The sequence below is a fragment of the Bacillus sp. EKM501B genome, from assembly GCF_011800505.1.
Classification (GTDB): Bacteria; Bacillota; Bacilli; order Bacillales; family Bacillaceae_G; genus Bacillus_A; species Bacillus_A cereus.
Genome location: NZ_JAALFZ010000018.1, coordinates 1 through 57,671 on the forward strand (window position 1 = coordinate 1; position 57,671 = coordinate 57,671).

The window sequence follows — 57,671 nt, forward strand, 5'->3', positions numbered from 1 at the left end:
TCTTGGTACATAATTCCTAATAAAACTGCTGTTTTCTCTCCTAAATTATATTTTTCTAATTCTTTTTTCAAGGTAGATTCATATTGCAATACACGTTTTTCGGTGGCTAGCGCTTTATTTTGTTGAATATTGGTTTTATGATTAAAATATAGCATTCCAAGTATTGTTCCTAAGCCTAAAATACTAATAAGGAACACTTTTATAATTTGTTTTTTACTTGTATCCTTCATATATTCCTCCTCGTATAAGAAATGCAATTTTTCAAAGGTAATTGGTTATATATAAACTATGTAATGAACATCTATCTCCCATCCTTTTAGACTCATACATCAATACTTTAAGGTTTCAAGTTTAATATAAAAATTTAAAGATAAGGTAAAGATAAGATAAAGATAAAATAAAGGGTATTTTTTAGCGTACTTTAAAAGATATTGCTACAAAGGGATATATGGGACAACTTGTTGATATGAATGGATTTAGTGATAATTGAAAGGTTATTGTACAAGTTATTAATTATGGAGACATCATTCCAGAAGATTTAATCCATCTTTTCAATATGCTTTATATAAAAACCACAACATAACATATAATAAAAAACGGCGAACCCTCCACCTAGGAGAATCCACCATCACAAATAACTGATTATTTCACACCTAGTTTTTTTGCTTTCTTAGGGATCCCGTCTTCCAGCACTTCCTCCCAAGCTGTTACACCTTTTTATCTAAATGATATACACGTAGGAATGCTTCTTTACGAAGATTCTTTTGTGCGATAAATTCTAACTCTTTTTCTTTACCTTCCTTATCAAAACCCGATAATGTATATTCATACTCCTTTCCCATCACTTTACCATCCATAGATTTTGAAACTCCTCCTTTTCCATCCATATTAATTTGAACGTAATATTCATCTTTACCCATACGGTTGATATCACACCCAACTAAAACACTTGCAAATACAACTTCCTTATTTTTTACGTACCTGTATATTTTTATCTTGTTACTCACTTTTATTTTTCTTTCTTAACTAACTTATTTAAGATAATCTCATATAAATTACTTAACGAATTAATGCTATTTGCGACATAAAAAAAGAGAGGCGTCTGCCCCCTCTTAGAAGTGAAATTCAACTTGCTGTTCTTTTGTAATTGTCTCATCCCCCTCAGGATTAACTGTGTCGCTAAAGAGTAACTTAGCTGATATAATCTCCTCAAGCTTACTCTTAATGAATAGACCTACGCTACCTTCTTTCTTCACCTTCCCATAGAATTTGTTAGCATTCTCATCTTTCTCCTAACTAAGATCTTTTACTTTTACTAATTTCATATGAGAAATTCCCTCCAAATGTACACACTAAGAATGAGATTTGATAGAAGATACTTGTCTACATTTTGACTTTTCCTATTAAAACTGGAATATTTGGTCAAATGTATTAAACACGCAAATAACTTGATATCGTATCTCATGATTTTAATAATGATTCTGTTTTTCATTGTAGTAAGGTTGTTTATCTCATATTGAATTACCTTTCATTTTTCTTACAAGTTCGCAATATTTTTGAAAATACAGTCTATAAAGCCGAGAATTATTATTTTTTGAGAGATAGCATTGAGGAGTTTTTCATATGCACTGTACTATACGGTACTAGATTCCCGTACAGATTTCATTTACAATTCATTGTATTTTCTTTACCATTTACCAAGTTAAAATGGAACAAATTTATTACTTAGAGTGTCTATTATGTGTATCCCTAAAAATATGAAAGGACTTATTATTCCCCAAAGTAAAGTGATGTAAAAAAGTGTGTATTGAGATACTTCATTTAAATGTTACGAGTTTAATACTTTCACAGGTAAACTATAAAAAAAGAAACACCCTAAACAGCAACTGTTCATTCATATAAACGCTTTGGTTCTGCTTAGCCTGTTAAAATTCAACTTCAGAAGTATCGGTATCCAACACCCGCTTTAATTAACATCGGTATTTAAAATACCAAAACAAAATCCATATATCGTTGAAAGAGGTTGAAAATTCATGTACGTTTTAAACAAGTTCTTTACCTACAAAAAGATTGTACCTGTCGTATTACTTTCATGTGTAACACTAATAGGGTGTTCTAATAGTAATACTCCATCTGGACCACCTAAGCAAACAAAACAAATAAAGCAAATTAAACAAGAAAATACAGGTCATGATTCTTTTGCTAAGCTTGAAAAAGAATATAATGCTAAGCTTGGTATTTATGCTCTGGATACAGGTACAAATCAAACTATTGCTTATCATTCAAATGATCGTTTTGCATTTGCCTCTACATCTAAATCATTAGCAGCGGGAGCTCTTTTACGTCAGAACTCAATAGAAGCTCTTGATGAAGGGATTACGTATACGCGTGAAGACCTTTCTAATTATAATCCAATTACAGAAAAGCATGTGTATACAGGAATGACGTTAAAAGAACTTGCAGATGCTTCTGTTCGATATAGTGACAGTACGGCACATAATTTAATTCTTAAAAAGTTAGGTGGTCCATCCGCATTTGAAAAAATCTTGAGAGAAACGGGAGATACGGTTACTAAATCTGAACGATTTGAACCTGAATTAAATGAAGTACATCCTGGAGAAACGCGCGATACCAGTACACCAGAAGCGATCGCTAAGACACTTCAATCATTTACATTAGGATCTGCACTTCCAACAGAGAAACGTGAATTATTAGTAGATTGGATGAAGAGAAATACGACTGGAGATAAGTTGATTCGTGCGGGCGTACCAAAAGGATGGGAAGTAGCTGATAAAACAGGCGCAGGATCTTATGGAACAAGGAATGATATTGCAATTATTTGGCCACCAAATAAAAAGCCAATTGTTCTTGCCATCCTTTCTAATCATGATAAAGAAGATGCAGAATATGATGATAAGCTTATTGCAGACACAACTAAAGTCGTATTAGATACTTTAAAAGTTACGAATAAAAACTAATAAATTAATAGTTTTCCGTGGTTAGGGGACATATTCTCTAATAAGAGTAACCATACATGAACGTCAAATGATGCTAAAAAAAGAAAAAACACGCAGTTCCATTTGGAATTGCGTGTTTTTATTTTGCTAATTTATTTTGGATAACCGCTTGTGTCATCCAGTGCTGATTGGTTTGCACATGGTCTTTTCGAACAAATGCCCCTATGGATTTTGAAAAATCATTATAGTGAAACGCATCCGTTAATCTAAGTACATACCCCTCCTGAATCCCTCCAAAGAGTGAAGTACCGTTGTAGCACAAACGAATTACCTTTTCATTATAGGGGCCACGATATAACACTGGAACGTGTGCAAGGCCTAACTTTTTACACCATGCAACTGCTGCATCCCACGATAAACATTCATTTTTCTCATTCTATATTGAAAAGACATAAAAATAGGACGTCAGTGCTGTGTAGTGAATGCCATGACAAGCATACACATTTTCACCACATATCCTCCAGCCTTCTGGAATTCTATCCCCCCATACTTCCTTGTAACGTTTTTACCCATGTTCTCGATGGGTTATGACCACTTGATAACGACCTTGCATGAATAGCCTCTTTATAAAGAGATGTATTTTCACCATCTAACTTTTCTAGTACGACCACTTCTTGATTTTCAAATCCGTCCATATTTTGTAGAACACGGTCATCACTTGTTACCCCTATCGACCAAGGAACATGCAATGTTCGTGGATATTTTACAAGCATTTTTTCACCTCTCTACTTCGCAAATGCATCTGCATCTCGGAAAAAATATACATACCTCTTTATGATAGTCTTCTATAAGTTTATTGATACAAAATAAGCAAGCGGTGGATTCAGCAACGGGATGTTCTTCATGACAAATTGAAAACCACACCCATGCGTCTCCTCCTGTTTCACCATTACAGTTTGCTGTAAGTCCCGCTTTACTTGTTCGTTCATGGTTTCTTATAGTTCGAATAAGACGATGTACAATCCGCTCTGGTTTTATGTAATCTATTAGCTTGAATCGTTACTTAAATATAAAGGGTGTCTCGGTAACACATCCTTTTTTCCTAAGGCAGTGTAAATGGTAACCTCTGAATAACTCATGAATATCTTTATACCGATTGTGATATTTATAATTTTCTCCCCAAGCAGTAATCAACATATTTTCCATTAATTTTTTTCTTTTCAATATTTCATCTAACTTCGTACGATTAATTACTTCCTGTAGTAGCCTTTCTACTGTATCTATTTTTATCTCATTTGGTTTTCTCAATATTCTTTACTTCTATTTTTTGATTGTTATAACTGGCACTTTCTTGGTATCAGAAATTTCACTGTAACCATAATAAAGTAGAAAAAACAATAAAATAATTGTCCAAATAAATATAAACACTTTATAACTATACTTCATATGAAAAACCTCATTTTCCCTATATAAGTGAATGTACATACACCTTATAAATCCTATTACATAAATTATTGGATATTGCAGTAGTAGAGAATCATTAAGTATTAGAAATTTTTATTCATAAACACATCCAAGAAATCTTCAAAAATATCATCTAGACATTTTAACATTTCATAAAAATGCACAGATAATATTTTTACGTTTAGCTAAGTAATGCTTATTATGTAATAAATCCTTATCTCTATTTCACCTTAATGTTTATATGTACAAGAGTCAGTGTAGCAACTAGGCTGTACTTTAAATATGTACTCAATTGTGTGTGGGAAAGGAAGCACATTTTATTTAAAGTTGTTACTTTGAACCCTTTAATTAGTTGGTAGTCTTCTTCATTCAGACAGAAAGGAAATTTAAAGTGTGCACGTATTTTCAACTCAGACTCTTTACTACACACACTCCTATACACATAAAACATCTATACCTTTCGTAACATTAAGGAAACAAAAGGAAATGATATAGAAATAATTATAACATTTCGCAACAAATTTGTAACACAAATGTAACACAATACATTTAATCGTACAATACTTTTTTAGCTAATTATCAACAAAGCATTGTTAATATCGTTCAAATTTAATAATGTTCCCATAAAGTAATACATATTGTTTGTGAAGTGTTTTTTCAAAATATAACGAAACCTACCATGACGGAGGAATGGTAATTCAATTTAAGAATAAATGGATTGATACCTTTCTAGCTTTTGTATCCCAATCATAGTATAGAGAGGATTATGGTTATCCAATAAATATATGTGAACATATACAAGCTAAGCCTTCTAAATAATTACTGTAACTAAAAAAACAAGTAATTATACTTGTTTTTTTAGTTTACTTTCCAATATCGCAACAGTTTTATGTGCTCTCTTTTCCTGTCTACATTATTGGATGCATATCTTACTAAAGATAGCTTCTTTTTTTATGATTCTATTGAAGTAATTAATTGCTGACGTTCTTTATCTCTATAAATTTTCATTTCATGTTTAAACTCGTAATTTCCTACTTCAAATCTAGCCCATTCCTTACTTGTCCAATATACTACATCTACATTTTCTCTTAAGATTGCAAAACACACATCCACTAATTCATCTTCGTAAAATGGAGCTTCTTTTGCTAATTCAAAAGCAAGCACTTTTGGATCCTTAGTTTTAATTTGAAGTTCCCTAGAGGTTTGCCCTAAATACTGCCATGGCGATGGTATTGATTGAACTTGGGCATCTCCCCTATCTTGAAACTGTGATGGAGAATAATTTGTTGAAGCAAATGTAGGTTTACTTACTCCTATTGCTGTTCCTAAAACAACAGAACCAATAATAAGTTTTTTAATCATTTTTTCAGCCCCTTTAATAATTTTGGATATGCTTCATTTTTATACCACGTTCACAGTCATGTAAATGAAGATAATTTGACAGAATTCTGCGTTTTCCTCGAAAAATGTATATTAATTACACACCTTAAATTTACTAAAAGCAAAATTGTTGGTTAAGGTAAATTTTTTTGTCGTAAGTATACACTTTTTGTATAAAAATTAGTTTTTTAAATATTTGCATACTTATTGATAAAGCTTCCTGCCATACCTTATTCGAAGCCAATTTACCTCTACCTACTCACTTCGCATTCCTTGAAGAAGGAATCTTCTTGACTAAAACGTATAAAAAAGTTGGGGATTTCCCCAACTTTTTTATACGTTTATTGTCTTATTAATCCTGTAGATGTAACCCCATATGTTCTTTTCTTTCCGATATATTCCTGTTTTCCATTCTCAAGGTTAGTTAAAGTCGCGCGTGTTTTTTCCTTTGCTGCTTCCCCTCCTATATGAGTAAATTCTATATAATCTCCCTCTTTTACAGGTACTGTTTGCGTTTCAGCATTTTGTTGTCTATTTCCCATAATTTCCTTATTGTACATAACGCTACCAGATGAGTTCTGGACTTTAATACTTGCATATGTGCTATTGAAATAAGAATGCGGTACACCGGTTTCTAATATTCGCTTTAAAACTTAGATATATTTAATATTTTTTCACTACTATTATTAATCAAATTATAGTATTTTGTATTAAAATCTTATGATTTAGGACTAAATAACTTAATTGATCACACTATTTGACTCATAATTATTTACCAGAAAAACGTTATGTAAACTTTCTATTTGTCAATTAGACAAAATAGTTTATTTGCTGGTACCTTATCATTAGCTAGAAAGACCCTACTAAAAAACGTAGACTCCTTTAGGTATCTAAACATTACATATATTTCAAACGTAGATTCCTCTATCGTTAACACCTGCCCAATTCCAGCGTTGTTTACAAGGATATCAAATGTAGTATCACCTATATATTTTTGAAGAGATTGATCCATCATTGAATACAATTTATTAATGCCATTAAAAGTACTTAAGTCTGCACGAATCGCAAATGCGGAACCGCCATCTTTTTTAATTTTATCCACTACACTTTCTGCTTCTTCTTTTCTTTTACTAAAGTGAACAACGACTAACGCACCAGCCTGTGCCAAATGTAAGGCAATACTTCGACCTATCCCTCTACTAGCCCCTATTACTAATGCAATTTTCCCCTTCAATTTATTCATCTCATCATCCCCTTGTTTAAAAAAATCTACTTAGTTATATCACAAGATACGCTTTGAAATGTTGCTCACTAATTTGATATCCATAAAACCAAAAGGCCCACTCATAATTATAAGAGTCGGCCTTTTCACTTCACATATTCATTAGCTTTACATACAGCATCCCTAACTGTTATGTACTTTGTACTAAGTATAATAAAGACTCTAAATGGTATTATAGGTAAAGCCAACTTAAACTAAAGTTAATTCATATACATTTTGCTTAGAGTCTCTGCCTTTAAACAGTTCGTTTAGGATTCTATGCATATATTCAATAAAATTTCAGCAATGCCTGTATTTTTCATCTTTCATATTTTTCTTTGTTAGCTATGAGTATACTTAAAAAACTAAAAACTATTTGATAATCTTTTAGAATCTAACTTTCTTTTAATACTATTTGCTATTTCTTCAATATTTTCATTTAGAAAGAAATGATTACCTTCAAAAGAATGAAAAGTACACGTTTTACTTGTGTATCGTTCCCATTTTATTACTTGATCATATGTAGTAAATTCATCATTTTCCCCATTAAATATAAGAAAATCAATATCACATGGTTGTGTATTTTTGTCATGAATATACGTCTCAACGATTTTAAAATCTGCTCTTAGAATAGGGAGAAAAATCTCCATTAATTCTTCTGATTGCAGTACCCCAGATGGTGTACCTCCCATTGCAATAACTTCTCTTTTAAATTGCTCATTAGAAAGATTATGTCTGATATTTTTTATTTTACTATTTGGATGATTTCTACCGGACAAAACAAGAAATTCAGGCGATACGTTTTTAGAATCTTTTATTTTTCTGGCTACTTCATAGGCGATCAAACTTCCCATGCTATGCCCGAATAGAATGTAGGGCGAATCATCTATCTGCATAACTATTTTATTGTAGACATCATTTACTGCCTCTTCCATACTTTGGTACAAGTTTTCTTCAATTCTATATCCTCTACCAGCTAACTCTATCGGGACTACCTCAATATATGGATTAAAGTGATTTTTCCATTTTGCGTAACTAAACGCAGATCCCCCAGCATGTGGAAAGCAAAAAAGTTTAGTCTTCTGCATTGATTTTCTCCTTACTTTCAAATTTGTATATTTTTTGGAAAATTGCATAAATTTCTTTAATTATTATCTCTTGCGGAAATTCATCCCTTGTTGCACAAGCAGATAACTTATAATTTGGATCAATGTTATACTGTTTAAAGTAAAAATTCTTAGGTATATTCTTGTATAAAATTAAAGCTCGTGATTCTTTTTTTATAGAGAATGAATTTAATTGGGTATAAAGCCCTTTTCCAATCGTTTTTATATAGCTTTCTTTTAATGTCCATAAATCATAAAAATAGTTAATTTGTTCATCAGAATTCATATTAGATATATCATAAAATTCATCCGCTGAAAAAAATTCTTTTGCTAATTTAAGCGCCTCTATCTCTGAAACCTTTTCTATATCAATACCCACATTAAAATTAGCAGTAGTACAAACCACCCATTCTCCTGAATGTGACAGATTAAAATGAAAGTCAGAAAAATTTTCAACAAAAGGTTTTCCATACTCATTATATTTAAATCTAATTTCTTCATTATTAATTTTATACTTTTGGCAGATTAGAGATCGGATTAGTAAATCCCCTATCAGTGTCCTATTAACGTCGCATGAGTTTAATAAACGCTTCATTCGTTCTTTCTTCTCATTTGAAACCAAGTTACTAAGTTGCTTAAACAAATGACTTTCAATATTCTTTGGTATTTTCACAGCTTGAATGTGTATGATAAATCACTTCCTTTTTTTAAAGATGGCTTCATATATGTGCGTTACATAAATTCAAATTAACTTTATTAAATTGCAAATACAATAGAAAAGGTGCATATTTACATATCAATGAAAATATGCACCTTTCCTCAATAATATCATCAAAGCATTAGTTTCTATTACAAAAAATAGAGAGGATTTACATCATTCTATGAGCAACTCATATAGGTTTCTATGTCTCTATCAAGTAAATTTTCCATTATCCTCTTAAAAATTAATACTCTTGATATATTCATTATTGCCTACACTTTATTTGCAGTTATTGGTCTCCCCTTTTCATTCATAGCGTTGCATCTTTTGCACTCTCTACTTTTCAGTTAATGAAAGGGATGTTTCTTTTATCCCTTCAAATTCATTTAATAGGTACTTAGCTATCTTTTCAACTGCGGGGAAGTCTACTATTTCCTCATGTGATCCAGGGACTGAATACCTATTTACTCTTCCTTTTAATAAAGGTCCCCAATCTGTAAACAACTCTTTTCCTTCCTCAGCACTAAAGTAGATAACTTCTCCAAAGTATGGTATCAAATCATCCTCTGCCATTAAGTTCAGGCATTTCCTATGAGCATTGATAACTTGCTTCAAATTCATAAGATTTGCATCAGGCGGGAGTACTCCTTCCATAATTAATCGCTCCACAAGCATATCTTGCTTATGAACGAGCCCTTCTTCCTGCTCAGTAAGATCTCTAGGAATGAAATGTTCAGATATATATGAGAGCATATCCTCCCTTGTTTTACGATCTTGCTCTGAAGGTACTTTAGTATCCATTAGTATCAACAACTCAACTTCCTCACCTTGATTCTTTAGCACAGTTGCGATTTCATAAGCAATTGCACCGCCTAAAGACCATCCTCCAAGACGATATGGGCCTTCTGGCTGAACACGTTTGATTTCTTCAATGTAAAGTTGAATTAGTTCCGGCAAGGTCAATTCATCAATTTCTTCCTTTTCTATAAGAGGATTCTGTAAACCATAAAATGAACAATGGTTCTTAAGTAATCTTGCTAGTTGAATATAACAGAATACATTCCCCATAAACGGATGAACACAGAAGAAAGGGCTTTTTTCTGATTCTTGTAGTGGAACTAGCGCTGCTACTGATTTCGTCATATCATGCTTATCACGAATAAGGCATGCGATTCCTTCCAATGTTGGATTCTTAATCAATGTTGAAACCTTAATCTCTTTTCCAAACTTCTCCCTAATTTTTGAAACTAATTTAATTACAAGGAGAGAGTGTCCTCCTCTATTAAAGAAATCATCATTTACATAGACATCTTCTATCTGTAACACATCCTGCCAGATTTTAATCAACTGATATTCAATTTCATCCCTTGGAATGATTGGTGTAGAGAAGTTATTTTCTCTATGAATAGTTAAATTGTTCAATGCCTTTCGATCAACTTTGCCATTCGTTGTAAGAGGAATCTCGTCTACCTTAATAAAGTGTGCGGGAACCATATAATTTGGTACTTGTGTCTTGAGATACTCACGCCACTCATGCATACTACCATCTCCAACTACATAAGCAACCAATCTCTGCTCTCCTAATTTATCCTCTGTTGCCAAAACTACTGCTTCTTTTACCAATGGATGCCTCTCTATACTCGCTTCAATCTCTTCAAGTTCAATACGAAAGCCCCTAATTTTCACTTGATTATCAATTCTTCTCAAGTAATCTAAATTACCATCAGGTAAATAACGAACCAAATCTCCCGTACGATATAAACGCTCTTCTTCATTAAATGGATGACAGATGAATCGCTCTGCTGTTAATTCTGGGCGATTCAAGTATTCTCTCGCTATACCTGCACCCCCAATATATAGCTCACCTGTTACACCAACTGGAACAGGTAACAAATTTTTATCCAATACATAAGTTTGAACGTTTGGCAACGGACGTCCAATTGTTACTCTCTTACTATCTTTTTTGATATGATAGCATGTTGCATCAACCGTACATTCTGTAGGACCGTATACGTTATAAAAATCAATCTTTTCAGTCTCTACTAGCTGTTCCCATAATGACGGCATGATTGCTTCACCACCGACCAATATCTTGCTTGGTACATGAACATCAGCACTTATTTCTAGCAATCCTCCATCTATTAGTAATTCAAGTAATGAAGGTGTCATATCAAACATTTCCAATTTATTCTCCCTAATATAGGACACAAATTGTTCTGGATTAGTGCGAACTTCACTTGGAATAATATATAAACTTGAACCATAAAGCAGCATTTGTAATTGCTGAATAGATACATCAAAGGCAATTGATGCATTCAAACCAACGCGCATATTACTAGGTATCTCATGTGAGAAAACTTCTTTTTGTAAACCATATGATAGGTTTATTACAGAATGGTGCTGTACTAAAGCTCCCTTTGGATTCCCTGTCGAACCAGAAGTGTAGATAACATACGCTAAGTTTTCCCCTGTTACCTCACATATTGGTGAAAGTTTGCTTTCTTGAGAAAGCATTGCTTGGTCCCTATCTAGGCAAACTGTCTTAATGTCTTTAGGAATCCAGCCTAGTAATACTTCATTTGTAACTAACACTTTAATTCCTGTGTCTTCTAAAATATATTGTAGGCGGCTTTCCGGATTCGATGGATCTAATGGAACATAGGCTGCTCCGGCCTTCCAAATTCCCATGAGACCAACAACCATCTCAACTGAACGCTCAAAGCAAAGGCCAACTAATGACTCTGTCCCAATTCCACATTTCTGTAAATGATGGGCTAATTGGTTAGCTCTTTCATTCAGCTCTCGATATGTTAGTTGCTGTTTTTCATCTACCACTGCCAACGCGTCAGGCGTACGATTTACTTGCTCTTCGAATAGTTGATGGATTGCATTCTCACGTGGATAGGATATAGTATTATTATTCCATTCTTCCAATAGCTTTCTTTGTTCAGCTTCCGTAATATATACTAGCTCCGATAGATTTTGATCAATGTTTTTGAGCATTTGCATTAACACTTTGTGTAAATGACCCAGCATTCGTTCAATGGTTACTCTATTAAACTTACTACGGTCATACATTAACTTTAACGATAACTGGATTCCTGGAACTACAGCTAACCCTAATGGGTAGTGGGTTTGTTCTACCCCTTCCAATTCACCAATTTCCAGATTTTCTGAAGACTCCTCTTTCACTGGATAATTTTCAAACACATATAAACTATTGAACAGCGGTATTCCTCTAGGAACTTCACTCCACCCCTGAATCTCTGTCAAAGAAGCATACTCATATTGTCTTCTTTCTATCTCTTCCTCTTGTATCTTCTGCAACCAATCTATTAATTTTATATCATCCATCAATTGAATTCGCGTCGGTGACGTTGTAATGAAAGGACCTACGATGTTTTCAACATCAATAATCTCCGTAGAACGCCCTGAGCTTGTTACACCAAAAACAATGTCATTTTCTCCACTATATCGGCTCATGAGATATGCCCATGCACCTTGAATTACTGTACTCAAAGTAAGTTTATTGCGTTTCGCCCATCCTTGTAACGCTTGAGTCTGCTCTTCTGATAAATACGTAACCTTCTCTGTGTAACCTTTTTCTTCCTCTTTACTTTCTAAGCCCAGCAAAGTTGGCGCAGTAAAACCTTTTAGCTTCTCTCTCCAGAATTGTTCCGCCTGCTCCTTATCTTGCTCTCTTAACCATTGGATATATTTCTTATATGGTGAGGACTTAGGTAACTTCACAGCTTCTCCATTCATTCTCTTCTGATAGACTGTAAGTAATTCATTAAATACTAATGGTAAACTCCATCCATCCAGTAAAATATGGTGATGGGTCCAAACAATCCGATATTCTTCCTCACCTTCTTGAATGACTGTTACCCGCATCAATGGTGCTTCATCAAATTGGAAGGCTTGTTTTCGATCTAATGCCAAAAAGACTTTTCTTTTTTCCTCTATCTCTTCACTTGTCATTGTACGCCAGTCTTCTTTATTCACTTTAAATGGGATATTTTCATACACCACTTGTACAGGTTCTTCAATTTCGTCCCATACAAATGCTGTACGAAAAATTTCATGCCGCTGAATTACAGATTTCCACGCCTGCTCAAATGTAGGAATATTCATTTTTCCTCGAATCATAAAACTCAATTGCACTATATACGGTGCAACATGTTCATCCCCTTGGTCATGCAATGTGTGGAAAATCATACCTTCTTGCAAAGGTGATAGTGGATATAAATCAGTAATCTGATTGTTCTTTCCGCGATGCATTTTGTTTAGTACATTTGTCAAACCTTCTTGGCTAAGATTAGCCATTGCAAAATCCGAAATGGTCAGTGCAGATTCTCTATCTGAAAATTGAATCAATGTACTCAGTTGATATAGCATATTCTGTGCAATACTTTGAATCGTTGATTTGGCAAATTGTCCAACATTGTATACCCAAGTGAATTGAAGTTTTCCATCCGTTACAACCCCAATTACATCAATTACATGCGATCGCTTGGAACCGGCAGCATGATCTAAACGCTTAAATTCGTTCTCCGGAATAAACATTGCATCGCTAGAAAACATTTGGTCAAATTGTCCAAGATAGTTAAAACTAATAGACGGTGTATATTGGGAGCTTAATTGCTCACACATTGTTGCGTTCATGTAACGCAACACCCCATAATCAACACCCTTATTAGGAATTTTGCGAACTTGTTCTTTAACTGCTTTTAATGCTTCAATTGGCGTATTAGCACTAGTAATATTTAAATGAACTGGGTAAATACTTGTAAACCATCCCACAGTTCTCGATAAATCAACATCTTCAATAATCTCTTCTCGACCATGTCCCTCTAAATCTACGCTCAATATCGGCTGCCCCGTACATGCTGCCGTAGCTTGTACTAATGCTGCTAATAATACTTCATTGATTTGGACACGGTGAGTGCTTAAAGTCTCTTGCAATAACATACGGGTCTCATTCTCATTTAACACCACAGTAATTTCCTCAGTTACTGCGCTTACTGGATTACTTATAGTACCATCTACCGGCAATTTAACTACGTCTTGTTCAGCCTGCTCCTCCCAGTAATGTAGCACTTCTTTTGATAGGCCAGTTTCAGCGTAATGATGTAATTTCTCCGACCATTCTTTAAAAGATGTACTCTTCATAGGTAATTGAATTTTCTGCCCTTGGACTACTTGCGTATATGCTGTTTGCAAATCTTCCAATAAAATTCGCCAAGAAACACCATCCACGGCTAAATGATGAATTGTCCAAAATAATCGGCCAGCGTGCTCACCTTCATCAAAATACACCATTCTCATTAGCGGACCATCATGTAAATTCAAACTTTCTTGTGCAATATTAATCTCTTTTTGAATAACCTGATGCCAATCAGCTTCCGGCACTTCGTCTAATGAAATGACAGTAAGCATCAATTGTTCTTCTATTCCTTCATTCCACTGTTTCCAAACCCCATTAGGTAAACGTTCATATCTTAAACGCAGAGCATCATGATGAAGTAGAAGGTTACCTGCCGCCTTTTCCAGTGATCCTATGTCCAATTTCTCTTTCGTTCTAAAGAACATGGATTGATTCCAATGATGTGGGTTAGGATGATTTTGTGCAAAAAACCTTTGCTGAATAGGTGTAAGTATCGTCTCTCCAGTTATAATTCCCTGTTCAGCTTGTACACCTTGTTCTTCTTTGACTACTTGCGCCAACTCAGCAATTGTTTGGTGTTCAAATATTTGTTTTGGTGTCAATTGTAAACCAACTTGCTTCGCGCGCGAGACAATCTGAATGCTAAGAATTGAATCTCCACCAATTTCAAAGAAGTTATCATTCATACCAATACGTTTTGAACCTAGCACACGTTCCCAAATGATAGAAAGCTTATGTTCACGTTCATTTCTTGGGGCCACGTATCCTTCTTGTGTTCCTTGATAATCTGGTATAGGTAACGATTTCCGATCAATCTTTCCATTTATGGTTAGCGGTAATTCTTTCATTTCGACAAAGTAGGAAGGTATCATATGGATTGGCAGTTTTGTTTTAAGATACTCTCGCCATTCTTCTAAACTGCCTTCGCCCACTACATAAGCTACCAGCCTCTTATCTCCCGACTGATTTTCCCTAACCATTACAACTGCCTCTTTTACTAAGTCATGCTCTTGTAAAGTCGACTCAATCTCTCCAAGTTCAATTCGAAATCCTCTAATCTTCACTTGATTATCCATTCTTCCTAAGTAGTCTATATTACCATCAGGAAGATATCTCACTAGATCACCTGTTCTATATAACCTCTCGCCTTCTTTGAATGGATGAGAAATAAATCGTTCGGATGTTAACTCTGGACGATTCAAGTACCCCCTTGCTAGACCTGCTCCTCCGATATAAAGTTCCCCCATTACACCAACTGGAACTGGCAACCTATTTCTATCTAATACATAAGTTTGGATGTTAGGCAATGGACGTCCAATTGTTACTCTCTTACTACCTTTCTTGATATGATAGCATGTTGCATCAACCGTACATTCTGTAGGACCATATACATTATAAAACTGGATTTTATCAGTCTCTACTAGCTGTTCCCATAATGACGGCATAATTGCTTCACCACCAACCAGTACCTTACTTGGAACATGAACGCCATCGCACGTTTCTAACAATCCGACATCTATAATTAATTGAAGCAATGAAGGTGTTATATCAAAGATTTCTAACTTGTTCTCCCTAATATAAGCTACAAACTGCTCCGGATCACTTCGTACTTCGCTTGGAATAATATACAAACTTGAACCATAAAGCAGCATTTGTAATTGCTGGATAGATGCATCAAAGGCAATTGACGCATTTAAACCGACATGCATGTTAGATGGTATCTCATGTTCGAAAACCTCTTTTTGTAAACCATACGACAAGTTTAGTACAGAATGATGCTGTATCGAGACACCCTTTGGATTCCCCGTTGATCCTGAAGTATAGATAACATACGCTAAGTCTTCTCCTGTTACTTCACATTTTGGTGAAAGAATGCTTTCTTGTGAAATCATTATTTGATCCCTGTCTAGACAAACTATCTTGATTTCTTTAGGTATCCAATCTTCCAATGACTCGTTCGTAACTAATACTTGAATTCCAGTGTCCTCCAAAATATATCGTAGGCGACTTTCTGGATATGATGGATCCAATGGAACATAGGCTGCTCCAGCCTTCCAGATCCCCATAATACTAACAATCATCTCAACTGAACGCTCAAAGCAAATTCCAACTAATGATTCAGTCCCAATCCCACATTGCTGAAGATAGTGGGCCAATTGATTAGCTTTTTCATTCAGCTCTCGATATGTTAACTGCTGTTTTTCATCTACCACTGCTACCGCATCAGGTGTACGATTTACTCGCTCTTCAAACAGCTGATGAATCGTACTTTCCTGTGGATATGCTACAGTATTATTATTCCACTCCTCCAACTGTTTTTGCTGTAATCCTGATAATATAGGCAACTTAGCTAATGATTTATCAGGATTCTCCACGATTACATTCAACCAGTTCCCAAAATGTTCAGCCATGGATTCAATAGTTAAGCTGTCAAATAAATCAGTTCTATAAACAAAAGTAAGTAATAAACCCTCTTCCACTTCTGCAGCAGTTAAACTTAAATCAAACTTAGCGATCGGAGCATTACTTTCCATTACTTCTATATTTCTTCCATGTAGTTCTGGTAGCTTCTGTCCCGTATTTTGCAAAGTAAACATGGTTTGAAAAATCGGAGAATGGCTTGTATTTCGTTCAGGTTGGATAACCTCTACAATTTTCTCAAACGGAACATCTTGATACTCATACGCCTTCAATGCTTTTATCCGTACTTGAGATAACAACTCTTGAAATGCCGGTGCATTACTTAAATCAGCTCGATAAACCAAAGTGTTGACAAAGAAACCAATTAGCCCCTCAATTTCTCGATAATTTCGATTTGCAATTGGGCTACCAACAATAATATCCGTTTGTCCCGTATAACGAGCAAGGAAACTTTGATACGATGCCAATAAGGTCATGAAAAGTGTGGCCCCTTCTTGACGACTTAGTTCGTTTAATTTATCCAGTAATGAGCGTGACAACAAAACATTATGAGTTAATCCATGATGGGTTTGCACTGGCGGACGCGGACGATCCATTGGCAACATTAAGACTGGTAACTCACCAGATAATTCTTCCTTCCAATATGCAAGCTGTTGATATAGTACTTCATCTTTCAACCAGTCTCTTTGCCACTGAGCAAAATCGGCATATTGAACTGGTAGTGGTTGCAGCTCTGCTTGTTTTTCACCAATCGCATTCTCATAAAATGCCATCCATTCTTGAAGCAAGATTTCCATCGACCACCCATCCGAGATAATATGATGCATATTACACAGAAGAACCCATTCTTCTTCTGAAATTCTTATGAGTTTCCCACGGAATAATGGCCCTTGTTCTAAATCAAATGGAGATTCGACTTCAGTTTGAATCCATTGCTCCAACTTTCTTTCTCGCTCCTCTAATGAAAGCTTAGTTAAGTCCATTTGCAGAAGCGGACGGAAAACGTACGGTTGAATCTGCTGCACAGGATGGCCATCCTCTTCATAAAATACAGTCCGCAAAGATTCATGACGCTCTATCAACTGATTCCATCCCAACTCCAATGCCTCAGGTAACCAATTCCCTGTAAGACGGCATACCATTGGCATATTATAAAGTGCACTATTAGGTGCAAATTGATCAATAAACCATAAGCGCTGTTGGGCATAAGATAGTGGAATATTATTTCCACGTTCCATCGGCACCAATGGTGGAATTTCTCGTTTTTCATTCCCCTTACGTAACTGATCCATTCGTTTCGCTAATGCCTCGATCGTTGAATATTCGAACAGTTCACGTACTGGCAATTTGATTTGAAAGACTTCCTGTAAGCGTGAGACCACTTGTGTAGCAAGTAGAGAGTGACCACCAAGCTCAAAGAAAGAATCCTGAACACCAATGTCTCCTATTCCTAGCACTTGACTCCACACTGAAGCGATAAGTTCTTCCAGCGGAGTTCTTGGGTATACAGTATTTTCAGCGGATTGTTCACTAAGTATAGGCAATGCCTTCAAATGAAGTTTTCCATTCGGTGTAAGTGGTAAAAATTCCATCTCAATAAAGTTTGTTGGAACCATGTAATTTGGTAAATGTGTTTGTAGATGTTCTCGCCATTCATGGACACTTCCTTCACCAACTACATAAGCTACTAATCTCTTATCACCTTGATTATCCTCTCGTACCAATACAACTGCTTCTTTCACAGAAGAATGTGCCTGCAAAACAGCTTCTATTTCTCCCAATTCAATCCGGAAACCACGAATTTTTACTTGGTCATCTATACGTCCATGGAACTGGAGATTACCATCAGAAAGATAACTTGCTTTGTCTCCTGTATAATAGAGACGTTCTCCTGACTTGAAAGGATGTGGAATAAATTTTTCCTTTGTAAGATCCGGACGATTAGCATATCCACGTGCAAGACTCTTCCCTCCAATATAGAGATCTCCAATTACGCCAATTGGTACTAGCTGAAGATGAGAATCTAACACATAAACTTCTGTATTTGCAATCGGTCGACCAATCGATGGCGTACCTGTTGTCACTCCTACAGGTACATAACAATCTGTGGTAACAACGGTATTTTCCGATGGACCATACTGATTAATTACCGCAAAAGGAATATCGTTAGATGGGTACTGCGTTAATTGATCCCCACCAGTAATGATAAAACGAAGATCCGTTTTATCTGGCCAAGATAATTTCAAGAGCCTTTCCAGAATAGGCGTAGGTGCAAAGCTAGCTGTTATTCGTGAATCAATGAGCCAGTCCCTTAGTGCTTCTGGATTAATTCTCAGTTCCTCTGTTGACAAGTAGAGTGCTGCGCCAGCAGTTAGATACGGCCAGATCTCCTGGACAGCCGAATCAAAAGCAACCCCTGCAATCTGAGTCGCACGATCCTCTGCTGAAATATGATAAACTTCCTGATGCCAAGAAACCATATTCATTAATGAGCGATATTCAACCATTACACCCTTCGGTTTTCCTGTAGAACCAGAGGTATAAACAATATAGGCTAAGTTCTCTGGATTTATTTGACGTGTAGGTGCGATTACGCTTTCCACCGTTAATTCTTCTAACCTCACCATTTCGACGTGTGCGAAATGTCCGTCTTGTCCTTCCGCCGTCACTACAAATTGAATTCCTGCATCTTCAATCATGTATTCTAACCTTGATTTTGGATACAACGGATCTAAAACGACATAAGCTCCACCAGCTTTTAAAATGCCTAGTAAACTTACCATCAGCTCAGCTGATCTCGGAAGATAAACCCCTACCACTGACTCTGGGGCTACTCCCTTTCGCTGTAAAACATTTGCCAACTGATTTGCTTGTGTATCCAATTCACCATAAGTCCACTGTTTTGTTTGATCAACTATCGCAATCGCATCAGGACGCCTTGCTACTTGCTCCTCAAATTTGTCGCAAATAAGACCCTGATGAGACATTTCCATTACAGTGTCATTCCATGTTTCTAATAACAAAGTACGCTCGGTTTCTGATAGCATGCTCAGGTCATGCAACGGATTTTGTGGGCGATGAGAAACTTCATGTAGCCATTTCTCAAAGTGTCCTGCCATCCGTTCAATAGTAGTAGCATTGAATAAATCCTTATTGTACTCAAAAGTAAAAAGTAATCCCTCTTCCGTCTCAACTGCCATTACACTTAAATCAAACTTTGCAATTGGACTATGGCTTTCTATCATTTCAATACTTCTACTAGATAACACCGGTAACTCTTGTTTCATATTTTGCAAGATGAACATAGTCTGGAAAATTGGCGAATGACTTGTACTTCGCTCCGGTTGCACAACTTCTACAATTTTTTCAAATGGAATATCTTGATATTCATACGCCTTCAATGCCTTTTGACGAACCTGATACAGTACATCTTGAAATGTCGGTCTACCACTCAAATTAGCTCGATAAACCAGCGTGTTAACGAAGAAACCAATTAGTCCTTCAATTTCTCTATAATTCCGATTCGCAATTGGGCTTCCGACCAGAATATCTTCTTGTCCCGTATAACGAGATAGAAAGCTTTGATATGCAGCTAAAAGCGTCATGAAGAGCGTAGCCCCTTCTTTTCGACTAAGTTCATTCAATTTATCATGTAGCGTGCTTGGCAGAACCATAGTGTATGTCGACCCGTGATGAGTTTGTATTGCGGGACGCGGGCGATCCACAGGAAGTTGGAGTACAGGAAGCTCCCCAGACAATTCTTCCCTCCAATATTGGAGTTGTTGATCAAGCACCTCCTCCTTTAACCATCCTTTTTGCCACTGAGCAAAGTCGGCATATTGAACCGGTAATGGTTCAAGTTCCGCTACCTTTCCATCCGTTGCTTTCTCATAAAATGCCATCCATTCTTCAAGTAGGATTCCCATTGACCATCCATCTGAAATGATATGATGTAGAGTACAAAGGAGTATCCATTCTTCCTCTCCCACGTGCAAAATACTTGTCCTGATTAATGGACCCTCTGTTAAATCAAATGGTACTTCTGTTTCTTGTTGAATTAAACGTTTAACTTCTTCTTCTTGATCTTCAGAAGAAAGCATAGTTAAATCCGTTTTCGGAATTGATTGAAAAGCATACGGTTCAATTTGCTGTACGGGTTGACCATTCACCTCTTGAAAGACCGTCCGCAGTGATTCATGACGTTCTATTAGTTGATTCCATCCCGTTTCCAATGCTTCAAGTAGCCAATTCCCTGTAAGACGGCATACCATTGGCATATTGTAAAGGGCACTATTAGGTGTAAATTGATCAATAAACCATAAACGTTGTTGGGCATAAGATAGTGGAATAGCTTCTCCTCGTTTCATTGGTATTAGTGGCGGAATCTCTCGTTTTTTATCTCCTTTACGTAACTGTTCTAATCGCTTTGCCAGTGACTCCACCGTTGTATATTCAAATAGTTCACGTACTGGTAATTCGATTTGAAAAATTCTCTGTAAACGTGACACTACTTGAGTAGCTAGTAGTGAATGACCACCGATTTCAAAAAAGGAATCCTGAACACTAATATTTTTTATTCCTAACACTTGGCTCCAAACGGAAACGATGAGCTCCTCCACTGGTGTTCGTGATGAAGTAATATCTTCACTTATGAACTGTTCTTCTAATTCCAATAATGCTTTCCGATTCACTTTACCATTTGGAGTGAGTGGCATACCTTCAATTTGGAAAAAGTATGCCGGAACCATATAATGTGGTAATTGCTTCTTGAGATATTCACGCCATTCTCCAGCATCCCCTTCACCCACTACATAAGCTACTAACTGCTTATCTCCTGGTCGTTCTTCCTTCACCAACACGACTGCCTCTTTTACAGATGAGTGATCATGTAAAGCTGCTTCAATTTCTCCCAATTCAATTCGGAATCCTCTAATTTTAACTTGGTTATCTATTCTTCCAATATATTCTAAGTTACGATCATTCATATATCTCACCAAGTCACCCGTTCGATATAATCGTTCCCCGTCCTTAAAAGGATGCGGAATAAAACGTTCAGTAGTTAAATCCGGTCGATTGAAGTAGCCACGTGCCAATCCTACTCCTCCAAGGTAAAGTTCCCCTGCCACACCAATCGGGACCACTTGTTGATATTGATCTAACACATACAACTCTGTATTATCAATTGGACGACCAATCGGAATAATCATTGCTTCTTTTTCTAAATCACAATCGTAATAAGTCACATCCACAGTCGCTTCAGTAGGACCATACAAGTTAATTAACTTTGTTTGCTGAACATTGTAAAAGATCCCCTTAAACCGGCGAACATGCTCAGTGTTTAACGCTTCTCCACTAGTAAAAACTTGAATTAAAGACGATACATCCCTTTTCGAATTATATAGTTCCATATAATCTAAGAAAGTAGATAACATCGACGGAACAAAGTGTATGGTGGACACGCGATATCGTTCAATATACTCCTCAATCACCGCAGGATCTTTCTCTCCTCCTGGTGGAAGTAAACAAACACGTGCTCCTACAAATGACCACCAAAATAATTCCCATACAGAAACATCAAATGAAAACGGTGTCTTTTGTAGGATTGTATCCTCCTCGGACAATGGGTATTTTTTCTGCATCCACTGTAGGCGGTTGATAACGGAATGATGTTCAATCATTACCCCCTTTGGATTTCCCGTCGAACCCGAAGTGTATATAATATAGGCCAAGTTATTTGCTGTTACTCCACTTACCGGAGCTAAATTACTCTCTTTAGAAATCATCACTTGATCCCGGTCTAAACAAATTGCTTGAATATCTTTAGGTAACCAGTCCTGTAGTGCCTCTTTTGTTAACAGCACTTGAATTTGTGAATTCTCCAAAATATATCTCAGGCGGTTTTCAGGATAACTTGGGTCCAGTGGGACATAAGCCCCACCTGCCTTCAAAATCCCAAAGAGACCGATAATCATATCAGGAGAACGTTCAATACATATACCAACCAATGATTCAGGTCCGATACCTCGTTTTTGTAGAAAATGTGCCAATTGATTCGATTTTTCATTTAGTTCTTGATACGTTAGCTTTCCACCCTCATAAACTACCGCCACTGCGTCAGGTGTCCGTGCAACTTGCTGCTCAAATAGCTCATGAATCATACAATCATGACCATAAACTACGTCCGTATCATTCCATTCTTCTAGGAGTTGTTTTTGCTCAGTATCCGATAACATTGACAGCTTTGTATATGATTCATCTGGATGATACGTGATTTCATTTAGCCAGTTCTCAAAATGTCCTGCCATACGTGCAATGGTACTACTATCAAATAAATCCGTGTTGTATTCAAATGAGACGAATAGACCTTCTTCCACTTCATAGGCAGTTAAGCTCAAATCAAATTTAGCAATAGACATATTACTTTCTACCATTTCAATACTTCTATCAGGCAAATCTAGTCGTTCTTGTTTTATATTCTGTAGCGTAAACATGGTCTGAAATATAGGAGAATGACTCATGCTTCGTTCAGGTTGCACAGCTTCTACCACTTTTTCAAATGGTATATCTTGATATTCGTAAGCTTTTAACGCCTTTTTCTTTGTTTGGTTCAAAATCTCCCGAAAAGTAGGGGTGCCACTCAAATCTGATCGATAAACCAACGTATTAACAAAGAAACCAATTAATCCTTCTACTCCCTTATGGTTCCGATTTGCAATCGGGCTACCAACTAGAATATCTTTTTGTCCCGTATAACGAGCAAGAAAGCTCTGGTATGCGGCCATTAAAGTCATAAATAAAGTAGATCCTTCTTGTCGACTTATATCCTTCAATTGACTGAGCAATTTATAAGGAAAAATCACATGATGCGCAGCCCCAGAGTAAGTCTGCTTAACCGGTCGAGGTCGATCCACTGGCAGTTGTAAGATAGGAAGCTCACCAGACAATTCTTCCTGCCAATACGTAAGCTGACGATTTAGCACATCACCTTGCAACCACCCCTTTTGCCACTTCGCAAAGTCTGCATATTGAATAGATAATGAACTTAATTTAGCAGGATTTCCGCCCGTTTCTTCTTCATAGAAAGCAAGGAATTCATTCATGAATATACCAATGGACCAAGCATCAGAAATAATATGATGCATCGTACACAGTAATAACCATTCATCCTTCTCTAATTGAACAAGCTGATTACGAATTAAAGGACCATTCATTAAATCAAATGGTTCTTGCGCTTCTCTCGCAATTAAACTATCTACCTCTTTTTCTTTTACTTCTAGAGGAAGTTGAGAGTAATCCCTTACAGGTAATGCTCTAGGAAGGAATTCGACAATTTGTTGCACAGGCTGTTCTCCTATTTCTTTAAAAACAGTTCGTAATGATTCATGACGTTCAATGAGTCGATTGAATCCCTTCTCTAATGCTTCAGGTATCCAATTTCCTTTTAGATGCCATACGGTTGGAATATTATATAAAGAACTGTTTGGGTTAAATCTGTCCATAAACCACAAACGTTGTTGTGCATAAGACAACGGGAGTGCTTCTTTATTCTCCTTTTTTTGCATTTGCTTCTGAAGCCATGCTCTCTTCTCAGGAGAAAGTGAACTCAGCTTTGCAAGTAAATCACTTCTCATTTTTTTACCCCTTCCTCAATCAAATTACTCTCAAATATCCCTTGTGCTTCTTCCTCTGATAACTCTTCTAATTGCTTAAGCAGTTCCAGTAATTCTTCATCATTACTCACTTCTGCTTCTTTTTGAATATAATCTTGAAGGCTTATATTCTCCTTACTATCATTCTGCATTTCTTGATTTTTGTTATCGAGCAATTGATCAATCTGTTCTGCCAATTGCTGCACCGTATGAAACATAAATAAATCATGCAATGGTATCTCGATTCCAAAAGCCTCTTTAAGATTGGAAACAGCTTGCGTAGCAAGTAATGAATGTCCACCAATTTCAAAAAACGAATCTTGAATTCCGATGTTTTCCATGCCTAAAACTTCATGCCATATCGAAACAATTGTTTTTTCCGTAGACGTACGAGGAGCAATATAACAACTCGCTATCTCCTGCTTCTCTGGTGCTGGTAAAGCCTTCCTATCAATTTTTCCATTAGGAGTGAGTGGAAATGCATTTAATCCAACAAAATAGGATGGAATCATATAATTTGGTAGTTGGTCCTTGAGATAATCACGCCACTTTTGAGAATCACCGTCTCCTACAACATAGGCAATCAAACGTGGATCGCCAGGATAATCTTCCCGCACCATCACAATAGCTTCGTTAACTAATGTATGCTTTTGTAATACCGCTTCGATTTCTCCTAGTTCAATCCGGAACCCACGAATTTTCACCTGATGATCAATTCGTCCAACATACTCCAAATTTCCATCCGGCAAATACCTTACTAGATCTCCAGTCCGGTATACTCGCTCGTCTTCTTTAAACGGATGCGGTATAAATCGATTTTTCGTTAAGTCAGGGCGTTTTAAATATCCACGTGCTAACCCTGATCCACCAATGTACAACTCACCAACTACACCAATTGGAACCATTTTTTGTTCAGCACTCAATACATATACTTCTGTATTGAAGATTGGTTTACCAATTGGTGGTACCCTATGCATGACACCCTTTTCTAATTCCAGATACGTGGAATACGTAGTATCTTCAGACGGTCCATATAAGTTGAACACCTTCTCAATCGTACTTCTCTCGTATAAATCTTGAACAAGCGGATATGGTAACGGTTCTCCAGCCAAATTCATTACCTTTACTGAAGAAGGAATTGTTTTTGCTCGAACCAGTTCCTTTGCTGCCGATGGCACAGTATTAACCAAAGTCACACCTTTGGTAGACAACTTGTCTAGATGTAGAGCATTTTCAGCGACAATCACCTTACCACCCATCGTTAAGGGAACAAATACTTCAAAAACGGATAAATCAAAAGATAGTGAAGTTGAAGCTAATACTCCCGCTAATTCCTTTCGAGAATACGTATGATGCGCCCAATGAATCATTGTTACTGTATTCCTGTGCTCAATCATTACTCCCTTTGGATTTCCCGTGGAACCTGAAGTATAGATAATATAGGCTAAGTTATCACCCGTCACTTCACTCGTGCATACCGTAGTAACTTCTTGTTCTATTTCTGCTCGATTACGATCAATACAAATGACGTTAACGAATGTAGGTATAACCATTTTTTGTTGTAACTTTTCCTGTGTCACCAGTACCTTTATTTGAGCATCTTCTAAAATGTACTGCAGTCGACTTTCCGGATACGCTGGATCAATTGGGACATATGCTCCTCCCGCCTTCATAATTCCTAAGAGACCGACAATCATCTCGGATGAACGTGTAACGCAAATCCCAACCAATGTTTCGCATGTTACACCATTTTTTTGTAAATAATGTGCCAACTGATTCGAGCGTTCGTCCAACTCTCGATATGTTAGTTCTTCATCTTCGCACACTACTGCAATTGCTTCTGGTGTTTTTTCCACTTGTTCTTCAAACATTGTATGAATCGTACTATCTTCTATATCTATAACGGCTGATTCATTCCATTCCTCTAGTAGTTGCTTATATTCCACTTTCGATAACATATTCAATTCTGATAATAAACATTTTGGATAAGAGGCAATTTGATTTAACCAATGTTCAAAATGATTTACCATACGTTTAATGGTTGTATCATTAAACAAATCAGTATTATATTCAAAGGTTAGTGATAATCCTTCTTCCGTCTCAGAAGCAAATAAACTCAAATCAAATTTGGCAACAGAAACATGGCTTTCCATGAGTTCCATTTGTCTTTCGGATAGCTGAAGAAACTCTTGTTTCGTATTCTGTAAAGTAAACATAGTTTGGAATATTGGTGAATGACTTGTATTCCGTTCAGGTTTTACGGATTCTACCACTTTCTCAAATGGGATGTCCTGATACTCGTATGCTTTTAGTGCTTTTTTTCTTATCTGCGACAATAGTTCTTGGAACGTCGGATTTCCACTGAAATCAGCTCGATAAACTAACGTATTTGCAAAGAATCCTATTAATCCCTCAATCTCTTTCACATTTCGATTAGCGATGGGGCTTCCAACTATAATGTCGTCCTGTCCTGTATAACGAGAAAGGAAGCTTTGATACGCTGCCATCAATGTCATAAATAAAGTGCATCCTTCTTGCAAACTTAAATCTTTGAGCTTTTCCTGTAAGGAATTCGCCACTATTAAGGACTGACTTGCACCACGATGGGTTTGAACTGCAGGTCGAGGACGATCCATCGGTAATTGTAAAACCGGTAGTTCCCCAGATAATTCTTCCTTCCAATATTGAAGATGCTGATTCAAACTCTCCTCTTTTTGCCATTCCTTCTGCCACATAACAAAATCTGCATATTGGATAGATAACTCCTTCAATTCCACTGGTTTTCCGGTTAGTGCTCCTTCATAAAAAGCCATCCATTCTTCAAGTAAGATTCCCATTGACCATCCATCTGAAATAATATGATGCATCGTACAAATGAGAACCCATTCTTCCCTGTCCACTTTCAATATTCGTGTTCGAATCAGAGGACCTTGTCCAAAATGAAATGGTTCCTCCGCCTCGTTTTGAATAAGGCGTTTCATTTCTCTTTCCCTATCTTCCAAAGAAAGATCTGTTAGATTCGTTTGAGGAATATGCCTGAACACATGAGATTGAACTTGTTGAAAAGGTTCACCCTCTTGTTCTAGAATTGTCGTCCTTAATGATTCATGACGCTCCAACAATTGATTCCATCCGACCTCCAATGCTTCAATTGACCATTCACCTGTTAAGCGACACGCTGCATGGATATTGTACATAGCACTATTTGGCATTAATTGATCAATAAACCATAGACGTTTCTGCGCATAGGAAAGTGGGATAACTTCTTCTCGTTTCATAGGTACAAGAGGAGCAACCTCTCGTTTTTTATCTTCTTTTCGTAACTGATCCACTCGTTTCGCCAATGCTTCCACTGTATCGTGCTTGAAAAGTTCACGTAATGGAATTTTAATTTGGAACAGTTCTTGCAATCGAGAGACAATTTGAGTAGCAAGTAGTGAGTGCCCACCACGTTCAAAGAAGGAATCCTGAATGCCAATATTTTCTGTTCCTAATACTTGACTCCAAACCGAGGCAATAAGCTCTTCCGATGGCGTCCGAGGTAGCACATTTAAATCTTCAATAGCTTGCTCATCAGGTGCTGGCAAGGCCTTTCGGTCAATTTTCCCATTTGGAGTAAGCGGGAAGTGTTCTAACTCTATAAAGTGCGCTGGAATCATATGATTCGGTAATTGTTTTTGTAAATACTCTCTCCACTCCTCGGTATTTCCATCGCTTATTACATATGCAACCAATCGTTGATCACCTGGACGATCTTCTCTAACTAATACGACAGCCTCTTTAATAAACGAACATTTTTCTAAAGTCGCTTCAATTTCTCCTAATTCAATCCTAAAACCACGCATTTTGACTTGGTGGTCCATTCTACCTATAAATTCTAAATTTCCATCAGTTAAATATCTTACTGAATCTCCTGTTCGATATAGTCGTTCCCCAAATCGATATGGATGCGAAACGAATTTTTCAGCAGTAAGATTCGGACGATTTAAGTATCCACGTGCTAAACCAGCACCACCAATATATAACTCACCCTCAATTCCTATTGATTGCAAGCGTTGATTTTGGTCTAATACATATAATTGCGTGTTCTGTATTGGCTGCCCAATAGAAACAAATTCTTGATTAGGCTGAATATTAAATGCATTCACATAAATAGTGGCTTCAGTTGGTCCATAAAAGTTGGTTAATTTCACTTGTCCACTATAATTCCATTTCTGTTGAAATCGTCTAACCAACCCTGAACTTAGTTCTTCTCCACCAGAAAATACATGGCGTACGGACGAACAATTCATGTTCAATTCAATATGATTGAAGTGGTCTAAGAAAACAGATAACATCGAAGGTACAAATTGAACTATAGTAACCTGATGTTGTTTAATCACTTCAGCTATAATAGAAGGATCTTTTTCTCCACCTGGAGGTAGGAAAGATACACTTGCACCAACGTGAATGCCCCAAAACAATTCCCAAACAGAGACATCAAATGAGAATGGCGTTTTCTGCAAGACCACATCCTTTTCAGAAAGCGGATATTTATGTTGCATCCATTCTAGATAATTAATTACTGAATGATGCTCAATCATTACTCCCTTTGGATTCCCTGTAGATCCTGAAGTATACATAACATACGCTAAATTTTCTCCTGTTACACCACTTATGCATGGGGTTGATTCTTCTTTTTCAATTGCAGTATAATCTTTATTCATACAAATCGTTTCTATTTTTTCAGATACAAACAAATTTTTAGAATTTTCTTCCGTCACTAGTACTTCGATTCCAGCATCCTCTAATATATATCGAAGTCGACTCTCTGGATAAGTAGGGTCAAGTGGAACATACGCTGCTCCTGATTTTAGAATACCTAATAACGCTATCATCATTTGTAATGAACGTTCCATATATACCCCAACTAGAGACTCTGGGCCTACACCATGCTTTTGTAGATAATGAGCTAGCTGATTTGCACGCTTCTCCAACTCTTTATAGGTAATTTGTTCATTTTCGTAACTAGCCGCGATTGCTTCCGGTGTTTTTTTAACTTGCTCCTCAAACATCGTATGAATCATGCCTTCAGCCGAATAATTAAATTGAGTATGATTCCATTCCTCTAGTAACTGTATCTGTTCTTCTTCTGTTAAATGAGTAATTTCAAATAGTTTTGAATCTAGGCTCTTCGTCATCTGAATTAATATTTGCAATAAGTGATTCTGAATCAGATTTATTGTTTCTTCATTAAAATAGCTTCGATCATACATCAACTTTAAAGTAATTTTCTTACCGGGCATTACAATGAGTGTTAAAGGATAATTTGTTTGTTCCGTGCTTGTAACATCTAGTAATCTTAAATCATCATTTCTCTCACCTTGAATTGGATAATTTTCAAACACATACAAGGTATGAAATAAGGAGCTATTTCGCGGAACCTCACTCCAGCCTTGAATATCTATCAACGAATTATACTCATACTGTCTTCGTTCCATTTCTTTCATTTGTATTTTACGAAGCCAATCTACTACTGATGTATTATCCGTTAATCGAATTCTGGTAGGTAATGTGTTAATAAATAGCCCCACCATATTCTCTGCTCCCATTAAATCAGTAGGACGTCCAGCGCTAGTTACGCCAAATACGACGTCACTGTCACCGCTATACCTACTCATCAAATAAGCCCATGCACCTTGTACTAACGTATTCAACGTTAATCGACTATTTCGTACCCACTCTTGTAACTTCTCAGTAAGTTTCTCAGATACTTGATAAACACACTCTCCATAGCCCTTCTCTTGTCCTTGATCCTTTCTTTCCATTGCTAATGGCGTAGGTGCATAGAACCCTTTTAATTCTTCTTTCCAAAATTCCTCTGCTTGACTTTGATCTTGTTTATTTATCCACTGGATATATTTTTTATAAGGAAGAGATTTAGGAAGAGTCAATAATTCTCCCTTTATCATCTTGAGATAAACTTCCATCACTTCACTAAAGACCAATGACACACTCCATCCATCTAGCAAAATATGATGATGTGTCCAAATAATTCTCGTTTCCTCTTTTGCTTCTTTAATCGCAGTGACTCTCATCAATGGTGCTTCATCCAATAAAAATCCTTTTCTACGATCTACATTCAAAAACTGTTGTAATTTCTTCACCCTTTCCTCATGTGGATAGGTGCTCCAATCCTCTTGATGAATAGTAAAAGGAAGACGTTGGTAAACCGCTTGTAGTGGCTTTTCTACTTCCTCCCATACAAATACTGAACGTAAAACCTCATGTCGATTAATAACATATTCCCAAGCCTTTTCAAAAGTATCAACATCCAATTGCCCCCCGAGCAAGAAACCTACTTGTACAATATAGGAAAAAGAATGTTCATCATCTTGATCGTATAAAGTATGAAACAGTATTCCTTTTTGCAAAGGTGATAAACCATATATATCAATAACGTCTCCCATTTTTACACCCTCTTCTTTGTTAATTTAAGTAATACTTTGCTCAAGCTTTCTTCCGTAAGATCCTCTGCATCAGCAAAATCTGATACCGTAAAAGCAGACTCTGTTGTTGGTTTATTTATAAGTTGACGAAGATGCCTCAACATACCATCTGCTATCACTTGAATTTTTAATTTAGAAAACTGTTCCCTACTATACATCCAAATAAAATGTAACTTTTCATCTTTCACCATTCCGATAACATCAATTAGATGAGATGGTTTGGAATCTGGAGCATGATCTAAAAATGTAAATCCTGTCTCTTGCATAAACAAAGAGTCCCTTGAAAACACCTGATCAAATTGGCCCAAATAGTTAAAGCTTATTGAAGGCTTTTGCTGATAAAACGGAAGTAATCCTTTATTCAAGTAACGTAAAATACCATAGTCAACTCCGCGATTTGGGATTCGACGCAATTGCTCTTTGACTGCCTTTAACCCTTCAATAGGTGTCTGAGTTCCTTGAAAATTGAGATGAACGGGATAAATACTCGTGAACCAGCCCACTGTCCTTGATAAATCAATACCTTCAATCATCTCTTCTCTCCCGTGTCCTTCTAGATGAATAGAAACGGTTTGCTGATTTGTACAATCGACGATAGCTTGTCCTAATGCCGTTAATAGTACCTCATCAATCCTTGTCTTATGAGTGACTAGAACTTCGTGAAACAATGCTTGTGTTTCTTCTATTCCTAAAGTCCTCGTCACTTGATCAATCGATTCTTCTGTCGTTTCTTGTATTGGATAGTCCATTGGAATTTTCATCGTTTCTTTTTCTACTTGTTCATTCCAATAATCCTTTACTTCTTTTGAAATACCCGAATCACTGTATGTCTGAAGTCGTTCAGACCATTCTTTAAAAGATGTACTTTTCGCAGGTAAGCGAATTTCTTGACCTTGTTTCATCTGGTTATATACCACCTGTAAATCTTCCAATAGAATCCTCCATGACACTCCATCTACTACTAAATGATGTATCACCCAGAATATTCGATCATTTTCAATCAAGTTATCTTCAAAGTACACTACTTTCATTAACGGACCAGTAATTAAATTGAAACTAGCTTGATGAATATTCATCTCTTCTTGTATTATTTTATTCCACTCTTTTTCATTAACTTGATTCCGTTTTACAACATGGAGTACTGACAGCTCATCAGTCCCTTCATTTCTCTGCCTCCACGTTCCGTTTGGTAACTGTTCGTACCGGAAACGTAAAGCATCATGATGTTTCAGTAAATTTAATATCGCTCCCTCTAGTAATTTCACATCCAATCTTTCTTTTACTCTTAAAAGCATTGATTGATTCCAATGCTCTGTATGTGGATGTTCTTGCTCGAAGAACCAGCACTGAATTGGAGTAAGAGGCACATCACCTATCACAATTCCCTGCTCCGCTTGTACTCCCTGCGTTTCTATAGCCACTTGTGCCAGCTCAGCGATAGTTGGGCATTCAAACATTTGCTTTGGAGTAAGTTTTAACCCCACTTGACTTGCTTGAGATATGATTTGAATACTGAGAATCGAGTCGCCACCAATTTCAAAGAAATTATCATAGATTCCCACCTTTTTAACACCTAATACTCTCTTCCAAATGGTAGTTAGTATCTGTTCGTTACTATTCCGAGGGCCAACACATTCACTATTAATCTGCGTTTCCTCCGGCATAGGTAAGGCCTCACGATCAACTTTACCGTTAGCTGTAAGTGGAATAGCTTCCATCGCCACAAATCCCGAAGGAACCATATAACTTGGTAGTTTCGCTTTAAGATACTCTCTCCACGCATCTACATTTCCATCTCCTACAACATATGCTACTAATCGTTTATCGCCTGGCTGATCTTCTCTTACAATTACAACTACCTCTTTTACATATGCATATGTATGTAAAGTAGACTCAATTTCCCCAATCTCAATTCGGAAACCACGTATTTTAACCTGATGATCAATTCTTCCACGATAATCTAGATTCCCATCTGGCAAATACCTCGCTAAGTCTCCTGTCCGGTATAATCTTGCTTTCAGATCACTACTAAATGGATGAGATATAAAACGCTCTGCTGTTAATTCAGGTCTATTTAAATACCCACGTGCAAGCCCTGCCCCGCCAATATAAAGTTCACCATCAACACCTATAGGAACAGGTTGTTGATAAGCGTCTAGTATATACACTTCTAAATCGGGAATCCGCTTTCCAATATTACTTCTTGAAGCCTGCTGCACATCATCTAAAGTAATTGGATAATATGTAACATGAACTGTAGTTTCTGTAATTCCATACATATTAATTAACTGTGGGTTTTTCTCCCCATACCTTTGAAACCACGGTAACAAGCTAGTAGGTTCTAACGCTTCTCCGCCAAATATGACATAACGCAGCTGCAAATTTTTATTCTTATCTTCTTGTTCACACACTTGTATTAATTGTCGAAATGCGGAAGGTGTCTGATTTAGAACTGTGACTTCTTCCTCCACCAATAATTGATAAAAATCCTTAGGTGATCGACTAATCCAGTACGGAACAACAACTAATTTTCCACCATATAATAATGCTCCCCAAATTTCCCATACTGAGAAATCAAATGCATACGAATGAAAAAGCGTCCAAGTATCTTTTTCATTAAACTGATACCAACAATCCGTCGATTTAAATAACCGAATGACATTGTGATGCTCTATCATAACGCCCTTTGGATTTCCCGTTGATCCCGAAGTATAGATTACATATGCCAGATTTTGGGGACCGACACTAGAAACCGGCAAAGTCTTACTTTCTTTCCCAATCTCATCTTGATCACGATCCAGGCAAATCGACTCAACATTTTCTGGTAACCAGTTCAATTCTTTTAAACTTTCTTGCGTTACGAATAACTGAATGCTAGCATCTTCTAAAATATATTGAAGTCGTTGCTCTGGATATGTTGGATCAAGTGGGACATAAGCCCCACCAGCCTTCAAAATCCCTAAAATACCTACAATCATCTCGTGGGAACGTTCAACGCACAGTCCAACTAAAGTATCAGGTCCTACTCCTTTTTTCTGCAGATAATGAGCTAACTGGTTTGCACGTTCATTAAGCTCCTTATAAGTAATTTTTTCTTTTTCATACGTAACTGCAATAGCATTTGGATAAATCATCGCTTGCCGTTCAAACATTTCATGAATAGTTGCTTGAGGCGGGACATCCAGTTTAGGATTGTTGAACTCAACTAAACTTTTTCTTTTATCTTCCTCAGAAATGATTTCTATTTCAGCAACCTTCTGCTTTGGGTTTTCAAAAATATTTTCCAGTATCACTAGCATAACGTTAAAGAATCGTTCTATCTCTTCCTTAGAAAATAGCTCCTCACGATAATCAATATGTACATGTAAAGAGTCTATATCAATTAGATTTTCAATATGCACTGCAAAATCTTGTACTTCTTCACGGTTTGGAATCCATAGTGAGTCACCACTTTCATCACGATCCCTATAATCAATCGTAGTTCCGAAAAGTCTCACATTACTGTTACTCTCTTTATTAATCTGCTTTAATAACAAATCAAATGGATATTTCTGGTGTCTTAATGATTTACTTTGTTTTCTGGACACCCTACTAATAAATGAAAGTACTTCTTCTTCTGGATCAATATCCATTCTTAAAGGAACTGTACTCACCATCATTCCAATCAATTTTCGTTCCATTTTAGTCATACGGTTGCCGTAAGCCATTCCTAAACCAATATCAAGCGATGAGGTCCACCGATACATGGACAACGAGAAAGCAGCAACAAAAAGAGTATATAAACTAATTTTGTAATCTTCAGAAAATTTTTCTATCTTTCTCTTCAAATGTTCCGTTAATATAAACGTCTCACGTGATGCTTTGGTACTAACTTGGTACGTATTATAAGGCTTCAACCCGGTCACAGATGGCAGTGTTTTAAATTCCTCTAACCAGAATTTTTGATCTTTTTGAAAACGACTACTATTCAAGTATGTTTGTTCATTAGTCAGAAATTGAACATATGAATTTTTAATTTCGCCTTCCTCATTCTCGTTATGCATGTCATAATAATATTTTGCAATCTGCTCAGTAAATATTTGAATTGATAAACCATCCATAATAATATGATGAACATTTCCAAAGACCGCACATTCATTATCGTTTAATTTTATTAAAGCGAAATAGTATAAATTCGAATTAAATAATGTAAACGTTTCTTTTGTTTTCTGCTCAATCCATTCCTCAAGCAAATTTGTATTCTCCACATTACTGAAATCAAAAAACTCAAATTCTTGTTCTTCATGTTTAATAAAATATTGTTTAGGTTCTTGATGCCCATTTTCTTTTAACCTAATGCACAGACCGTCATTTTCACTGATAACGCGATTCACAACTTGGTTTAATTTTGAATAGTTCATTTTTCGATGAAGTTTAAATAAAAATCTTAAATTACATATTCCTTTATCAGAATGAATAACTTCTGTATACCATATTCTTCGCTGCGGATGGCTTAATGGATAACATTCCTCATTGGTCATAAAAATCTTCCCTTCAAAAATTATTTGCTCTTATAGGTTCGTGTTTATGTTTAGCCCATAAATATTTCTGCAGTGAAACTCCAATTACTCCAATAATAACAAGCCCAATTCCTCCATAAACATAGAGTTGAGTTACTCCAAACAAATGCACTAATGGACCACTCATAGCAGGAGAAATAATTAGAACTGCGTTTGTTAAACTGCTTTGTATACCAAATACTCTTCCTACTTGATCTTGATCCGATTCTATTTGTAAAATGACTTGATTAGATACAAGCATCAGCCCACTTCCGATACCAGCGATAAAACTAATTAAATAGGCTAAAACGAAGACCGTACCGGGCGTTATCAAACCAATCCCCCCAAAACCAATTCCCATTAAAACCATACCTCCACATACTACCCAGCCATATTGAAATTGTTTTAATTTCTGAGTTAGTAATGCACCAAGTATTCCGCCAAGACCAATAATAGAAATGATATATCCCATTTTACTTTTATCATGTGGGAATAAGCTCTTAAATAAAGTTGGGAATTGTGAGTCTACTAATTGTAATACCGCCATGGCTATTGTAACGAAAATCATGGTTGATAATATTATCCGATTAGATAACACATAACCCCACCCTTGTACCCAAGCGGTCCAAGTACTTTGTTTTTGCTTTTCAACAAATTCTTTCAATATAGTTTCTTTAAATTTTATTGTGGGTATCAAAACTAAAGTAGCTAATAAACAACTTATAGCTCTTATAATGAGGCAGAACTCTGGTTGAAACCAGCTCAACAACATGCCCCCTATAAGTGGGCCTACTATCTTTGTACCCTGCTCTACTATTCCGTTGATACTTACTGCTTTAGTAAGCAAGTCCGGGGATACAATCTGTCTTGTTAGTGTTTGCTGTGCAGGATAATAGAAAACAATAAAAATGGAACGAATCATTAATGCCACTAAGAGCCAGTGGATATCTTGTACAAATAAAAGAGCAATTGTTATTAGACCAACCATTAGATTACAGAACATCATAATTGGAATTTTTCTAAAACGATCTGCAATAACACCTGCCCATGAGCCAAAAATAATTCCAGGAAGTGCATATGCAACAGGAATCAATCCAATCATAGTAGGATCTACTTCCCATTCAAACCCAACTATAGTCATAATCGCTAACATATCAATAAAAACACCAAGCATAAGCAATGAATAGGCAGAGAAAACTTGTAAATAAACCCTATTTCCTAATAGGCCTTTTGAATCAGTAGTTTTCATAAAAGCAAGCTCCTTAGGTTACTAATATAAACGCTTTTGCGTATAAGGTACCTCTTTATTAAACTTAATTAATCATTATTGACATCTCACCTAGAATTTAACTTCGTCAAAACTCAAACCGCTCTTATTTTTCATATATTTAAAATAGTCAGACAAGAGAAAGCGTACCTATTTCTTCATTTTTATATCAACTGTTACAAAATATATCTTTACCTTACACTAATAACAGCTAAACGTTGCCTTAATATAACCCTTTACAGTCGTTTGCACATTCAATTCACATCCTTTTTAAAGTTGGCTTTTTTCTATCTCAAATACTATCACACAAATATTTCACCTACTATATTCATAAAGTTGAAATATTTGAATCAGAAAATTCGGATAAAAAAACCAAATCCACAAATCATAACAAAACTATTATTTGGTTATATTTTCATTTTATAGATAGCTTTAACCATAGGAATATTAAGAATAAAGTTTTTTAATTTTATTAATATAATAGTTTATAGAGACTATAAATCCTACTAAATAAAAAGGTACATATACATTAAAGTATATGTACCTTTCCCTATCCTACATATTTTCTATTCAAATTAATTCCAATAACTAAAGTTGATAATAAAAATATAATATTACTAATCACTAATGTACTCATAACAAGAATTAAATAATATAGTATTAATACTTCTGCACCTACTACCTATTTTATTTATTGGATATTTATACTTCAAAAAAATTACACATCATTCACAATTAGGATACATACCTAAAATATGATTTGAACATGTTATTATATTTTAAGATAATATAAAATCAGTTTTTCTATAAGAGAACTTAATTTTTTTGTAGTACGAAACTGTTAGTAATACAGTATATACTAATTTAGTTATAAAAACATTTAAAGACCACCTATTTCCATAAGTGATCTTTCTTTGTGATTCTGTATTTGTGCACTACTGTAGAAATATATCGTAGAAACGCTTTGTTTGCTAAATGTTTAGTTCTTTCCATTTACTAAAAAACATAGCTTCATACACTTAATATCATATTCGTTACATTGCAAACTATTATTTTGTCTTCTGTACAGGCAAACTACTAAAAATCAATTCAGCAACTTTTACATATCCTTTTGAGTTTGGATGAATTAAATCCTTAGACCAAAGCGTATTGTCATTAACTAAATGATGATTCCAAAAATCAACATGATGAAGCTTATACTCTCTGCTCAGTGAATGTATAACTTCATTTGCCTCTAATAATTGTTCTTTTATTTCTTGTTTTTTTTCAGAAGCAAAAGGAAGCCTAACTGTAAAATCAGGAAGGTTTGCTATAATAATATCAGCCCCTGCTTTACTTAATGTATCTATCATAAATTCCATATCGTTCTTATATGCATCATGATTCCAACGTCCTTTTAAAACATCGTTTGCCCCTGCAATGAGACTAACCAAATCTGGATTAAAAGTTAACGCCTTTTCCAATTGCTGCAAGCGAATTTCTTCAGTTACTAACCCACGCTTTGCAAAATTGGCATATTCTATATCTTTTTCACACAGTTGAACAAAATGATCTACCCAGCTTTTTAATGCAATTCCCTCAACTTCATCCCCTATCCCCTCTGTAAAACTATCACCAATTGCTACAAATCGCTTCCACATATGTATTCCCCCTTTATTTTTAAACATATCTATACTATACAATAGCTCACACCGTAATTGTTATTTCTAAGTGGTTTTCGATTTCAATTATATTCCACTTTACTATATTTACATTTAGAATCCAAAATTGACCGATTCCCAAGTATACTAAGGAATCGGTCATATTCGTATATTTACTAAAGAAATAAAATCCCTCTAGGAATTATACTTTTTTCAAAAAATTTGTTGTTCTTTGTTTTGCCCAGTTGATACATTTCTTTTCGATTAAATGATACGAAACTATAGAAAAAAGTAGTGTCATTGCAATGCACAAAGTAAGAAGAAAAAATTACACCCTGACATTCCAAGCTATCCACATAAGAATCTATAGTGCTTGGAAACCTTTTGTTTCAAACTAATATTTAGTTGTATCCTATAAAATTAGCTTTTTACTATATCAATCGTACGATCCCACATACCACTAAAAAAAGATCCTGTTTTACGTATAAAACGTGTAAGCCAATTTGCTTGTTCCACATCAGATTTTGTTACAAGGTCTATTTGTAATGAATTACCTGATAAGAACCCAGGATCTGTATTATCTTTAGACGAGATAATCATTTTACTAATTGTTACACCTTTTTTAATAGGCGCTTCTTGTTCCCTATTCGATACTTTAAATTCTTTTTTATAAATGTCTTTATTGCCCTTCGGCATTGGAAGTGAAACAGCTTGCTTCGTTTGAACTACTACATCTTTGTCTTTTGCATTTGCCACTCGAACTGTTTCATGTCCTTTTATTACTGAATCTTTTCCGTAGACATTCTTCACTTCAAAATTCGCAAATCCATAATCGTATAATTTCTTTGTTTCATCAAAACGTGCCGTATGAGATTTTGCTTTTATCACTACAGAAATTAGTCGCATACCATTTCTTTCTACTGTACCAGTGAAACAATCTCCCGCTTCTGGAGTCGTTCCTGTTTTCAAACCATCTACACCTTCATATTGCTTAATTAAGCCTTTTAACATCCAGTTAAAGTTCGCCATATCAATTGGATATTTACCACCCTCTTGGAATGTTTTTTTAGGAATTTTTGCTGTATTTAATATTTGGGGGAAATCTTGAATAAGACGTTGTGCTAAAATTGCACAATCCCTTGCAGACATTTTATTTTTCTCTTCTAGAGTTGTCCCTTCTAGATGATATCCTTTTAAATCTTGATTTGTTAAGCCAGTAGAGTTTACAAACTTATAATCTTTCATACCAAACTCTTTTGACTTATCGTTCATCATTTTTACAAAATTGACCTCTTTACCAGCAATCTGTTCAACTAAAGCAATTGTTGCACCATTTGCAGAGTAAATTGCCATTGCCTCATATAACTCTTTTACCGTATAAGAGCCACCATTTTCTAATGGAACATTTGATAGTGAACGATCTTGCGAAATCTTATGTGCATATTCAGAGATTTTAACTTTTTGATCCCATTTAAGTTTTCCTTTATCCACCGCTTCATGAACTAAGTATTCGCTCATCATTTTTGTCATACTAGCAATTGCCAATGATTCATCTGCATTTTTTTCATATAAAATTTTTCCGGAATTTTCTTCTATTAAAATTGCTGACCCTGCTTCAACGTCTATAGCAGGATCTGTTTCCGCTGCTGCTTTTCCAATTGTAACGACCATGCTACAAAATATTGTAAGCACTGTTACTATTGCAATAACTCTATTGCAAAACATACCTTTCACTTCTGTTACCTCCAATTTCTTTGTACTTAAAAAAAGCGTTATTCTAACATAATCCCGCAAAAAAATAGAAAGTGTTCTCAAATTGTATATACATATAAAACGTTAGAATCGCTTTCATATAGACCATCTCATCCGACATTTTTAGGTGCGCTAATACTTTGTATTCCCACACATATCCTTATTTTTAATCCCCTTATATTTTTCAAAATGATTCACACTTTCATATTTTTTTAGGATTACAGTTAATAGACAATCTAAATAATACATTTGTTCCACATTTACAAAAAATAAAAAACTACACCCTATACTGGATGTAGTTTTTCTAACTGATTTATTTATTTTTCACTTCATTTTTATAAAAAGCAAATAATGGTTCGATGGATGGACTAGATAACAGCGGAATTGCCTTCTCAATCAATTTCCTATCCCAATCAAACCAACGCATTTCCATTAACATGTTTATTTCTGTATCAGTGAATCGTTTCTTTATTTCCTTAGCAGGATTTCCACCAACTATTGTATACGGCGGAACATCTTTACTTACGACTGATCCTGCAGCAACAATTGCACCTTCACCAATAGTAACGCCAGGCATTATTATAGCATTCATTCCAATCCAAGCATCACTTTTAATGACTGTATCTCCCTTAGGTTCATATGATTGTTTAATTTGCTCAGCGAATGGATATACTGTAATCCATTCTGAGTGATGATTATGATTACCACCCATTAAAATGACTACCCCGCTTGCTATGCAAACATAATTCCCAATAATGAGTTTGTCAAGGTGCCATCCCATCTGTTCAATTGGATTGAACAGTGCTTGGGACTTAGCATCTCCCCACAAATACCTTACACAGCCATCTTCAAAATTTTGATAACTATAATAGCCTGAATAATAGGAGTACTCTCCTACTTCAATGAGTGGATTTGTTACTATATCTTTTATATACTTTGTTTCTGACCAATGATTAAATAATGGATGCTTCATAACTTTATTCCTCGCTTCTAAGTATTATATATATTGCTATTTACTTAGAAGCTTACTACGACTGCTACATTTTTTAGCTTTCTCAAACGACGAATCATTATCTTCAAGCCTTTCTTTTATACTATAAAAAAGCATAACGCAATACATTACACTAGTCAAATTGTGTAATTTTGAACACATCTTAAACAGCGTAATACTGCAATAGGAACATGAAAACACTCTAACTTTGATACAAATAACATATTGATTACATTTAGTTCATATTTTGTAAAAAAATCTTAATTGCCATGACAAAGCAAACAATAACCACTATTGGTCGTATTAATGCCGTCCCTTTTGTAAGCACCATCTTCGCCCCAATATATGATCCTATTATTTGACCAAGCATCATAATCAATCCAATTGTCCAATCGATTTGGCCAAAAATAATAAAATACAACAAAGCAGCGAAATTACTTGTAAAGTTCAAAATCTTAGCATTTGCAGTCGCCCGTGTAGCACTATATCCACATAAAAGAATGAATGCTAAAGCAATTAAACTACCTGTTCCTGGGCCGAAGAAACCATCATAAAATCCCAGTAACGGAGCCACTGTTAACGCAAACAACAACATACTTATTTTTCTCGGTCGATCTTCGTTTGCTATATTTGGAGATAATAGAAAATAAATGCCAATAAAAACAAGTAAAAAAGGTAATATCATAATTAGATATTCTGCTCGTATCTGTAAAACAAGCCATCCACCGAAAACTGATCCAAAAAAGGTCATTAAGATGGACAAACGCATTTCTTTAAGATTAATTTCTTTCTTCTTAATAAAAAACACTGTTGCCATGAGAGTTCCGCTACTCCCTTGCAGTTTATTAGTTGCTATCGCTACAGAAGGAGACATACCTACTAATAACATTATCGGGATAGTTATCATACCACCGCCTCCAGCAATCGTATCTATCCATCCTGCTAATACAGCTACTAAAAATAGTAGTATGAGTAATTCAATAGTAAAATCCATACAAAGAATATGGGAAGGCTTGAGCTATTATACCCCAAACCTCCCCATCTTCCCTCCTCTCTTTAAACTAGTTAATTAAATCTTTAAAGTAACTTTCTTTCTGATCACGTAATCGGCTGGAAACGTATTGCCTGCAAACAATTCTTCTTCCGTATTTATTATTTCCAATCGGGATTTTATATTCTTCCTCAGATAACCTTTCTCTACCATGAGTTACATTTGTTTGTTTACCATAGTATGAATTTGGGATAATTAATAAATCTTCAGATGTAAGTGGAACCTTATAAGTAGGCGTTGTTCGTAAGAGTTCTAAAAACATGTCAAATTTCAATTTTTCTTCTTCACTTTCTCCTACATAAATCAATCTATTCTCTGCTCCATTTAAACAAGTTGCAATAATATCACCATTATCATCTAAAAATATAATTTGGTTTATTTCCCCTACAAATCCCGATATTTCACCATCAGCCATTCCTGCGATATGAGCAATAGGCATTTTACTTATCGCCAATATGTCATCTTTACTGAAGAAATTTTCTTCAAGATGCTTTTGAAGTAATTTTGGCGTTCCAATATGAGTTTGAGTTTTTAAATTTAACACTCCTTTTAATAAAAGAGCATCAACTCTAGTAAATTTTCCACAAGTAATTTCAGACACTATTCGTTCCACGGATTTATTAAGTCTATTTGATACAATTTCTAAATTCGTATTGAATGTTTTCAATCTTGCTTCAATATCTGATTGGTCTTTCATATCTGTATACACTGTGGCATCGTTATGTTGATAAAAGTTCCCGCCACCGGTGCTTGCACCGACATTTCGCAAAACTTCATCGTTGTTTAAAGGTGAAATGAGATGAAATCTATTTTTCCCTGCATGTTCGGATGGGTGAATTAAAGCATCATAATTAAAAAGTGTGGCAAAAAGCCATGTGACCCATTCTGCATAAAAATATTTTTTCATTCTATCGTGTTCGTCTTCACCATAATTAAAACCTCTGCGATTTTCCCCAGGTAATAGTGTTTCTATAGGATCATATGGAGTATTTTTAATAAGGATAGGCGGTACGTTCCCACCACAATTCGCTATTTTTATCATATGTAGTAGATTTTTCATGTCTGAATTCGGAGTTTTCTTTGAATAGTCAATCAAACAATTAAGCCACTCTTTTGAAAAATATGCTGCTATTTCTTGATCACAAGTATAAGGATTATGAGTTTTTAATTCATTTTCTATCAGATTCTTCATTTTATCCTTCAATAGATTCGGAATGGTAATTTCTTCAATTTCTGTAATCTGCAGTATTCCTTTATTCATTATAAAACCTCCGTTGTTTTATTTTTTACACCCTATCTTCTATTAAACAAACTATCCACTTCTTTTTTACTCCTTTACTTTTCGTCAGAGCTATTAGAATTACCGATTTACAAATAAAAAACATGGAGTATAAGAGATTTCTTCTTAGTTACATTTCCCCCACGAACCTCCATTGATTTGGCAAATTTAATTTGAAAATCTGATTCATTTTCATACTTTACTTTCAAACTATGTTTATATGATTTTCAATTCAAGTAAGAGTATTTCATTTTCTAAAGTTTTCCTAATTTTAAAATCAGAATTTTCAATACAACTATGTTAACATTAAAAATATAACACGAAACAAAAAAATGTAAATAAATAGTTTTTTTATAAAAAATAGTCAGACTATTTATAAGGTAATCCGTATTCCATTGAACCAACTACGGCCTCTCAATTTTATTGATAACAATAAAAAAGCCCCCTAAATGAATAGAGGACTTTTTCCAAGTATATTCTATTTTAAAGTTCTTACTTATCTTTTACTTTAAAAGATATTGCTGTAACTTCTTTATTAACAGTTCCATCCCGTTTGGACTTACGATAATCTTCCCATTCGCTAACGAAATATTGCTGTCTGAAATATCTCCTGTAAGTGCACAAGCTCTTGGAGATTGATATTTTCGTAAAATAATCTGATCCTCTTCTATAAACATTTCAAGAGAATCTTTTTCTACAATTCCTAAACTCCGTCTTATTTCCATTGGAATAACAATACGCCCCATACTATCTGCTTTACGAGTAATTCCTCTTGATTTCATAAAATGCCACCCTTTATATTTATCTAATATTACGGTATTCATTTTAGCAATAAACAACAATTAGGAATAGTTCGTATTACAGTACTTTTTTTAGAAATAAATAACAATTAGGAATAGTTTATGTTAAAATTCTTTCTTGTTTATTCTTGATTTTTAATATATTTTTCCTTGATCATTTTTATATATTGTTTTCTTTCAGTTAGTTCAAATATAAATAATGCTTTTTTTATGTCTGTTAAACCAACTTCATTAGAGTGCTGAACTTTCAATAAAATTGCACCTTTTTCAAAAAACAATTCACCTAATAAGTATAAAGTATTCATATTTATGGCTAATTTTATACCTATTTCACTATACTTTATTGCTTCTTCATATTGATTTGCAAGGTGTAAACATTTTGTTAACGTATGAATGAGTCTTAATTTGATTTCTTTTTCTCTAGGAAATTCTATCTTATTAAAATTAATTAAACTTTGTTTTAATATATTTATACTTTTCTCATACTCTTCATTTTCTGCATGTATTATAGCAATTGAATTCATTATGCTTATTTCTTTTTCTGATAAAAAGTTAGTACTACTTAAGGTTTGTTTTAGTGCTCTATTTAAAATGTCAAAAGCATTACTTGTTGCTCCATTTACATAATATATAGCAATCGCTTCATGCCATAATAAAAATTGTTTACCCTCTTTTGATTGGAAATTATTATCATTTTTCTCTTTTTTTACTATTTCATAAAGCTCATTATATTGTTTTTGTTTTACACAATCTCTCATTACACATTTTACATTTTCAATATATTTTATTTTTTTATTTTTGGTTAGTGCGAATATATAATTTGGATCAATACCAAGTCTTTCAGATAATTGATACAACAATATGCTAGATGGATAAATAATACCTTTTTCTATCTTACTAATTTGACTTTGTGAACATATTCCATGACATAATTCAGATTGTGACATGTTTTTTTTCTTTCTAAGTTCTTTAATAATAATACCAAGATTGTAGAGTTCCATCTTTCCTCCCTCAAATGTAACACTTTATGAGTATAAGAATATTTTCCAACTTTTAATGTAATGTAAAATTGATATAGTTACAATTACTAATTATATGGATTTATAGTTTCTTTTACAAACTTGTATCACAATACGAGAAATTATTAAAGTATGGTTCACTAATAATCAATGTGCGTTTTATTCACCCCCACTGATTATTAGTCCACCCCAGGCAGGCTTTTACAGGGAGTCCGACTTCTTTGCCACATCTAAATTTTGAGGTCGGAGTCTTACTACCCGCAAATAGCCGGATTAAAATAAATATGATTTTTCACCTTTATTTCTTTTAATAGTTTCTTTTGATTTTTATATAAATAATTTCGAAGGAGCGTATTTTATGAAAAGAATGTTGACCGAAAGAGAGTTAGAAGTGGCTATTTATGTAGCAAAAGGATACACAGATGCAGAAATTTCAAAAAAAATATATGTTACCCCTCGAAGAATTTCAACGATAATTAATCATATTAAAGAAAAATGGCATATTAATTCTAGAGTGGAATTAGGTATTTTAGTTTATCATTATGGTTTTATAGATGCACCCTTATTTTCAAATAAAAAAATTCAGCTATGTAAAAAGGTTGTACAATAGATAGCTGAATATAACGAGTTTAAATTGCAAATAAAAATAGAAGAGCAGACAAACTTTTATTATTTGGTTTACTCCATCACTTTTTAAATTTCAGACATTAATATAAAAAGGTTAGAGAATTAACTTCTCTAACCTTTTTATATACACTATTAGGTTTCAAACAGTAAAGATGCCCTAATGCTACCATTGATCCTGTTCCCTATTCAACCTTGTATAAACAAAAAAAATCAAATATTACCACTATTCAAAACCAGTTACAATTCTCTCTTTCATTTTCTGTATTACTTCACTGCTCAATACTTTTTGACCAGCAGGAAGTTTTAATATGGCAGCGGCACCTTTACTAAGGTATATTTCTTGATCATTATTTTGATTTACTACCAATATTCCTTGCCCTTCAAATTCGAAATAACTAATATCTTTTGTTTCATTTGTATTATTTTTTATTGCTTTATATAATCCATATAAATCTTTACTTCTATTTTCTCCGCCCGTTCGAATCGGTTCAGTATCATTCGCAACAATTAGTCCTTCTGGCTGCTCACCCTTCATAATAAACCACAGCTTTTCATTTGTTGGTAATAGTAAATTCTTAAATTCAGAGCTATTTAAAATTTGCTGTGCTGGAATTGTTTCATAGATTGGTAACGAAAATGGAGATGTTGTTATTTTTTCAAAACTTAAATTTTCAGAAGAACTTCCCTTACTATATTGATAATCTTTTAATGCGATCGATTGTACTGATTCACTTTTATTTTTTGATGCATAACTAATTTTACTAGCGAAAATAATAACAGTCATTAAGCACATGCACAGTATCACAAGCTTAAGTAGTTTTCCCATTTATGAACCCCCGCTTTTAATATTATTAGTTTGCATGGATATTATAAACAGTTTCACTCCACCAAAAATTATTATTGTTATGGAACGTACTGAAATTATGATTATAATGATCACCATACCAAGGGTCCATGTATGTTATATAATCTGTTCCATTTGTCCCTTTATAAAATCCATCAAGTACTAGAAAGTGTCCGATGTTAGCTCCATTTTGCCACATAATGAGTGCAATCATCGGCTGATTACTATTAATTTGACTTTTGAACCAATCATAAGATTTTGCTCCAGAACTTATAACTGAGCTAACACCATATCCCGATAATCCATATTGTATTTCACGTGAAGTTGCAGGATTATTATATGATCCACCCTTAACATACCTAACGTACTGATCTTGTGAAGGAGTTTTCCCAAAATAATTTAAAACTGAAACCGAAGTGCCTGCCCAACACCAATTTGATCTTTCTTGTAATATGTTAGGTACAGATAATTTACGGTCTGTTGGTGTACTTGGGGGATTTCCATTAATATACGCTGACGTTACATATACTTTTTTTCCATCTTTAAAATAATAAAACCAACGATTATCTAAATTTCCTGTCCAGTAATCTTTAACCGCTTCACCATACTCCCATCCTTTAAAAGATACTTTTGTATTTCCGGGAATCACATCTACAATATTTGCATTTAAACTTTTTGCCTCTCTAACATTTACATTCAATGGAGCTGTTGTTCCTGAAAATTCAACTTCTTCTGCTATTATTTTCTGAACACCAATAAAACTAAATGTGAAAAACAATAAAAACATACAAACAATAAAATGATTTCTTCCCTTCATTTCTCCACCCCTTTATCAGTACTAAAAAACATCAACAATTCATCCTTATTAATTGTTCAAGCTTAATATTACATACTAACGAAAAATGACTTCTCATAAAGTGAAACTTTAATCAGTAGTGGTTTTATTCATCCCCCACTGATTATTAGTTGAACCAATCGGGCTGCCCGGCAAATAGTGGGATAAATTCCAATACAAAAAAGGAGCCTATAAATTTTTATAGACTCCTTTTTATTTCGTCGTTATTACTTAGCTAATTCTTTCGTACCCTTCATTACATCAATGAAGAATCCCCAGTTATTCACTACAGAAGAGATACTGATATGTTCATCTGGAGTGTGGACGTTGAAAATGTCTGGTCCGAATGAAATTGCATCTAATTCAGGCATCTTTTGAACGAATGCGCTACACTCAATCCCCGCATGTACAGCGAAGATTTCAATTTCTTTATTGTATTTTTCTTGATGTACTTTTTCAAATAAATTACGAATTTGTGAGTTTGGATTGTATGGCCATTCTGGATACTCTGACTCTATTTCAAATGTAGCACCAACTAATTCAGCAATATATTTGATTTCTTCTGCAACATGTTGTTTTAAACTACTTACAGAACTTCGCACTTCGTTACGTAATTTAATTTCATCTTGCAACGTTTCAATAACGCCTAAATTTGTTGAACTTTCTACAAGACCTTTAATATCCATGCTCATACTTTGAATGCCATTTGGAATTAAGAATAATGATGAAATAAGCTGCTTTTGTGTCTCTTTAGCAAATACTTTTTCAACTTTTTCATCCAATTTTGTCAGTGTAACATGAACATCTGGATCAACAGCACGCATTTCTTCTTGTAATACACGTGTCCATGATTCTAGTTTTTCTTCTACTTGTCCTACATCTTCTGTACGAATTAAAATTGTAGCTACACTTTCACGCGGAATTGCATTCGTTTTTAATCCGCCGTGAACTTCACTTATGTAAAACTCCGTATGTACTGATAAATCACGTAATACTCGTCCTAATACTTTGTTCGCATTACCGCGTTGTTTATCAATTTCCATACCAGAATGGCCGCCTTTTAGACCACCAACATATATACGGTATGCATCCATATTCGCTGGCGTTTCATCCCAAATTACTTGAATTGTTTCAACAGCTTTCGCACCACCTGCACTACTTACAAGTAATTTATGATCTTCTTCAGAATCAATATTTATAAATATCTTTCCTTCAAAATGATTTGGATCAATAGCAAAAGCTCCGCCCATTGTCGTTTCTTCTTCAGTAGTGATAACGACTTCAAGTGCTGGATGCGGAATTTCTTTTGAATCTAATAAAGCTAATGCATACGCAACTGCAATACCATTATCAGCACCTAAAGTTGTTTGATTTGCATATAACATGTCCCCAATGATTCGTAATTCAATTGGATCTTTTTCAAAATCATGTACTGTTGCTTGATTTTTTTCGCAAACCATATCCATATGACCTTGAATAATAATAGCTGGTACATTTTCATAACCAGCTGTTGCTTCTTTTTTAATAATGACATTTAATGCTTCATCTTGAATGACTTCTAAGTTACGCTCTTTTGCAAAGCCCACTAAATAATCACTAATTTCCTTTTCATTACCTGATCCTCTAGGAATCTTTGAAATTTCTGCAAAATGAAAAAATACAGGGTGCTTTGTTAATTGTTCTAAAGTAGAATACATTTTTCAAGCTCCTCTCAAAATGAAAAAATAATATGTAAGTCTCATATCATTATACCATGATTCATTATTTTATCTTTCTTTTAACTTTTATTGTTCATTTTATGTACAACACTCTTACAACATTGTAAGGGCGTTGTAATCTACATCGATTTTTCTCATTTAATAATAGTCGTATACTTTTTAAAGAAACACATTAAAGGAGATAAAGAAAATGAAAAAGTTTTTAGCAATTATTACACTATGTTTATTATTTTTTAGTTTTACTATTGGCTGTGAGAGAGCGTCACTAAATAGAATTGGTAAAGATGTATATTACATGCAGATAAAAGACGAAGGAACTATCGAAAAAGTAGATCATAGAAACTTACGAAACTATACGCTGTCCGCATTTGATGAAGATGGCGTCAAAAAACAAATTACATTTAGAAGTACAAAAAAAGAAAACAATCATAAATTAAATGAAGACGCGTTTTTACGCCTTTATGTAGATCAAGATGATAATAGCAACAATGAAATATCATCAATTGAAGTAAAGTCCTATGAAGAGATTCAGAAAACAGATTTACCTAAAAAAGTAAAAGATAAGTTTACTATTAAATAAAAAAACAAAAGAAAATGCTCTATGCATTTTCTTTTGTTCTTTTCACCTGTATATATTTTGAACTACTATTATTCATCAGTTTCTCTAACCGATTTATATTCTCCGTTAATGCACCTTTCACAAGAGAGAAATCTGTATTGGATTCTTCTTTTTTTTCTTTAAAAAACGAAGACTTTTGTACATTGACTTCAGCCATCTCTTCTCCCCCTTTTCAAAAAGATACAACCTTTTATTTATATTATATAGCAAATGTAGAAAGAGTGTACACTTATGATTTTCTTTTTAATTCTTCTTCTAATTCTTCTACTTGCTGCAACGTATCCCCTTTTATTAAAGAGAAATCTGTTGTATCTTCGTTATCTTCTTTAAAAAAATCATTGTCATAATCTTTTACCACTACAATCACCTCTACATGCTAGTGTAGGAATGATTGTCCAATTTTATTCAACTTTGTCGGATTTTGTTTTTAATTTATGTATAGAAGAAAAGGACAGAAAAAGATTCTGTCCTTATTTACTAAAATAACTATGATGTATTGTTAAATTATATACATTTTCAAAATCCCGATCTTGCAGGTTATTTTTCTTTCCATCAATAACAATGAAAACGTCACTTACTATTTTTGCTGGTATAATCCCGACATTTTCTACTTGCACCGCTTTCTGCTCATTCAATTGCTCGATATGTTCTAACGGGACGATAATACTAAATTGTGAGCGAATACCACGAAAGTTTGTATTTAATTCCTTCGCAGCTTCAAAAACAACAATTTTCGCGCCAATCTTTTCCCCATATGAATCTAAAAATGCATTTAAGCTCTTTGTATATTCCTCTTCCGTATGCCATTCCATCGTACCGAATACTGCTGGATTAACATTTTGAATAATTGTCGTGTATATTTCTCCTCTTGCTTTAGATGCAATTAATGATCGTTTTATGGATTGAACTGTCTTGCCAATATCGCTAAATTTTGCACCCCATATTTCTGAAATATTAGGCGTTAAAATGAACGAAATATCAACAAAAATAACCATTGCAGTAAACATTAAAAGATTTTTCCAGAGGGTTAAATCGATTCCTTTTATCATGAAATACACGGTGACAGATATGATAAACAAACCATACCAAGTCTTTCTAATACGTTGCTTCTTCTCCTCGTACAACTCTTCATTTTTCCAATAAAAGAAAACAAGGACTACAAAGACAATCGCTAAAACAAATAAGCCAATTCGAATGTTAGAGATCATTAATCACATCACCCTCCATTCAAAAACTACTCACGATATCATTACATGCGCAAGCTGCTCTCTTTATGACAAAAGACGTGGACAAGCTTCTAAAATTAGCTACATCGCATATATATTAGAAGGTACCACGTCTTTTATCCTGCTATTTGTGGGCAGTAAGACCCCACTGATTAAAATTTCACTTTACCATGAGTCTATATTATATATGTAGACAAGCATTCATTTCAAATTTTCGTATTAAAAAGAAATATGTTTCGGAATTTCCCCTTCAGGTACTTCTCCATCCATACTTAAATAATAATGACGAATCGGACGTAAGTTTTCGTCTAATTCATAAACAAGCGGAATGCTAGTTGGAATATTTAATGAAACTACACCATCACTTGAAAGGTTGTCTAAATATTTTACTAGCGAGCGAATTGTGTTACCGTGTGATGAAATAATTACTTTATTACCACTTTTTAATGTCGGCGCAATTTCTGAATGCCAATAAGCAAGTACTCTCTTCTCCGTATCCTCTAAACATTCAGTTAATGGAAATTCACCTTTTTTGAGTGTTTTATATCTTGGATCGGTCGCTTCATATCGAGGATCGTCTTCAGTAAGAGCCGGTGGTCTTACATCAACACTTCTTCTCCAAATATGAACTTGCTCCTCACCATACTTTTGAGCAGTTTCATCTTTATTCAGCCCTTGCAATGCACCATAATGTCTTTCATTTAGCTTCCAAGATTTATGTATTGGAACCCAAGTAAGATCCATCTCATGAAGTACAATCCATAACGTCCGAATTGCGCGTTTTAATACAGATGTATAAGCCACATCAAAAGTATATCCGTTTTTCTTTAATATTGCTCCTGCTTCTCTCGCTTCACTTAATCCATTCTCTGATAGATCAACATCTGTCCATCCAGTAAAGCGATTTTCAAGATTCCATAAGCTTTGTCCGTGACGAATAAGTACAAGTTTTATCATTATAATTCCCCTTTCGGAAATGTGAATTTTATTGTTCCATTGCGTACACGTATAAAGTATCTAGTAATGTATCTTTTTATCCATTCACTCTATGACCAAATCATAGTTGCCAAATGTATGGATAAAATTTGCTCTTTTTCAAACGATAAAAACAGAAGTTTTTTCATTATTTTTGATCGACTGGTATTTCACGTTTCGATATCCAAGCATCAAAACCTGATCGGCTATTTGCCATTTCATTCATAACTTGGTGCCAATTGTCCTCACATGATTCACCAAATTTTGAAAAAATAGCACCCATTTGTTGTCTTTGTACATCACTCAGTTTTTTCTCTAAATCTGTACCTTTTTCTGTTAAAGACAACTGTTTCACACGTCGATCATGCATAGCTTCATTACTCTCAATTAAGCCCTTTTCCACAAGTTGACGTAGCGGCCCGTGGAGAGCTTGTTTACTTATTTCTAATAGTGATAATAACTCATTTACACTTATCCCTGGAAAACGTGCGATAAAAAATAAAATTCGATGATGTACTCGTTGAATGCCATATTCTTTTATAATTTCATCTGGCTTTTCAGTAAATGTTTTATATGCAAAATAAAATAATGCTAATGCCTCATTCATCTGTTCTTCTTTATGTTGTGTCATCTACTTTCCCCCTGTATGTAAATTATACCACAATCTAGTAATGAATATTTTAATCAACGCATTAGAACTTCTTTAGTCTATTGAAACATTCATTGCATAATTAGGAGATGATTCATTTGAAAAAACAATATACTGTAAGTACATATTTATTGGATAGACTACACGAATTAGGAATTGAACATATATTTGGGGTTCCTGGTGATTATAATCTTGCCTTTTTAGATGATGTGATAGCACATAAAAGTTTAAAATGGATTGGCAATTGTAATGAATTAAATGCTGCATATGCAGCAGATGGGTACGCTCGCATAAAAGGAATCGCCGCTCTTATTACTACTTTCGGTGTTGGAGAATTAAGCGCTATTAACGGTATTGCTGGCTCATATGCGGAAAACGTGCCAGTTATAAAAATTACAGGTACGCCACCAACAAAAGTAATGGAAAATGGAGCAATCGTCCATCATACGTTAGGAGATGGAAAGTTCGATCACTTTTCCAATATGTATCGAGAAATCACTATAGCACAAACAAATGTAACACCTGAGCATGCTGCTGAGGAAATTGACCGTGTTTTACGTGCATGTTGGAATGAAAAACGCCCTGTTCATATTAATTTGCCGATTGATGTGTATAATAAACCAATTAATAAACCGACAGAACCTATTATAAATAAACCTATTTTAAGTAATAAAGAAGCATTAAATAAAATGCTTCTACATGCCATTTCAAAAATAAATAGTGCCAAAAAACCTGTTATTTTAGCTGATTTTGAAGTAGATCGATTTCATGCTAAAGAAAGTTTACATCAATTCGTAGAAAAAACTGGGTTTCCCATCGCGACGTTCAGTATGGGAAAAGGAATATTCCCAGAAAAACACCCTCAATTTATAGGTGTTTATACTGGTGATGTAAGTTCTCCGTACTTGCGAAAAAGAATTGATGAATCTGATTGTATTATTAGTATTGGTGTGAAGTTAACTGATACTATTACAGGCGGCTTCACACAAGGTTTTACAAAAGAACAAGTTATAGAAATCCATCCCTACACTGTGAAAATTATAGATAAAAAATACGGTCCAGTTGTAATGCAGGATGTTTTACAACATTTAAGTGATTCAATTGAGCATCGTAATAAAGATACCCTTGACGTTAAGCCATTTATTTTAGAATCATCACCTTTTACTGAAGAGTTCAATCCAAAAGCACAAATGGTCACACAAAAACGTTTTTGGCAGCAAATGTACCATTTCTTACAAGAAAACGACGTCTTAATTGTAGAGCAAGGAACACCTTTCTTTGGTAGTGCTGCTATCCCTCTACCTAATGACACTGCATATGTAGGACAACCGTTATGGGGATCTATCGGATATACACTGCCCGCTCTACTTGGTACACAGCTCGCCAATTTATCACGGCGCAACATTTTAATTATTGGTGATGGTTCTTTCCAAGTAACTGCCCAAGAGTTATCAACTATACTACGTCAAAATTTAAAACCGATTATATTTTTAATCAATAACAACGGATACACTGTTGAACGTGCCATTCACGGACAAAACCAACCTTATAATGACATACAGATGTGGGATTACAATAAACTATCAATGATATTTGGATCAGAAGAAAAAAGTCTAACATTTAAAGTAGAAAATGAAGCAGAATTAGCAGAAGTCTTAACAAATATAATTTTTAATAAGAATCAACTTATCTTTATTGAAGTTATAATGAGCCAAAGCGATCAACCTGAATTGTTAGCTAAACTCGGGAAAAGATTCGGTCAGCAAAATTCTTAATATAAAAGCATAACCTAATTATACAACTAGTAGTGTAAAACTTGTTTTGAGAATAGTTTCGACACTCAAAATACATAAGGAAAAGGATGGAAAGTACCATCCTTTTCTATTTTAAGAGCCTTCTTCGACTAACGCCCCGTGCGACAAGCAAAAATTCTTAATCCATCTTTAATTTTATAGCTTTTGTCGCAATAAATGTTTTAATATGCTTATCCAATATCCTTGTTCCACCAAAATCATCCTCATAAAAACCTGTTATAGCAAAACCAGCATCAATTTGGCCTTGGATTTGGTCTTCTAAAGTATGCGCATATTCTATTGTTTGATTTGAATCGATGTAATCTTGAACTTCATCCTCTGGTAAATAATCCAATGTTGATGAAGGAATTGAATGTTTAACATCCAGAATACCTTTTTGCTCTTGGTTATCATCAAAAATCCATAGTAACGGATTTGTAAATCCAGCAATAAGAACACCTTTATTCTTTAAAACCCTAGAAACTTCATTCCATACAAGATGAACATCTTTGACAAACAAATAAGCTACGCTTTTTCTTTTTTATTCAGCAAGAGTTAACTGCCAAGATACACCATACTTATCATTTAACCAGCCAAACTTTTTACTAAACGGATAAGAACCTAAAGGCATAAGAATCGCTCCATCCTGCGCTAGTTTATGAAAGACCGTTTCAATTTCTTCTTCTGTCTCACAAGTTACATAAAGAGACATAGCTGGAGTGAATGTAAAATTATGATTTACATAACTATCAATACACATAAACTCTTGGCCATTTAGCGTAAAAGTTGCATGAATTACAGTTCCCTCTTTACCAGGTCCATTTTCATCGTAGCGAGAAATACTTACAATTTCTGATTGATCAAATAGTGACGTATAAAAATTCATTGCTTCCTCAGCTTTGCCCTCAAACATTAAAAACGTAGTAATTTTTTGATTTGCGTTACTCATATGGAGACAGCCCCTTGTTATGTATTTATGTAAAACATACGCCAACAAAACCAAACGTACGTTCCTTTTAATATATTGTCTATAAAAACGATGAGTTTGTCAATTATCTACTTTATTATTTCTTCTTAAATAATGCTGTCCAAAGAAATGATTCTCCAAACATTTCTTTCGGTTGTTTCATTTGTTTCATTCTTCTAATCTCAATTACCTCAAATTCTTTAAATATCTCTCTTAACTTTTCTTCCGAGTATGCAAGACCACCTTGTAGACTCCACTCTCTATATACGTCCCAATCTGTTATTTCCGATCCATTTCGCTCATCTAAATCACCTGCCGCAAAACATGTTAATCCGAAATAACCACCCGATTTTAATGAGTTTTTAATTAAATCCACATAATTTATTCTTCTATGCGGTGGAATGTGATGCAAACAGCCCGAATCGTATACAAAATCAAATTCGTTTTGAACCTCTAAATTAAAAATTGAATCACAAATAAAATGAATTGCTACCTCTTTTGCCAATGCCCTTTCTTTAGCCCAATTAATGCCTTCTACAGATAAATCCACTGCTGTTACATCAAATCCTTGAGTCGCTAAATAAATGGCATTTCTACCTGGACCACACCCAAGTTCTAATACTTTCCCTTTTGAAACTCTCTCTTTTTGTATATACGAAACTAGGTTCTCATCTGGGACATTTCCAAAAAACGGAACATCCTTTTCTCTATTCTCATAAAATTCATTCCAAAATGGTTCTGCAGGTCTTAATAATGAATCAAGCATTTTTAAAATGTCTTCTTGTGTGTGTAACGTTTCATTTTTCATTAATACCCCTCCACAAATTAATAGTCAGAAAATTATTATATATCTTTTTGAACTTTCAAACAAAGAAAAAACTCCTACATTCAATAGGAGTTTTTTCTTTAAAATCCAAGTACATCTTGCCATTTTAGCAATTTCTCTTCCCGTACTTTCAAATAATCATGTTCATATTTCCCCATCCGTATTTCACTAACAATTTCTCAGTCTGCAAAAAAAGAACTCTTTCTGTTTTCGCTGCTACCTTTACAACATGAGTCACTTAAGAAGAATACTTTGCTGAAAAATAAAGTCGATTTCGTTAAGGTATATTTTTGCTAACGCCTCTTCTTTCATACATGATATTTCATACAATCATATTTTTCTAATAAAATAACGTTTTTGTTCACTTTTTTGATACATTTACGAAACATTCATGTGTTATCTTCATTAAGTTCTTTTCTTTTTATAATGTCGTGTGAGATATACCAACAGAGGAAGCCCTAGATCCCCTAATCCTAGGGCTTTTTTATAAGAATTTTATACATTTTATTATTTCCACTAACTCTTTAAATTGTATATACATAATATAAAATTTTCATGTTGTTATATTTTTTGATGGCCTCTTATCTTTCCTTAAAAGGCTTTTTTTCAAATAACGCTTTTGTTTAATTTATATTTAAAAAGTTCCTTTTCATAAAGACTTCCCTTATATGCTATACTCATTCTTAAATAATTGTATAAGGAATGTTAAAAATGGATGATAGATCGTCAAGACAATGGAAATTGCGACAAAAGTTAAGAGCACTGAAAACCAAAAACAACAATGACACAAACCCTTTGTTTAGTGAATGCCTTGAATCCCTAGGAAACGAAACTCTCATTTTCTCCCAAGAAAAAAGCCAGCAGATTGCTACTATTTTAATGAATTCATTTCCTATAATTGTCTCGGGAAGAATAGATTGGGAACAGATAGATAATCAATTCATAGCTTCGAACAAAGAACAACTAATTTCCCTTATTAGAGCAAACCAACTAGATTTTGACGAACAGATTTTTATAATACGGGATAACTATGAAATCCCTGTAGTAAGTACAAATCTTGATAAAGTATTCCAATCACTAGTTGACGTTGATGCAGTCAGTTTTTATTACTGGCTATTAGACAAAGAATATAGATTCGTAATTGAAATAAATGATGAAGAATTGATTAGGATTGGGTTTCGCTAATACTCTAAGCATATGAAGCTAGTTCCCTTCATTTCTTAATATTTTCTTCGTCACCACCGCTATTATTATCATTATGAAACTAATAGCAAATATAGGTAAATAAATTTTCGTACTGAATCCTTCAAACATAAAACCATATACGACTTGCCCAATTGGTGCCATACATTGAGATACCGCTGTTATAAATGCCATCACTTTTCCTAGATTTTCATTTGGTGTTTTCTTTTGGACTACAGTAATCACATAAATGGATACAATTGTCATAATCATTGCGATTAGAAGAGAAGAAAGTATAAAGAGGATAAATGGTGGATAGTATCCTAAATTAAGAATAAACGGTGTAACTGATAGTGCCACTGGCATTACTAATAAAGCTATGATAAGCATCCAATTATATAATGTTTTCATCTGTAACTTTTTAGCAAAGAAACCGATTGACAATGCCCCTAATATGGTTGCAAAATCAATTAATCCCAT

Annotated in this window: 31 protein-coding genes and 8 pseudogenes (1 of these 39 running past the window's edge); 6 read left to right on the forward strand and 33 right to left on the reverse strand. The window is 34.6% G+C overall.

Translation table 11 applies throughout. The features are described 5' to 3' along the window. Positions 1-230: DUF1294 domain-containing protein (locus HFD78_RS23640; RefSeq protein WP_481747112.1), on the reverse strand; the 230-nt coding region annotated here is incomplete at its 3' end. Positions 231-642: 412 nt separating this feature from the next. Continuing rightward, a pseudogene (locus HFD78_RS23645) lies at positions 643-995 on the reverse strand (YxeA family protein). 1,038 nt (positions 996-2,033) lie between these two features. Here HFD78_RS23645 and blaIII point away from each other — a divergent pair. After that, positions 2,034-2,978, forward strand: coding sequence for a class A beta-lactamase BlaIII (gene blaIII, locus HFD78_RS23650; RefSeq protein WP_000289423.1), 945 nt, complete (start codon positions 2,034-2,036; stop codon positions 2,976-2,978). A gap of 118 nt (positions 2,979-3,096) precedes the next feature. On the opposite strand, the pseudogene HFD78_RS23655 reads toward blaIII, so the two are convergent. Continuing rightward, positions 3,097-3,730, reverse strand: a pseudogene (locus HFD78_RS23655) (RNA ligase family protein). A 1,357-nt stretch (positions 3,731-5,087) separates the two neighbouring features. Here HFD78_RS23655 and HFD78_RS30145 point away from each other — a divergent pair. Further along, positions 5,088-5,174 (forward strand): annotated as a pseudogene (locus tag HFD78_RS30145) (DUF2278 domain-containing protein); the annotation flags it as partial. Between the two features lie 198 nt (positions 5,175-5,372). On the opposite strand, the gene HFD78_RS23665 reads toward HFD78_RS30145, so the two are convergent. The 17 genes and pseudogenes from HFD78_RS23665 to HFD78_RS23745 form a co-directional block, all read right to left on the reverse strand. Beyond that, on the reverse strand, positions 5,373-5,783 hold the full coding sequence (locus tag HFD78_RS23665) for a hypothetical protein (protein WP_000592189.1): 411 nt from the start codon (positions 5,781-5,783) through the stop codon (positions 5,373-5,375). Positions 5,784-6,142: 359 nt separating this feature from the next. Next, positions 6,143-6,451 (reverse strand): annotated as a pseudogene (locus HFD78_RS23670) (putative mucin/carbohydrate-binding domain-containing protein); the annotation flags it as partial. A 251-nt stretch (positions 6,452-6,702) separates the two neighbouring features. Next, positions 6,703-7,044, reverse strand: a pseudogene (locus tag HFD78_RS23675) (SDR family NAD(P)-dependent oxidoreductase); the annotation flags it as partial. A 383-nt stretch (positions 7,045-7,427) separates the two neighbouring features. Next, positions 7,428-8,150 carry a thioesterase II family protein gene (locus HFD78_RS23680; protein ID WP_001172937.1) on the reverse strand — a complete coding sequence of 241 codons (723 nt, stop codon included), beginning with the start codon at positions 8,148-8,150 and terminating at the stop codon, positions 7,428-7,430. Next, a complete protein-coding gene (locus HFD78_RS23685; RefSeq protein WP_097862805.1) occupies positions 8,137-8,841 on the reverse strand; it encodes a 4'-phosphopantetheinyl transferase family protein in 705 nt (234 codons plus the stop codon). The genes HFD78_RS23680 and HFD78_RS23685 overlap by 14 nt, the downstream gene beginning before the upstream one ends. A 363-nt stretch (positions 8,842-9,204) precedes the next feature. Beyond that, positions 9,205-24,087: a non-ribosomal peptide synthetase gene (locus HFD78_RS23690; RefSeq protein ID WP_191968118.1), complete on the reverse strand. Its 14,883-nt coding sequence runs from the start codon at positions 24,085-24,087 to the stop codon at positions 9,205-9,207. Next, positions 24,084-30,554, reverse strand: coding sequence for a non-ribosomal peptide synthetase (locus tag HFD78_RS23695; RefSeq protein WP_000503040.1), 6,471 nt, complete (start codon positions 30,552-30,554; stop codon positions 24,084-24,086). The genes HFD78_RS23690 and HFD78_RS23695 overlap by 4 nt, the downstream gene beginning before the upstream one ends. A 2-nt stretch (positions 30,555-30,556) precedes the next feature. Next, the gene (locus HFD78_RS23700; RefSeq protein WP_000180431.1) at positions 30,557-35,113 is read right to left on the reverse strand and encodes a non-ribosomal peptide synthetase; all 4,557 of its coding nucleotides are present in this window, start codon (positions 35,111-35,113) and stop codon (positions 30,557-30,559) included. A gap of 13 nt (positions 35,114-35,126) precedes the next feature. Next, entirely contained in the window at positions 35,127-36,380 is a 1,254-nt protein-coding gene (locus HFD78_RS23705) for an MFS transporter (protein WP_000858610.1), read from the reverse strand. Positions 36,381-37,447: 1,067 nt separating this feature from the next. Further along, the gene (locus HFD78_RS23710) at positions 37,448-38,038 is read right to left on the reverse strand and encodes an SGNH/GDSL hydrolase family protein (RefSeq protein ID WP_000265873.1); all 591 of its coding nucleotides are present in this window, start codon (positions 38,036-38,038) and stop codon (positions 37,448-37,450) included. Between the two features lie 202 nt (positions 38,039-38,240). Further along, positions 38,241-38,366, reverse strand: a pseudogene (locus HFD78_RS23715) (acyltransferase family protein); the annotation flags it as partial. Positions 38,367-38,458: 92 nt separating this feature from the next. Beyond that, positions 38,459-39,772, reverse strand: coding sequence for a D-alanyl-D-alanine carboxypeptidase family protein (locus HFD78_RS23720; RefSeq protein ID WP_000677709.1), 1,314 nt, complete (start codon positions 39,770-39,772; stop codon positions 38,459-38,461). 331 nt (positions 39,773-40,103) lie between these two features. Continuing rightward, positions 40,104-40,763 (reverse strand): CatB-related O-acetyltransferase, encoded by a 660-nt coding sequence (locus tag HFD78_RS23725; RefSeq protein WP_000682540.1) that lies wholly within the window; start codon positions 40,761-40,763, stop codon positions 40,104-40,106. Between the two features lie 253 nt (positions 40,764-41,016). Beyond that, entirely contained in the window at positions 41,017-41,775 is a 759-nt protein-coding gene (locus HFD78_RS23730) for a TSUP family transporter (protein ID WP_000347986.1), read from the reverse strand. 67 nt (positions 41,776-41,842) lie between these two features. After that, on the reverse strand, positions 41,843-43,093 hold the full coding sequence (locus HFD78_RS23735; protein ID WP_191968119.1) for a hypothetical protein: 1,251 nt from the start codon (positions 43,091-43,093) through the stop codon (positions 41,843-41,845). 521 nt (positions 43,094-43,614) lie between these two features. Next, on the reverse strand, positions 43,615-43,893 hold the full coding sequence (locus HFD78_RS23740) for an AbrB/MazE/SpoVT family DNA-binding domain-containing protein (RefSeq protein WP_000842216.1): 279 nt from the start codon (positions 43,891-43,893) through the stop codon (positions 43,615-43,617). Between the two features lie 140 nt (positions 43,894-44,033). Continuing rightward, a complete protein-coding gene (locus HFD78_RS23745) occupies positions 44,034-44,912 on the reverse strand; it encodes a helix-turn-helix domain-containing protein (RefSeq protein WP_000424914.1) in 879 nt (292 codons plus the stop codon). A 376-nt stretch (positions 44,913-45,288) separates the two neighbouring features. Between HFD78_RS23745 and HFD78_RS23750 the strand changes: the two genes are divergently transcribed. Further along, positions 45,289-45,540 carry a response regulator transcription factor gene (locus HFD78_RS23750; protein WP_000827560.1) on the forward strand — a complete coding sequence of 84 codons (252 nt, stop codon included), beginning with the start codon at positions 45,289-45,291 and terminating at the stop codon, positions 45,538-45,540. A 240-nt stretch (positions 45,541-45,780) separates the two neighbouring features. On the opposite strand, the gene HFD78_RS23755 is transcribed toward HFD78_RS23750, so the two are convergent. The 3 genes from HFD78_RS23755 to pepD all read right to left on the reverse strand — a co-directional run bounded on the left by HFD78_RS23755 (position 45,781) and on the right by pepD (position 48,933). Beyond that, positions 45,781-46,383 (reverse strand): hypothetical protein, encoded by a 603-nt coding sequence (locus HFD78_RS23755; protein WP_000517260.1) that lies wholly within the window; start codon positions 46,381-46,383, stop codon positions 45,781-45,783. Positions 46,384-46,408: 25 nt separating this feature from the next. Further along, positions 46,409-47,218: a papain-like cysteine protease family protein gene (locus tag HFD78_RS23760; RefSeq protein ID WP_000678510.1), complete on the reverse strand. Its 810-nt coding sequence runs from the start codon at positions 47,216-47,218 to the stop codon at positions 46,409-46,411. Positions 47,219-47,463: 245 nt separating this feature from the next. Next, positions 47,464-48,933: a beta-Ala-His dipeptidase gene (gene pepD / locus HFD78_RS23765; RefSeq protein ID WP_000287515.1), complete on the reverse strand. Its 1,470-nt coding sequence runs from the start codon at positions 48,931-48,933 to the stop codon at positions 47,464-47,466. A 211-nt stretch (positions 48,934-49,144) separates the two neighbouring features. Here pepD and HFD78_RS23770 point away from each other — a divergent pair, with 211 nt between their 5' ends. Continuing rightward, complete coding sequence (locus HFD78_RS23770) at positions 49,145-49,534, forward strand: YxeA family protein (RefSeq protein WP_191968120.1); 390 nt, start codon at positions 49,145-49,147, stop codon at positions 49,532-49,534. 19 nt (positions 49,535-49,553) lie between these two features. Here the strand turns inward: HFD78_RS23770 and spoIISB are convergent, their stop codons facing one another. The 5 genes from spoIISB to HFD78_RS23795 all read right to left on the reverse strand — a co-directional run bounded on the left by spoIISB (position 49,554) and on the right by HFD78_RS23795 (position 52,405). Next, the gene (spoIISB, locus tag HFD78_RS23775; RefSeq protein ID WP_000852629.1) at positions 49,554-49,730 is read right to left on the reverse strand and encodes a stage II sporulation protein SB; all 177 of its coding nucleotides are present in this window, start codon (positions 49,728-49,730) and stop codon (positions 49,554-49,556) included. A 72-nt stretch (positions 49,731-49,802) separates the two neighbouring features. After that, a complete protein-coding gene (locus HFD78_RS23780; RefSeq protein WP_000237818.1) occupies positions 49,803-49,931 on the reverse strand; it encodes a hypothetical protein in 129 nt (42 codons plus the stop codon). A 112-nt stretch (positions 49,932-50,043) separates the two neighbouring features. Continuing rightward, positions 50,044-50,781 (reverse strand): type II toxin-antitoxin system SpoIISA family toxin, encoded by a 738-nt coding sequence (locus tag HFD78_RS23785; RefSeq protein ID WP_000624983.1) that lies wholly within the window; start codon positions 50,779-50,781, stop codon positions 50,044-50,046. A gap of 237 nt (positions 50,782-51,018) precedes the next feature. Beyond that, on the reverse strand, positions 51,019-51,756 hold the full coding sequence (gene gpmA, locus HFD78_RS23790; RefSeq protein WP_000594152.1) for a 2,3-diphosphoglycerate-dependent phosphoglycerate mutase: 738 nt from the start codon (positions 51,754-51,756) through the stop codon (positions 51,019-51,021). Between the two features lie 166 nt (positions 51,757-51,922). After that, on the reverse strand, positions 51,923-52,405 hold the full coding sequence (locus HFD78_RS23795; RefSeq protein ID WP_000191888.1) for a MarR family winged helix-turn-helix transcriptional regulator: 483 nt from the start codon (positions 52,403-52,405) through the stop codon (positions 51,923-51,925). Between the two features lie 107 nt (positions 52,406-52,512). Here HFD78_RS23795 and HFD78_RS23800 point away from each other — a divergent pair, with 107 nt between their 5' ends. Further along, a complete protein-coding gene (locus HFD78_RS23800) occupies positions 52,513-54,198 on the forward strand; it encodes an alpha-keto acid decarboxylase family protein (RefSeq protein WP_002196497.1) in 1,686 nt (561 codons plus the stop codon). Positions 54,199-54,355: 157 nt separating this feature from the next. Here the strand turns inward: HFD78_RS23800 and HFD78_RS23805 are convergent. The 4 genes and pseudogenes from HFD78_RS23805 to HFD78_RS23820 all read right to left on the reverse strand — a co-directional run. Continuing rightward, a pseudogene (locus HFD78_RS23805) lies at positions 54,356-54,745 on the reverse strand (SAM-dependent methyltransferase); the annotation flags it as partial. Positions 54,746-54,757: 12 nt separating this feature from the next. Next, complete coding sequence (locus tag HFD78_RS23810) at positions 54,758-55,165, reverse strand: VOC family protein (protein WP_000063589.1); 408 nt, start codon at positions 55,163-55,165, stop codon at positions 54,758-54,760. Between the two features lie 115 nt (positions 55,166-55,280). Further along, a complete protein-coding gene (locus HFD78_RS23815; RefSeq protein ID WP_000787497.1) occupies positions 55,281-55,991 on the reverse strand; it encodes a class I SAM-dependent methyltransferase in 711 nt (236 codons plus the stop codon). A 98-nt stretch (positions 55,992-56,089) separates the two neighbouring features. Further along, a pseudogene (locus tag HFD78_RS23820) lies at positions 56,090-56,247 on the reverse strand (ABC transporter ATP-binding protein); the annotation flags it as partial. A 473-nt stretch (positions 56,248-56,720) separates the two neighbouring features. Between HFD78_RS23820 and HFD78_RS23825 the strand changes: the two are divergent. Then, the gene (locus HFD78_RS23825) at positions 56,721-57,194 is read left to right on the forward strand and encodes a CDI toxin immunity protein (RefSeq protein WP_000342727.1); all 474 of its coding nucleotides are present in this window, start codon (positions 56,721-56,723) and stop codon (positions 57,192-57,194) included. Between the two features lie 18 nt (positions 57,195-57,212). On the opposite strand, the gene HFD78_RS23830 is transcribed toward HFD78_RS23825, so the two are convergent. Then, positions 57,213-57,671, reverse strand: partial view of an MFS transporter gene (locus HFD78_RS23830; protein ID WP_001111715.1) — the 3' end only. Its footprint extends 786 nt past the window's final position; the window shows 459 of its 1,245 coding nt (coding positions 787-1,245); its start codon lies beyond the right edge, outside the window; it ends in the stop codon at positions 57,213-57,215.

Coding starts and splice junctions, on each gene's coding strand:
- blaIII (WP_000289423.1), top strand. CDS start 2,034: ATGTACGTTTTAAACAAGTTCTTTACCTACAAAAAGATTGTACCTGTC.
- HFD78_RS23665 (WP_000592189.1), bottom strand. CDS start 5,783: ATGATTAAAAAACTTATTATTGGTTCTGTTGTTTTAGGAACAGCAATA.
- HFD78_RS23680 (WP_001172937.1), bottom strand. CDS start 8,150: ATGCAGAAGACTAAACTTTTTTGCTTTCCACATGCTGGGGGATCTGCG.
- HFD78_RS23690 (WP_191968118.1), bottom strand. CDS start 24,087: ATGAGAAGTGATTTACTTGCAAAGCTGAGTTCACTTTCTCCTGAGAAG.
- HFD78_RS23695 (WP_000503040.1), bottom strand. CDS start 30,554: ATGGGAGACGTTATTGATATATATGGTTTATCACCTTTGCAAAAAGGA.
- HFD78_RS23700 (WP_000180431.1), bottom strand. CDS start 35,113: ATGACCAATGAGGAATGTTATCCATTAAGCCATCCGCAGCGAAGAATA.
- HFD78_RS23705 (WP_000858610.1), bottom strand. CDS start 36,380: ATGAAAACTACTGATTCAAAAGGCCTATTAGGAAATAGGGTTTATTTA.
- HFD78_RS23710 (WP_000265873.1), bottom strand. CDS start 38,038: ATGTGGAAGCGATTTGTAGCAATTGGTGATAGTTTTACAGAGGGGATA.
- HFD78_RS23725 (WP_000682540.1), bottom strand. CDS start 40,763: ATGAAGCATCCATTATTTAATCATTGGTCAGAAACAAAGTATATAAAA.
- HFD78_RS23730 (WP_000347986.1), bottom strand. CDS start 41,775: ATGGATTTTACTATTGAATTACTCATACTACTATTTTTAGTAGCTGTA.
- HFD78_RS23735 (WP_191968119.1), bottom strand. CDS start 43,093: ATGAATAAAGGAATACTGCAGATTACAGAAATTGAAGAAATTACCATT.
- HFD78_RS23740 (WP_000842216.1), bottom strand. CDS start 43,893: ATGAAATCAAGAGGAATTACTCGTAAAGCAGATAGTATGGGGCGTATT.
- HFD78_RS23745 (WP_000424914.1), bottom strand. CDS start 44,912: ATGGAACTCTACAATCTTGGTATTATTATTAAAGAACTTAGAAAGAAA.
- HFD78_RS23750 (WP_000827560.1), top strand. CDS start 45,289: ATGAAAAGAATGTTGACCGAAAGAGAGTTAGAAGTGGCTATTTATGTA.
- HFD78_RS23755 (WP_000517260.1), bottom strand. CDS start 46,383: ATGGGAAAACTACTTAAGCTTGTGATACTGTGCATGTGCTTAATGACT.
- HFD78_RS23760 (WP_000678510.1), bottom strand. CDS start 47,218: ATGAAGGGAAGAAATCATTTTATTGTTTGTATGTTTTTATTGTTTTTC.
- pepD (WP_000287515.1), bottom strand. CDS start 48,933: ATGTATTCTACTTTAGAACAATTAACAAAGCACCCTGTATTTTTTCAT.
- HFD78_RS23770 (WP_191968120.1), top strand. CDS start 49,145: ATGAAAAAGTTTTTAGCAATTATTACACTATGTTTATTATTTTTTAGT.
- spoIISB (WP_000852629.1), bottom strand. CDS start 49,730: ATGGCTGAAGTCAATGTACAAAAGTCTTCGTTTTTTAAAGAAAAAAAA.
- HFD78_RS23785 (WP_000624983.1), bottom strand. CDS start 50,781: ATGATCTCTAACATTCGAATTGGCTTATTTGTTTTAGCGATTGTCTTT.
- gpmA (WP_000594152.1), bottom strand. CDS start 51,756: ATGATAAAACTTGTACTTATTCGTCACGGACAAAGCTTATGGAATCTT.
- HFD78_RS23795 (WP_000191888.1), bottom strand. CDS start 52,405: ATGACACAACATAAAGAAGAACAGATGAATGAGGCATTAGCATTATTT.
- HFD78_RS23800 (WP_002196497.1), top strand. CDS start 52,513: ATGATTCATTTGAAAAAACAATATACTGTAAGTACATATTTATTGGAT.
- HFD78_RS23810 (WP_000063589.1), bottom strand. CDS start 55,165: ATGAGTAACGCAAATCAAAAAATTACTACGTTTTTAATGTTTGAGGGC.
- HFD78_RS23815 (WP_000787497.1), bottom strand. CDS start 55,991: ATGAAAAATGAAACGTTACACACACAAGAAGACATTTTAAAAATGCTT.
- HFD78_RS23825 (WP_000342727.1), top strand. CDS start 56,721: ATGGATGATAGATCGTCAAGACAATGGAAATTGCGACAAAAGTTAAGA.